The sequence below is a fragment of the Brachybacterium sp. YJGR34 genome (assembly GCF_003347015.1).
GTDB lineage: Bacteria > Actinomycetota > Actinomycetes > Actinomycetales > Dermabacteraceae > Brachybacterium.
Map to the genome: position 1 here is coordinate 338,310 of NZ_PNFB01000002.1, position 53,691 is coordinate 392,000.

The 53,691-nt window shown below is 72.6% G+C and carries 65 protein-coding genes and 1 riboswitch (2 of these 66 running past the window's edge); of the genes, 50 read left to right on the plus strand and 15 right to left on the minus strand.

What is annotated here, in order from left to right; all coding sequences use genetic code 11:
- The 13 genes from CXH06_RS03440 to rpsQ form a co-directional block, all read left to right on the plus strand.
- Positions 1 to 527, plus strand: the 3' portion of a protein-coding gene (locus tag CXH06_RS03440) for a carbohydrate ABC transporter permease (RefSeq protein ID WP_114853833.1). 409 nt of this gene lie to the left of the window's left edge; only the last 527 of its 936 coding nucleotides appear in the window; its start codon lies off the left edge, out of view; its stop codon occupies positions 525 to 527.
- A complete protein-coding gene (locus tag CXH06_RS03445; RefSeq protein WP_114853744.1) occupies positions 524 to 1,459 on the plus strand; it encodes a carbohydrate ABC transporter permease in 936 nt (311 codons plus the stop codon). Before CXH06_RS03440 ends, CXH06_RS03445 begins: the two co-directional genes overlap by 4 nt.
- A 374-nt stretch (positions 1,460 to 1,833) precedes the next feature.
- Positions 1,834 to 2,142, plus strand: a complete 309-nt coding sequence (gene rpsJ / locus CXH06_RS03450) for a 30S ribosomal protein S10 (protein WP_087484116.1) — start codon at positions 1,834 to 1,836, stop codon at positions 2,140 to 2,142.
- A gap of 11 nt (positions 2,143 to 2,153) precedes the next feature.
- Complete coding sequence (rplC, locus tag CXH06_RS03455) at positions 2,154 to 2,834, plus strand: 50S ribosomal protein L3 (RefSeq protein WP_114853834.1); 681 nt, start codon at positions 2,154 to 2,156, stop codon at positions 2,832 to 2,834.
- A 5-nt stretch (positions 2,835 to 2,839) separates the two neighbouring features.
- Positions 2,840 to 3,766 carry a 50S ribosomal protein L4 gene (gene rplD, locus CXH06_RS03460; protein ID WP_114853745.1) on the plus strand — a complete coding sequence of 309 codons (927 nt, stop codon included), beginning with the start codon at positions 2,840 to 2,842 and terminating at the stop codon, positions 3,764 to 3,766.
- A complete protein-coding gene (rplW, locus tag CXH06_RS03465) occupies positions 3,763 to 4,065 on the plus strand; it encodes a 50S ribosomal protein L23 (protein WP_114853746.1) in 303 nt (100 codons plus the stop codon). Before rplD ends, rplW begins: the two co-directional genes overlap by 4 nt.
- Before the next feature lie 46 nt (positions 4,066 to 4,111).
- A complete protein-coding gene (gene rplB, locus CXH06_RS03470; RefSeq protein ID WP_114853747.1) occupies positions 4,112 to 4,948 on the plus strand; it encodes a 50S ribosomal protein L2 in 837 nt (278 codons plus the stop codon).
- Between the two features lie 18 nt (positions 4,949 to 4,966).
- Positions 4,967 to 5,248, plus strand: a complete 282-nt coding sequence (rpsS, locus tag CXH06_RS03475; protein WP_114853748.1) for a 30S ribosomal protein S19 — start codon at positions 4,967 to 4,969, stop codon at positions 5,246 to 5,248.
- Between the two features lie 53 nt (positions 5,249 to 5,301).
- Positions 5,302 to 5,655: a 50S ribosomal protein L22 gene (gene rplV / locus CXH06_RS03480; RefSeq protein ID WP_114853749.1), complete on the plus strand. Its 354-nt coding sequence runs from the start codon at positions 5,302 to 5,304 to the stop codon at positions 5,653 to 5,655.
- A gap of 10 nt (positions 5,656 to 5,665) precedes the next feature.
- On the plus strand, positions 5,666 to 6,511 hold the full coding sequence (gene rpsC, locus CXH06_RS03485) for a 30S ribosomal protein S3 (protein WP_114853750.1): 846 nt from the start codon (positions 5,666 to 5,668) through the stop codon (positions 6,509 to 6,511).
- Positions 6,512 to 6,516: 5 nt separating this feature from the next.
- On the plus strand, positions 6,517 to 6,936 hold the full coding sequence (gene rplP, locus CXH06_RS03490) for a 50S ribosomal protein L16 (protein ID WP_114853751.1): 420 nt from the start codon (positions 6,517 to 6,519) through the stop codon (positions 6,934 to 6,936).
- Positions 6,936 to 7,169, plus strand: coding sequence for a 50S ribosomal protein L29 (gene rpmC / locus CXH06_RS03495; RefSeq protein ID WP_114853752.1), 234 nt, complete (start codon positions 6,936 to 6,938; stop codon positions 7,167 to 7,169). Before rplP ends, rpmC begins: the two co-directional genes overlap by 1 nt.
- 20 nt (positions 7,170 to 7,189) lie before the next feature.
- Complete coding sequence (gene rpsQ, locus CXH06_RS03500) at positions 7,190 to 7,507, plus strand: 30S ribosomal protein S17 (protein WP_114853753.1); 318 nt, start codon at positions 7,190 to 7,192, stop codon at positions 7,505 to 7,507.
- Between the two features lie 103 nt (positions 7,508 to 7,610).
- Here the strand turns inward: rpsQ and CXH06_RS03505 are convergent, their stop codons facing one another.
- On the minus strand, positions 7,611 to 8,024 hold the full coding sequence (locus CXH06_RS03505) for a hypothetical protein (RefSeq protein WP_114853754.1): 414 nt from the start codon (positions 8,022 to 8,024) through the stop codon (positions 7,611 to 7,613).
- Positions 8,025 to 8,457: 433 nt separating this feature from the next.
- Between CXH06_RS03505 and rplN the strand changes: the two genes are divergently transcribed.
- The 21 genes from rplN to CXH06_RS03610 all read left to right on the plus strand — a co-directional run bounded on the left by rplN (position 8,458) and on the right by CXH06_RS03610 (position 23,791).
- Complete coding sequence (rplN, locus tag CXH06_RS03510) at positions 8,458 to 8,826, plus strand: 50S ribosomal protein L14 (protein ID WP_109274686.1); 369 nt, start codon at positions 8,458 to 8,460, stop codon at positions 8,824 to 8,826.
- A 1-nt stretch (position 8,827) separates the two neighbouring features.
- On the plus strand, positions 8,828 to 9,214 hold the full coding sequence (gene rplX, locus CXH06_RS03515; RefSeq protein WP_114853755.1) for a 50S ribosomal protein L24: 387 nt from the start codon (positions 8,828 to 8,830) through the stop codon (positions 9,212 to 9,214).
- On the plus strand, positions 9,214 to 9,789 hold the full coding sequence (gene rplE / locus CXH06_RS03520; protein WP_114853756.1) for a 50S ribosomal protein L5: 576 nt from the start codon (positions 9,214 to 9,216) through the stop codon (positions 9,787 to 9,789). The genes rplX and rplE overlap by 1 nt, the downstream gene beginning before the upstream one ends.
- Position 9,790: 1 nt before the next feature.
- A complete protein-coding gene (locus tag CXH06_RS03525) occupies positions 9,791 to 9,976 on the plus strand; it encodes a type Z 30S ribosomal protein S14 (protein ID WP_010550318.1) in 186 nt (61 codons plus the stop codon).
- A 72-nt stretch (positions 9,977 to 10,048) separates the two neighbouring features.
- The gene (rpsH, locus tag CXH06_RS03530) at positions 10,049 to 10,447 is read left to right on the plus strand and encodes a 30S ribosomal protein S8 (protein WP_114853757.1); all 399 of its coding nucleotides are present in this window, start codon (positions 10,049 to 10,051) and stop codon (positions 10,445 to 10,447) included.
- Between the two features lie 19 nt (positions 10,448 to 10,466).
- Complete coding sequence (rplF, locus tag CXH06_RS03535) at positions 10,467 to 11,009, plus strand: 50S ribosomal protein L6 (protein WP_114853758.1); 543 nt, start codon at positions 10,467 to 10,469, stop codon at positions 11,007 to 11,009.
- A gap of 2 nt (positions 11,010 to 11,011) precedes the next feature.
- A complete protein-coding gene (gene rplR / locus CXH06_RS03540) occupies positions 11,012 to 11,398 on the plus strand; it encodes a 50S ribosomal protein L18 (RefSeq protein WP_114853835.1) in 387 nt (128 codons plus the stop codon).
- A 37-nt stretch (positions 11,399 to 11,435) separates the two neighbouring features.
- Complete coding sequence (gene rpsE, locus CXH06_RS03545; protein ID WP_114853759.1) at positions 11,436 to 12,125, plus strand: 30S ribosomal protein S5; 690 nt, start codon at positions 11,436 to 11,438, stop codon at positions 12,123 to 12,125.
- Positions 12,122 to 12,304, plus strand: coding sequence for a 50S ribosomal protein L30 (rpmD, locus tag CXH06_RS03550; protein ID WP_157975593.1), 183 nt, complete (start codon positions 12,122 to 12,124; stop codon positions 12,302 to 12,304). Before rpsE ends, rpmD begins: the two co-directional genes overlap by 4 nt.
- Before the next feature lies 1 nt (position 12,305).
- Positions 12,306 to 12,764, plus strand: a complete 459-nt coding sequence (gene rplO, locus CXH06_RS03555) for a 50S ribosomal protein L15 (RefSeq protein ID WP_114853761.1) — start codon at positions 12,306 to 12,308, stop codon at positions 12,762 to 12,764.
- Between the two features lie 154 nt (positions 12,765 to 12,918).
- On the plus strand, positions 12,919 to 14,223 hold the full coding sequence (gene secY, locus CXH06_RS03560; RefSeq protein WP_114853762.1) for a preprotein translocase subunit SecY: 1,305 nt from the start codon (positions 12,919 to 12,921) through the stop codon (positions 14,221 to 14,223).
- The gene (locus tag CXH06_RS03565; RefSeq protein WP_114853763.1) at positions 14,220 to 14,840 is read left to right on the plus strand and encodes an adenylate kinase; all 621 of its coding nucleotides are present in this window, start codon (positions 14,220 to 14,222) and stop codon (positions 14,838 to 14,840) included. The genes secY and CXH06_RS03565 overlap by 4 nt, the downstream gene beginning before the upstream one ends.
- A complete protein-coding gene (gene map / locus CXH06_RS03570) occupies positions 14,837 to 15,685 on the plus strand; it encodes a type I methionyl aminopeptidase (RefSeq protein ID WP_114853764.1) in 849 nt (282 codons plus the stop codon). The genes CXH06_RS03565 and map overlap by 4 nt, the downstream gene beginning before the upstream one ends.
- A 282-nt stretch (positions 15,686 to 15,967) precedes the next feature.
- Entirely contained in the window at positions 15,968 to 16,189 is a 222-nt protein-coding gene (gene infA / locus CXH06_RS03575) for a translation initiation factor IF-1 (RefSeq protein ID WP_010532507.1), read from the plus strand.
- Positions 16,190 to 16,211: 22 nt separating this feature from the next.
- Positions 16,212 to 16,325 (plus strand): 50S ribosomal protein L36, encoded by a 114-nt coding sequence (gene rpmJ / locus CXH06_RS03580; RefSeq protein WP_114853765.1) that lies wholly within the window; start codon positions 16,212 to 16,214, stop codon positions 16,323 to 16,325.
- A gap of 215 nt (positions 16,326 to 16,540) precedes the next feature.
- Positions 16,541 to 16,915, plus strand: coding sequence for a 30S ribosomal protein S13 (gene rpsM, locus CXH06_RS03585; protein ID WP_114853766.1), 375 nt, complete (start codon positions 16,541 to 16,543; stop codon positions 16,913 to 16,915).
- Between the two features lie 112 nt (positions 16,916 to 17,027).
- A complete protein-coding gene (gene rpsK / locus CXH06_RS03590) occupies positions 17,028 to 17,432 on the plus strand; it encodes a 30S ribosomal protein S11 (RefSeq protein WP_114853767.1) in 405 nt (134 codons plus the stop codon).
- 155 nt (positions 17,433 to 17,587) lie between these two features.
- Positions 17,588 to 18,583: a DNA-directed RNA polymerase subunit alpha gene (locus CXH06_RS03595; protein WP_114853768.1), complete on the plus strand. Its 996-nt coding sequence runs from the start codon at positions 17,588 to 17,590 to the stop codon at positions 18,581 to 18,583.
- A gap of 30 nt (positions 18,584 to 18,613) precedes the next feature.
- The gene (rplQ, locus tag CXH06_RS03600) at positions 18,614 to 19,078 is read left to right on the plus strand and encodes a 50S ribosomal protein L17 (RefSeq protein ID WP_114853769.1); all 465 of its coding nucleotides are present in this window, start codon (positions 18,614 to 18,616) and stop codon (positions 19,076 to 19,078) included.
- Positions 19,079 to 19,328: 250 nt separating this feature from the next.
- Positions 19,329 to 21,422 carry an S-layer homology domain-containing protein gene (locus CXH06_RS03605; RefSeq protein ID WP_114853770.1) on the plus strand — a complete coding sequence of 698 codons (2,094 nt, stop codon included), beginning with the start codon at positions 19,329 to 19,331 and terminating at the stop codon, positions 21,420 to 21,422.
- A gap of 35 nt (positions 21,423 to 21,457) precedes the next feature.
- Entirely contained in the window at positions 21,458 to 23,791 is a 2,334-nt protein-coding gene (locus CXH06_RS03610) for a glycosyltransferase (RefSeq protein WP_114853771.1), read from the plus strand.
- Positions 23,792 to 23,810: 19 nt separating this feature from the next.
- Here the strand turns inward: CXH06_RS03610 and purL are convergent, their stop codons facing one another.
- The 3 genes from purL to CXH06_RS03625 all read right to left on the minus strand — a co-directional run bounded on the left by purL (position 23,811) and on the right by CXH06_RS03625 (position 29,074).
- The gene (gene purL, locus CXH06_RS03615; protein WP_114853772.1) at positions 23,811 to 26,156 is read right to left on the minus strand and encodes a phosphoribosylformylglycinamidine synthase subunit PurL; all 2,346 of its coding nucleotides are present in this window, start codon (positions 26,154 to 26,156) and stop codon (positions 23,811 to 23,813) included.
- A 144-nt stretch (positions 26,157 to 26,300) separates the two neighbouring features.
- Positions 26,301 to 28,454, minus strand: a complete 2,154-nt coding sequence (locus CXH06_RS03620) for an acyl-CoA dehydrogenase (protein WP_114853773.1) — start codon at positions 28,452 to 28,454, stop codon at positions 26,301 to 26,303.
- On the minus strand, positions 28,451 to 29,074 hold the full coding sequence (locus CXH06_RS03625) for a TetR/AcrR family transcriptional regulator (protein WP_114853774.1): 624 nt from the start codon (positions 29,072 to 29,074) through the stop codon (positions 28,451 to 28,453). Before CXH06_RS03625 ends, CXH06_RS03620 begins: the two co-directional genes overlap by 4 nt.
- 80 nt (positions 29,075 to 29,154) lie before the next feature.
- Between CXH06_RS03625 and CXH06_RS03630 the strand changes: the two genes are divergently transcribed.
- From CXH06_RS03630 to CXH06_RS03640, 3 genes are read left to right on the plus strand one after another with little or no spacing between them, the layout of a single operon-like run.
- A complete protein-coding gene (locus CXH06_RS03630) occupies positions 29,155 to 30,471 on the plus strand; it encodes an acetyl-CoA C-acetyltransferase (RefSeq protein ID WP_114853836.1) in 1,317 nt (438 codons plus the stop codon).
- A 58-nt stretch (positions 30,472 to 30,529) separates the two neighbouring features.
- Positions 30,530 to 31,870 (plus strand): 3-oxoacyl-ACP reductase, encoded by a 1,341-nt coding sequence (locus CXH06_RS03635; protein ID WP_114853775.1) that lies wholly within the window; start codon positions 30,530 to 30,532, stop codon positions 31,868 to 31,870.
- Positions 31,867 to 32,859, plus strand: a complete 993-nt coding sequence (locus CXH06_RS03640) for a MaoC/PaaZ C-terminal domain-containing protein (protein WP_114853776.1) — start codon at positions 31,867 to 31,869, stop codon at positions 32,857 to 32,859. The genes CXH06_RS03635 and CXH06_RS03640 overlap by 4 nt, the downstream gene beginning before the upstream one ends.
- Positions 32,860 to 32,866: 7 nt before the next feature.
- Here the strand turns inward: CXH06_RS03640 and CXH06_RS03645 are convergent, their stop codons facing one another.
- Positions 32,867 to 33,829 carry a nucleoside hydrolase gene (locus CXH06_RS03645; RefSeq protein WP_114853777.1) on the minus strand — a complete coding sequence of 321 codons (963 nt, stop codon included), beginning with the start codon at positions 33,827 to 33,829 and terminating at the stop codon, positions 32,867 to 32,869.
- 69 nt (positions 33,830 to 33,898) lie between these two features.
- Here CXH06_RS03645 and CXH06_RS03650 point away from each other — a divergent pair, with 69 nt between their 5' ends.
- Positions 33,899 to 34,294: an MmcQ/YjbR family DNA-binding protein gene (locus CXH06_RS03650; protein ID WP_114853778.1), complete on the plus strand. Its 396-nt coding sequence runs from the start codon at positions 33,899 to 33,901 to the stop codon at positions 34,292 to 34,294.
- 34 nt (positions 34,295 to 34,328) lie between these two features.
- Complete coding sequence (locus CXH06_RS03655) at positions 34,329 to 35,141, plus strand: MerR family transcriptional regulator (RefSeq protein ID WP_114853779.1); 813 nt, start codon at positions 34,329 to 34,331, stop codon at positions 35,139 to 35,141.
- Between the two features lie 29 nt (positions 35,142 to 35,170).
- Here the strand turns inward: CXH06_RS03655 and CXH06_RS18510 are convergent, their stop codons facing one another.
- Together CXH06_RS18510 and CXH06_RS03660 are read right to left on the minus strand one after the other, a co-directional pair.
- On the minus strand, positions 35,171 to 35,341 hold the full coding sequence (locus CXH06_RS18510; protein WP_232820177.1) for a hypothetical protein: 171 nt from the start codon (positions 35,339 to 35,341) through the stop codon (positions 35,171 to 35,173).
- On the minus strand, positions 35,338 to 36,285 hold the full coding sequence (locus tag CXH06_RS03660; RefSeq protein WP_232820178.1) for a serine hydrolase: 948 nt from the start codon (positions 36,283 to 36,285) through the stop codon (positions 35,338 to 35,340). The genes CXH06_RS18510 and CXH06_RS03660 overlap by 4 nt, the downstream gene beginning before the upstream one ends.
- A 99-nt stretch (positions 36,286 to 36,384) precedes the next feature.
- Here CXH06_RS03660 and CXH06_RS03665 point away from each other — a divergent pair, with 99 nt between their 5' ends.
- Positions 36,385 to 37,431: a pirin family protein gene (locus CXH06_RS03665; protein WP_114853780.1), complete on the plus strand. Its 1,047-nt coding sequence runs from the start codon at positions 36,385 to 36,387 to the stop codon at positions 37,429 to 37,431.
- Positions 37,432 to 37,442: 11 nt separating this feature from the next.
- Entirely contained in the window at positions 37,443 to 38,633 is a 1,191-nt protein-coding gene (locus CXH06_RS03670) for a class I SAM-dependent methyltransferase (protein WP_157975578.1), read from the plus strand.
- A 183-nt stretch (positions 38,634 to 38,816) separates the two neighbouring features.
- Here CXH06_RS03670 and purQ read toward each other — a convergent pair whose 3' ends face one another.
- From purQ to CXH06_RS03700, 6 genes are all read right to left on the minus strand, one after another.
- Positions 38,817 to 39,542, minus strand: a complete 726-nt coding sequence (gene purQ / locus CXH06_RS03675; protein WP_114853781.1) for a phosphoribosylformylglycinamidine synthase subunit PurQ — start codon at positions 39,540 to 39,542, stop codon at positions 38,817 to 38,819.
- Positions 39,542 to 39,805 (minus strand): phosphoribosylformylglycinamidine synthase subunit PurS, encoded by a 264-nt coding sequence (gene purS / locus CXH06_RS03680; RefSeq protein ID WP_114853782.1) that lies wholly within the window; start codon positions 39,803 to 39,805, stop codon positions 39,542 to 39,544. The genes purQ and purS overlap by 1 nt, the downstream gene beginning before the upstream one ends.
- 160 nt (positions 39,806 to 39,965) lie before the next feature.
- Positions 39,966 to 40,220 (minus strand): PspC domain-containing protein, encoded by a 255-nt coding sequence (locus tag CXH06_RS03685; protein ID WP_114853838.1) that lies wholly within the window; start codon positions 40,218 to 40,220, stop codon positions 39,966 to 39,968.
- A 163-nt stretch (positions 40,221 to 40,383) separates the two neighbouring features.
- A complete protein-coding gene (locus CXH06_RS03690) occupies positions 40,384 to 41,028 on the minus strand; it encodes a hypothetical protein (protein WP_157975579.1) in 645 nt (214 codons plus the stop codon).
- Positions 41,029 to 41,080: 52 nt separating this feature from the next.
- Positions 41,081 to 41,722: a response regulator transcription factor gene (locus CXH06_RS03695; RefSeq protein WP_114853784.1), complete on the minus strand. Its 642-nt coding sequence runs from the start codon at positions 41,720 to 41,722 to the stop codon at positions 41,081 to 41,083.
- A complete protein-coding gene (locus CXH06_RS03700; protein WP_114853785.1) occupies positions 41,712 to 42,968 on the minus strand; it encodes a sensor histidine kinase in 1,257 nt (418 codons plus the stop codon). The genes CXH06_RS03695 and CXH06_RS03700 overlap by 11 nt, the downstream gene beginning before the upstream one ends.
- 309 nt (positions 42,969 to 43,277) lie before the next feature.
- On the opposite strand from CXH06_RS03700, the gene CXH06_RS03705 reads away from it, so the two are divergent.
- The 5 genes from CXH06_RS03705 (at position 43,278) to CXH06_RS03725 (ending at position 48,826) form a co-directional block, all read left to right on the plus strand.
- Entirely contained in the window at positions 43,278 to 44,003 is a 726-nt protein-coding gene (locus tag CXH06_RS03705; protein ID WP_114853786.1) for an MBL fold metallo-hydrolase, read from the plus strand.
- 10 nt (positions 44,004 to 44,013) lie between these two features.
- Entirely contained in the window at positions 44,014 to 44,598 is a 585-nt protein-coding gene (locus CXH06_RS03710) for a protein-L-isoaspartate O-methyltransferase (protein ID WP_157975580.1), read from the plus strand.
- Positions 44,599 to 44,870: 272 nt separating this feature from the next.
- Positions 44,871 to 44,979: riboswitch (TPP riboswitch) on the plus strand.
- Between the two features lie 40 nt (positions 44,980 to 45,019).
- Positions 45,020 to 45,724 carry a Ykof family thiamine-binding protein gene (locus tag CXH06_RS03715; RefSeq protein ID WP_232820179.1) on the plus strand — a complete coding sequence of 235 codons (705 nt, stop codon included), beginning with the start codon at positions 45,020 to 45,022 and terminating at the stop codon, positions 45,722 to 45,724.
- Positions 45,721 to 46,359, plus strand: coding sequence for an ECF transporter S component (locus tag CXH06_RS03720; RefSeq protein ID WP_114853787.1), 639 nt, complete (start codon positions 45,721 to 45,723; stop codon positions 46,357 to 46,359). The genes CXH06_RS03715 and CXH06_RS03720 overlap by 4 nt, the downstream gene beginning before the upstream one ends.
- Complete coding sequence (locus CXH06_RS03725; protein ID WP_114853841.1) at positions 46,349 to 48,826, plus strand: ATP-binding cassette domain-containing protein; 2,478 nt, start codon at positions 46,349 to 46,351, stop codon at positions 48,824 to 48,826. The genes CXH06_RS03720 and CXH06_RS03725 overlap by 11 nt, the downstream gene beginning before the upstream one ends.
- A 28-nt stretch (positions 48,827 to 48,854) precedes the next feature.
- Here the strand turns inward: CXH06_RS03725 and CXH06_RS03730 are convergent, their stop codons facing one another.
- A complete protein-coding gene (locus tag CXH06_RS03730) occupies positions 48,855 to 49,769 on the minus strand; it encodes a phosphoribosylaminoimidazolesuccinocarboxamide synthase (RefSeq protein ID WP_114853788.1) in 915 nt (304 codons plus the stop codon).
- Positions 49,766 to 51,058, minus strand: coding sequence for a phosphoribosylamine--glycine ligase (purD, locus tag CXH06_RS03735; protein WP_114853789.1), 1,293 nt, complete (start codon positions 51,056 to 51,058; stop codon positions 49,766 to 49,768). Before purD ends, CXH06_RS03730 begins: the two co-directional genes overlap by 4 nt.
- Positions 51,059 to 51,225: 167 nt before the next feature.
- Between purD and truA the strand changes: the two genes are divergently transcribed.
- The 4 genes from truA to CXH06_RS03755 all read left to right on the plus strand — a co-directional run.
- A complete protein-coding gene (gene truA / locus CXH06_RS03740; RefSeq protein ID WP_114853790.1) occupies positions 51,226 to 52,191 on the plus strand; it encodes a tRNA pseudouridine(38-40) synthase TruA in 966 nt (321 codons plus the stop codon).
- A gap of 312 nt (positions 52,192 to 52,503) precedes the next feature.
- On the plus strand, positions 52,504 to 52,947 hold the full coding sequence (gene rplM, locus CXH06_RS03745) for a 50S ribosomal protein L13 (RefSeq protein ID WP_114853791.1): 444 nt from the start codon (positions 52,504 to 52,506) through the stop codon (positions 52,945 to 52,947).
- A gap of 51 nt (positions 52,948 to 52,998) precedes the next feature.
- Positions 52,999 to 53,499, plus strand: a complete 501-nt coding sequence (gene rpsI / locus CXH06_RS03750) for a 30S ribosomal protein S9 (protein ID WP_114853792.1) — start codon at positions 52,999 to 53,001, stop codon at positions 53,497 to 53,499.
- Positions 53,500 to 53,610: 111 nt separating this feature from the next.
- Positions 53,611 to 53,691, plus strand: partial view of a CoA transferase gene (locus CXH06_RS03755; RefSeq protein ID WP_114853793.1) — the 5' portion only. The gene runs 1,179 nt beyond the window's last position; only the first 81 of its 1,260 coding nucleotides appear in the window; the start codon lies at positions 53,611 to 53,613; the stop codon falls past the right edge of the window.

Sequence of the window (53,691 nt, forward strand, 5' to 3'; positions counted from 1 at the left end):
ACGGCTTCCTCAACCTGCTGCTGGGTCCCGTGAACCTGGTGCTGTCCCTGCTGGGAGCTCAGCCGGTCCCCGCGATCAGCACCGCCTGGCTCGGTGATCCCCGGGTCGCCCTGGCGGCCGTCGGCTTCGCGATCGTGTGGACCTTCGTCGGGTTCTACATGGTCCTGTTCGTCGCCGGCATCAAGTCCATCCCGCAGGAGGTGCTCGAGGCGGCCCGCATCGACGGCGCCGGGCGCCTGCGCAGCGCCGTGCAGATCGTCGCGCCGATGGTCCGCGACAACATCTCCACCGCCCTGGTCTACATGGGGATCTTCGCGCTGGACGCCTTCACCTTCGTCTCCGTCATGACCCCCAACGGCGGCACCGCCAACAGCACCAAGGTGGTCTCCCTGCACCTCTACCAGACCGCCTTCCGCGACGGCCGCTTCGGCGAGGCGAGCGCGATGGGCGTCATCATGGCCGTGGTGACGATGCTGGTCGCGGTGCTGGTCATCCTCCTCGGCCGCAGTCGGAGGGAGGAGCGATGACCGCCGTCGGCACCTCGGCCGAGGCGTCGCCACCCCCTGGGGCGCCGGAGCGGCCGCGCGCCTCGCGGCGGCGCGGCGGGCGGGGATCTCGGGCGGGTGACGGCGCCGGCTTCACGGCCCTGCATCACGTGGTGCTCTCGCTCTGGGCGCTGCTGGTGGTCCTGCCGCTGCTGTGGACGGTGTACACCTCGCTGAAGACCTCCCGCGAGATCCTCTCCGACCCTTTCGGCCTGCCCGCGGTCCCGCAGCTGTCCAACTACTCCCGTGCCTGGGAGGAGGCGCGGATCGGGGAGTACTTCCTCAACACCCTGATCGTGGTCGGCACGGCGCTCGTGGTGGTGATGCTGCTGGGGGCGATGTGCGCCTACGTGCTGGCGCGCTACCGCTTCCCCGGCAACCGGATCATCTACTTCGGCATGGTCGCGGGGCTGACCTTCCCGATCTTCCTCGCCGTGGTGCCGCTGTTCTTCGTGCTGCGGAACATGGGGCTGCTGGACGGGCGGATGGGGCTCGTGGGCGTCATCCTGTCCTACGTCGCCTTCGCGCTGCCCTTCACGGTGTTCTTCCTGCACTCGTTCTTCACGAGCCTGCCCGAGGAGATCAGCGAGGCCGCGGCCATCGACGGCGCCGGAGACTTCCGCACCTTCTTCCAGGTGATGCTGCCGATGGCGACGCCGGGGCTGGCCTCGGTCGCGATCTTCAACTTCCTGGGTCTGTGGAACCAGTACCTGCTCCCGCTGGTGCTGAACACCGATCGTCGCAACCACGTCCTCGCCCAGGGGCTGGTGAACCTCCAGGCGCAGCAGGGCTACCAGGTGGATTGGGGAGGCATGTTCGCCTCGGTCGTCATCACCGTCATCCCCGTGCTCGTGGTCTACGTGATCTTCCAGCGCCAGCTGCAGGGCGGGGTGGGTCCGGGCACGATGAAGTGAGCGGCGACGCTCCCGCCGCCCCCTGCGCGCGGAGCGCCGGTGACGTGCTGTGATCTGTGACCGGGTGCACGGGCGTCTCCCTTGTGGGGTGAGCTCGCCGTCTGGCAGACTGTTCGAGTTGTCTGCGCGGGCCGACATGCCCGGTTCCGTTCTCCGAGGATCCCTCGGCGAATGATCACCGGATGAGGTCCGTCCCGAGGATGCGAACTGTGCCCCTGGCACGGACCGCGCATCGCGACGAGGGAACAGACGCAGAAGCAGCCGGAACTCGGCGGCCTCATGCTGGGCTCGTGTGCCCCGCAGAGGCCGACACGCCCGTCCTCGGGTGTCGGGGAGGCTGCATCCATGCCAGACGAGAAGAGAGACAGGACGCCATGGCGGGACAGAAGATCCGCATCCGGCTCAAGTCGTACGACCACGAGGTGATCGACACCTCGGCGCGCAAGATCGTCGACACGGTCACCAGCGCGGGCGCGACGGTCGTGGGCCCGGTGCCGCTGCCGACGGAGAAGAACGTGTTCTGCGTGATCCGTTCTCCCCACAAGTACAAGGACTCCCGTGAGCACTTCGAGATGCGCACGCACAAGCGACTGATCGACATCGTCGATCCCACGCCCAAGGCCGTGGACTCGCTCATGCGCCTCGACCTGCCGGCGGATGTCAACATCGAGATCAAGCTCTGAGGGTGGTGAAGATGAGCAACGAACTGACTGGGCAGAAGGCCCGTCCGGTGTCCGGCGTGCTCGGCACCAAGCTCGGCATGACCCAGGTCTGGGACGAGAACGGAAAGCTCGTGCCCGTGACCGTCGTGCAGACCGGTGCGAACGTCGTCACCCAGGTCCGCTCCGTCGAGACCGACGGCTACGACGCCGTGCAGATCGCCTACGGCCAGATCGACCCCCGCAAGGTGTCGGCTCCGCTCAAGGGCCACTTCGAGAAGGCTGGCGTGACCCCGCGCCGTCACCTCGTCGAGCTGCGCACGATCAACGCCTCCGAGTTCTCGCTCGGCCAGGAGATCGACGCGTCGATCTTCGAGGCCGGCCAGAAGGTCGACGTCGTCGGCACCTCCAAGGGCAAGGGCACCGCGGGCGTCATGAAGCGCCACGGGTTCGCCGGTGTCGGCGCCAGCCACGGCGCGCATCGCAACCACCGCAAGCCCGGTTCCATCGGCGGCGCCTCCACCCCCGGTCGCGTGTTCAAGGGTCAGCGCATGGCTGGCCGCATGGGCAGCGACCGCACCAGTGTCCAGAACCTGACCGTTCACGCGGTCGACGTCGAGAAGGGCCTCGTGCTCGTCAAGGGTGCCGTCCCCGGCCCCAAGGGCGGCCTCGTGCTCGTCCGCTCGGCTGTCAAGAGCCCCGCGAAGGAGGCCTGAGCCCGATGGCAGCGAACCTGACTGTCGACGTGCTCGATCCGGCCGGTAAGAAGTCCGGCACCGTCGAGCTGCCCGCGTCGATCTTCGACGTGCAGACCAACGTGCCCCTGATCCATCAGGTGGTCGTCGCCCAGCAGGCGGCCTCCCGTCAGGGCACCCACAAGGCCAAGACCCGCGCCGAGGTGCGTGGCGGCGGCAAGAAGCCCTGGAAGCAGAAGGGCACCGGTCGTGCCCGTCAGGGCTCCCTGCGCGCCCCGCAGTTCACCGGCGGCGGCACCGTCCACGGCCCCGTCCCGCGGGACTACAGCCAGCGCACCCCGAAGAAGATGAAGGCCGCCGCCCTGCGCGGTGCCCTCTCGGATCGGGCCCGCAACGGCCGCGTCCACGTGATCTCCTCGCTCCTCGAGGGCGACGCCGTCTCCACCAAGGCGGCGCGCACCACCCTGTCGCACCTCTCCGACCGCCGTCACCTGCTGGTGGTCGTGCGTCGTGACGACGACCGCGGCGCGCTGAGCACCCGCAACCTGCCCACCGCCCACGTCCTGTACGCGGACCAGGTGAACACCTACGACGTCATGCTCTCCGACGACGTCGTGTTCACCGCCGGTGCGCTCGAGGACTTCGTGGCCCAGGCGACCCTCACCCTGCCCACCTCGACCTTCGCCGCGGCGAAGGCCGGTGCCGCTCCCGCCGCCCCGGTGGCGGAGGGCCCCTTCGGCGAGGGATCGGCGGCCGCGCTGGCCGACGGCTCCGCTCCCGAGGGCTACACCATCAAGGGCAACAAGGGCTCGAAGAAGTTCCACACCCCGGACTCCCCGTGGTACGGCCGCACCAAGGCCGAGGTCTGGTTCGCGACCGCTGAGGCCGCGCAGGCCGCCGGCTTCGTGAACGCGGTCAAGGAGTCCACCCCGGCCGAGGAGGAGTCGAAGTGACCTCGCTGAACAAGGATCCGCGCGACGTCCTGCTGGCCCCGGTCGTCTCCGAGAAGAGCTACGGGCTGATGGACGAGGGCAAGTACACCTTCCTGGTGGCTGCCGACGCCAACAAGACCGAGATCAAGATCGCCGTCGAGAAGATCTTCGACGTCACGGTCTCCTCGGTGAACACGATCAACCGTCAGGGCAAGTCGCGCCGCACGCGCTTCGGGACCGGCAAGCGCAAGGACACCAAGCGCGCCATCGTCACCCTGACGGACGGAGCCATCGACATCTTCGGAGGGTCGGTCGCCTGAGGCGACCGATGTCCGAGGAGCCGAAGAGAGTCTGAGGGAAACCCACATGGCAATTCGTAAGAGCAAGCCGACCACCCCCGGTCGTCGCGGCTCGAGTGGCGCCGACTTCGTCGAGGTCACCCGGTCCACGCCGGAGAAGTCGCTGGTGCGCCCGCTGAGCAAGTCCGGCGGCCGCAACAGCAACGGTCGTATCACCTCCCGTCACCGGGGCGGCGGCCACAAGCGGGCCTACCGCGTGATCGACTTCCGCCGTCACGACAAGGACGGCGTCAAGGCGAAGGTCGCTCACATCGAGTACGACCCGAACCGCACCGCGCGCATCGCGCTGCTGCACTACCTGGACGGCGAGAAGCGCTACATCCTCGCGCCGGCCAAGCTGCGTCAGGGCGACTGGATCGAGAACGGGGCCGGCGCGGACATCAAGCCCGGCAACAACCTGCCCCTGCGCAACATCCCGCTGGGCACCGTGATCCACGCCATCGAGCTGCGTCCCGGCGGCGGCGCGAAGATCGCCCGCAGCGCCGGCGCCTCCGTGCAGCTGGTCGCCAAGGAAGGGCCGTACGCGCAGCTGCGCATGCCGTCCGGCGAGATCCGCAACGTCGATGCGCGCTGCCGCGCGACCATCGGCGAGGTGGGCAACGCCGAGCAGTCCAACATCAACTGGGGCAAGGCCGGCCGCATGCGCTGGAAGGGCAAGCGCCCCCACGTGCGCGGTGTCGTCATGAACCCCATCGACCACCCGCACGGCGGCGGCGAGGGCCGCACCTCCGGTGGTCGTCATCCGGTGTCGCCCTGGGGTCAGCCCGAGGGCCGTACCCGTCGACCGGGCAAGGACAGCGACAAGCTGATCGTGCGCCGTCGTCGGACCGGCAAGAAGCGCTGATAGGGAGTAGCAGAGACAATGCCTCGCAGTATCGCCAAGGGCCCGTTCGTGGACGATCACCTTCAGAAGAAGGTGGACGTCCAGAACGAGAAGGGCACCAAGAACCTCATCAAGACCTGGTCGCGTCGTTCGGTCATCACGCCGGACTTCCTGGGCCACACCTTCGCAGTGCACGACGGCCGCAAGCACGTCACGGTGTTCGTCACCGAGTCGATGGTCGGTCACAAGCTCGGCGAGTTCGCTCCCACGCGGACTTTCAAGGGCCACGAGAAGGACGACAAGAAGGGCCGTCGCCGCTGACCTCCGGTCAGCGCGGCAGCACGTCCCGACATCCAGAAGAAAGCAGGACAGCAATGGAAGCCAAGGCGCAGGTGCGGTACCTCCGCATGTCGCCCATGAAGGCTCGCCGCGTTGTGGACCTGATTCGTGGCAAGAGCACGGCCGAGGCCCTGGACACCCTGCGGTTCGCCCCGCAGGCCGCCAGCGAGCCCGTCCTCAAGCTCGTCGAGTCCGCGATCGCCAACGCGCGGGTGAAGGCAGACCAGACGGGGGAGCGCTTCGATGAGCGCGAGCTCGTGGTCTCCGCCGCCTATGTCGACGAGGGTCCGACCATGAAGCGGTTCCAGCCGCGAGCACAGGGTCGAGCCTTCCAGATCAAGAAGCGCACCAGCCACGTCACCGTGGTGGTCGCTCCCGTGAACAAGTAAGGAGTCCCGAATGGGCCAGAAGGTCAATCCGAACGGGTTCCGCCTCGGGATCACCACGGAGCACAGCAGCCGGTGGTTCGCCGACTCCTCCAAGGAGGGTCAGCGTTATCGCGACTACGTGAAGGAAGACGTCGCGATCCGCAAGCTCATGTCCGCGGGCCTCGAGCGCGCCGGCATCTCCAAGGTCGAGATCGAGCGCACCCGTGATCGTGTCCGCGTCGACCTCCACACCGCCCGCCCGGGCATCGTCATCGGGCGTCGTGGTGCTGAGGCCGAGCGTCTGCGCGGCGAGCTGGAGAAGCTCACCGGCAAGCAGATCCAGCTGAACATCCTCGAGGTGAAGAACCCCGAGGCCGATGCACAGCTGGTCGCCCAGGGCATCGCCGAGCAGCTCGCCGCCCGCGTCTCCTTCCGTCGTGCGATGCGCAAGGGCATGCAGTCCGCGCAGCGCGCCGGCGCGAAGGGCATCCGAGTGGCCGTCTCCGGCCGTCTCGGCGGCGCCGAGATGAGCCGCAACGAGTTCTACCGCGAGGGGCGCGTGCCGCTGCACACCCTCCGCGCGAACATCGACTACGGCTTCTACGAGGCCCGCACCGCCTTCGGCCGCATCGGCGTGAAGGTGTGGATCTACAAGGGCGACGTCACCGCCAAGGAGCTCGCGGCCCAGCAGGCCGCCTCGCAGGGTCCCCGCTCCGGCGGACGCGGCCCGCGTGCCGAGCGTCCGCGCGGCCGTCGTAACGAGCGCAACGCCACCGCGCGTCGTGGGGACAACGCCGAGCAGTCCAGCGCTGCTCCGGCCGCGGCTCCCGCCGAGCAGGCAGCCGCTCCCGCACAGCAGTCCGGAACGGAGGCCTGAGCGACATGCTGATCCCTCGCAGGACCAAGCACCGCAAGCAGCACCACCCGACGCGCAGCGGCATGGCCAAGGGCGGGACCGACCTGGCGTTCGGCGACTACGGCATCCAGGCGCTCGCGCCGGCCTACGTCACCAACCGTCAGATCGAGTCGGCGCGTATCGCCATGACCCGTTACATGAAGCGCGGCGGCAAGGTGTTCATCAACATCTACCCCGATCGTCCGCTCACCAAGAAGCCCGCCGAGGTCCGCATGGGCTCCGGCAAGGGCTCCGTCGAGTGGTGGATCGCCAACATCAAGCCGGGACGGGTCATGTTCGAGATCGCCGGCGTCGAGGAGGAGGTGGCTCGCGAGGCACTGCGCCTGGCGATGCACAAGCTCCCCATGAAGTGCCGCATCCTGAGCCGAGAGAGTGGTGACATCTGATGGCAGCGACCAAGCTCACCGCCGATGAACTCGACAAGCTGGACGACGTCAAGCTGGCCGAGGAGCTGGCGAAGGCGAAGGACGAGCTGTTCAAGCTTCGATTCCAGTCCGCCACCGGTCAGCTCGAGAGCTCCGGCCGTCTGCGGTCCGTCAAGAAGGACATCGCACGGATCTACACGATCCTGCGCGAGCGCGAGCTGGGCATCCGTCAGGCGCCCGGCTCCGCCGAGTGACCGCGAAGCGAGGAACAGAGATGACTGAGAACACCCAGGCCGAGACCTCGGCCGCCGCGAAGGAGGGCGCGCACGCGTCCTCCCACGAGCGCCCGTACCGGAAGACCGTCCGGGGCTACGTGGTCTCCGACAAGATGGACAAGACGGTCGTCGTCCAGGTCGAGGAGCGCGTCAAGCACGCGCGCTACGGCAAGGTCACGACCAAGCACAGCAAGTTCAAGGCCCACGACGAGGAGAACACCGCCGGCATCGGCGACCAGGTCCTCCTCATGGAGACCCGCCCGACCTCCGCGACCAAGCGGTGGCGTCTGGTGGAGATCATCGAGCGCGCCAAGTGATCCCGCCGCGGTCCGCGTGACCGCGAGCGGCATCTGAGAAGGGCCGGTCCTCCCCACGGGGGGCCGGCCCTTCCGTCGTCCCCGGCCGATGGGGGAGCGGGCCTCAGCGCGTCAGGTGCACCAGGAGCGCGCCGGCGAAGGCATCCTCGGCGTGCGGGGCGCGGATCTCCCGGCGCTCGTGGGCACCGGGGGCGTCCGCGAGGGTGACCACGTAGGTGCCGTCGGTCTCCCGATGCAGCGCGCGGAAGGCTCCGCCGAGCGCGGAGCGCAGCTGGTCCTCCCGCGGCAGCCAGATCGTCTCGTCCTGCTCCACGGAGTCCAGCGCCCACTCGGTGGTGCCGTTGAAGCGCAGCACGGGCCGGCCCACCCGGCTGAGCCCGCGCTCGACGACCATGGAGGAGAGCATGAACGCCTCGTGGCGCAGCTCCTCGGTGTCGATGGTGAACAGGTCCCCCTCGGCCGGCTCCCAGCGGAGGCCGGCGTCCTGGAGCCGTCGGGCGACGTCGATGTCGATCATGGGGGCGAGTCTAGGGGGCCCGGCCCCGGCGGGACGAGGGGACGCCGCCGGCGCGCGAGAGCAAGCACACACCGCCCGTCGCGGTGCCACCCCGTGACATCCCCGCCCCGGGCGCGTAGTCTTGAGCGGTTGCCGGATGGCCGCGCGCGAGCACCTTCGTGGTGCAGGTGCGGACATCCGCGGCAGGATCCGGTACCACCAGATCCGTCCTCACCGGAGACCTCGTACGAGACAGCGAACGTTCCGCGTTCTCCACGCTAGTGCCTGAGTCCGGTCGAGGGTTTTTTGGTGCCCGGCGCCCGTCGTCGGCGACACCCGATGTCGCCTCGGCGACCAGCGGTGATGCCGGGCAAGGTCCACATTCCGTTCCGCAAGGCTCGGCCGGCTCGCTCCCGCGGGCGGGAAGAGAACCGGTGAGACGATAGGAGAACGAGTGATTCAGCAGGAGTCGCGACTGAAGGTCGCCGACAACACGGGTGCCAAGGAGATTCTCTGCATCCGTGTTCTCGGTGGCTCCGGTCGCCGTTACGCCAGCATCGGCGACACCATCGTGGCAACCGTCAAGGACGCCATCCCCGGTGGCAACGTCAAGAAGGGCGACGTCGTCAAGGCCGTCGTCGTCCGCACGTCCAAGGAGCGTCGTCGTGCCGACGGCTCCTACATCCGCTTCGACGAGAACGCAGCGGTGATCCTCAAGACCGACGGCGAGCCGCGCGGCACGCGCATCTTCGGCCCCGTCGGGCGGGAACTGCGCGACAAGCGCTTCATGAAGATCATCTCGCTGGCACCGGAGGTGCTGTGATATGGCAAAGATGAAGATCAAGAAGGGCGACCTCGTCCAGGTGATCACCGGTCGCACCAGCGACTCGGACACCGCCGCCAAGCGCGGCCTCGAGGCCGGCGACAAGGGCAAGCAGGGTCGTGTGCTGCAGGTGTTCCCCGACACCGAGCGCGTGCTCGTCGAGGGCATCAACCGCCGCACCCACCACGTCAAGCCCGACCAGGCCGGCGGTGCGGGCGGCATCGAGCAGCGGGAGGCCCCCCTCCACGTCTCGAACGTCGCCCTGGTCGACCCGGAGGACAACAGGCCGACCAAGGTCGGCTACCGCGTCGAGACCGTCGAGCTCGAGAACGGCCGCACCAAGCAGGTCCGCGTCCGCTTCGCCAAGCGCTCCGGGAAGGACATCTGATGTCAGAGATCAACACTGTGACCGCAGCCCCGGTCCCGCGTCTGAAGGCCACCTACAACGAGACCATCAAGGCGCAGCTGACCGAGCAGTTCGGCTACGAGAACGTCATGCTGGTCCCGGGTCTGACCAAGATCGTCGTGAACATGGGCGTCGGCGACGCCGCTCGCGACTCGAAGGTCATCGACGGCGCGATCAAGGACCTCGCGGCCATCACCGGTCAGAAGCCCCAGGTCACCAAGGCTCGCAAGTCCATCGCGCAGTTCAAGCTGCGTGAGGGCATGCCGATCGGTGCCCACGTCACCCTGCGGAATGCGCGCATGTGGGAGTTCCTGGACCGTCTGCTGTCCACCGCGCTGCCGCGCATCCGCGACTTCCGCGGGCTGTCGCCGAAGCACTTCGACGGCAACGGCAACTACACCTTCGGTCTCACGGAGCAGGTCATGTTCCACGAGATCGACCAGGACAAGATCGACCGCGTCCGCGGTATGGACATCACGGTCGTGACCACCGCGAAGACCGACGACGAGGGACGCGCGCTGCTCAAGCTGCTCGGCTTCCCCTTCAAGGAGAACTGATATGGCCAAGACAGCCCTGATCAAGAAGTCGGAGCGCAAGCCCAAGTTCGCGGTGCGCGCCTACACCCGGTGCCAGCGCTGCGGCCGACCGCATTCGGTCTACCGCAAGTTCGGTCTCTGCCGAGTCTGCCTTCGCGAGATGGCTCACCGCGGAGAGCTCCCCGGCGTCACCAAGAGCAGCTGGTAAGGACTACCGCCAGAGGTCCCGCGTCGCACTCATCGCGACCGCGGGAAACCAGGTGAGGAAGAAGCAACAGACATGACCATGACCGACCCGATCGCGGACATGCTCACGCGGATCCGTAACGCCTCCGGGGCGTACCACGAGACCGCGTCCATGCCGTACTCGAAGTTGAAGGCCCGCATCGCGGACATCCTGAAGGCAGAGGGCTACATCCTCGGCTGGCGCGAGGAAGAGGCCGAGGTGGGCTCCGTGCTCGTCCTCGAGCTCAAGTACTCCGACAGCCGTGAGCGTGCCATCTCCGGGATCCGCCGCATCTCGAAGCCCGGCCTGCGTGTATACGCGAAGTCCACCAATCTGCCCAAGGTCCTCGGCGGCCTGGGCGTGGCGATCCTGTCCACGTCCTCCGGCCTGCTGACCGACCGGCAGGCTGCCAACAAGGGTGTGGGTGGGGAAGTCCTCGCCTACATCTGGTGAGCGGGAGAGGAGAACAACTATGTCCCGCATCGGAATCCGACCGGTCCCCGTGCCGTCGTCCGTCTCCAACGTCACCATCGATGGCAGCACCATCACGGTGACCGGCCCCAAGGGTGAGCTCTCGCACGAGGTGCCGGCGCCCCTGAGCATCGAGCGCGCGGAGGATGGCTCCCTCGTCATCGTCCGCCCCGACGACGAGCAGAACAGCCGTGCCCTGCACGGTCTGACCCGCACGCTCGTCAACAACATCGTCCTCGGCGTCACCGAGGGCTACGAGAAGAAGCTGGAGATCGTGGGCACGGGCTACCGTGTGACCGCGAAGGGCACCGACCTCGAGTTCGCGCTCGGCTTCTCCCACCCCGTCACGGTGAAGGCCCCCGAGGGCATCACCCTGAGCGTCGAGTCCCCGAGCAAGTTCTCGGTCAGCGGCATCGACAAGCAGCGGGTGGGCCAGGTCGCCGCGAAGATCCGTGGGATCCGTCCCCCCGAGCCCTACAAGGGCAAGGGTGTTCGGTACGCCGACGAGGCCGTGCTCCGCAAGGCCGGAAAGGCTGGTAAGTGACCATGGGGTACGCACTCAAGCACACCAAGGGCAAGCCCGGGAGCCGTCTGCGCACGCGCGGCCGCCGTCACCTGCGCGTCCGTCGTCGTGTCATCGGCACCGCCCAGCGTCCGCGCCTGGTGGTCACCCGCTCGACCCGCCACGTCTTCGTGCAGGTCGTCGACGACGCCCTGGGCAAGACCATCGCGTCGGCCTCGACCATGGAGTCGGATCTGCGCTCGACCTCGGCCCCCAAGACGGACAAGGCGCGCACCGTCGGTGCTCTGGTCGCCGAGCGCGCCAAGGCCGCCGGGATCGACGCCGTCGTGTTCGACCGCGGCGGCAACAAGTACCACGGCCGTGTGGCCGCCGTCGCCGACGGCGCCCGCGAGGCCGGCCTGGCGCTGTGATCGCCCCCCGGACACAGGACGAGAAGAGGATCTGAATATGGCTGCACAGCAGCGGAACAACGGTCCCGCGGCCTCCGGCCGGCGGGACGACAACTCCACCACCAACAGCAATGATCGCGGTGGTCGCCAGGGCGGCGACCGCGGCGGTCGACAGGGTGGTCGCGGCCGCGGACAGGATGCCGAGAAGTCGGCGTTCCTCGAGCGCGTCGTGAGCATCAACCGCGTCTCCAAGGTCGTCAAGGGCGGCCGTCGCTTCTCCTTCACCGCCCTCGTGGTGGTCGGTGACGGCGACGGCACGGTCGGCGTCGGCTACGGCAAGGCGAAGGAGGTCCCCTCGGCGATCTCCAAGGGTGTCGAGGAGGCGAAGAAGAACTTCTTCCGCGTCCCGCGCATCCAGGGCACCGTCGTGCACCAGGTCCAGGGCGAGGATGCGGCGGGCGTCGTCCTGCTGCGCCCCGCGGCCCCGGGCACCGGTGTGATCGCCGGCGGCCCGGTCCGCGCCGTGCTGGAGTGCGCCGGAGTGCACGACGTGCTCTCCAAGTCGCTCGGCTCGAGCAACGCGATCAACATCGTGCGGGCCACCGTCGACGCCCTCAAGCAGCTCGAGGAGCCGGAGGCCGTGGCCGCACGTCGTGGCCTCGCGGTCGAGGACGTCGCCCCGGCGGCGCTCCTGCGGGCCCAGGCCGAGGGCCGCGCCGCGGCCCGTGCGGAGAAGGTGGGTGCCTGATGCAGATCAAGGTGACCCAGGTCCGTTCCGACATCGGCGGCACCAAGAGCCAGCGAGCCACCCTGCGCGGCCTCGGCCTCAAGCGCATCGGTGACACGGTGGTGAAGGACGATCGCCCGGAGATCCGCGGCATGATCCGCACCGTCACCCACCTGGTGACGTTCGAAGAGGTGGACTGACATGACTGATTCCAACCAGAGCCCTCTGAAGCTCCACGACCTGCGCCCCGCGCCCGGTTCCAAGACCGCGCGCACCCGCGTCGGCCGTGGTGAGGCCTCCAAGGGCAAGACCGCCGGTCGCGGCACCAAGGGCACGAAGGCCCGTTATCAGGTGCCGGCCGGCTTCGAGGGCGGCCAGGTCCCGCTCCACATGCGGCTCCCCAAGCTGCGCGGGTTCAAGAACCCGTTCCGCGTCGAGTTCCAGGTCGTGAATCTCGCGACCCTGCAGGAGCTCTTCCCCGAGGGTGGCACCGTCACCGTCGAGGACCTCGTCGCCAAGGGTGCCGTGCGCAAGAACCAGCCCGTGAAGGTGCTGGGGACCGGCGATGTCAGCGTCAAGCTCGACATCACCGCGCAGAAGTTCTCCGCCTCGGCGGAGCAGAAGATCGCGGCGGCTGGCGGGTCCGTCACTACCGCGTGAGTCTCTTTTGACGGGGCACCGCGGCGCAGAATAATCTGTGCCGCGGTGCCCCGTCGTCTTATCAGGGCCGGTCCGATCGTCGCGCCGCCGGCGCGGCACCGGGATGGACCGTGACAGCCTTGGTCCTGTCCCCGGACCTCCAGGAGGGAACCACGTGAACTCGTTCGTGCGCGCGCTGCGCACCCCCGAGCTGAGAGCGAAGATCCTCTTCACGCTCGGCCTGATCGCGATCTACCGCCTCGGTGTCTTCGTCCCCACCCCCGGGTTCGACGCCACCAACGTGATGCGGTGCGCGGACCAGGCCGCCGCCGGACAGGGCGCCAACGCGCTGGGCATGGTCAGCATGTTCTCCGGCGGCGCGCTGCTGCAGCTCTCCGTCTTCTCCCTCGGCGTGATGCCCTACATCACCGCCTCGATCATCGTGCAGCTGCTGCGCGTGGTGATCCCGCGCTTCGAGGCCCTCCACAAGGAGGGCGCCTCCGGCACGGCCAAGCTCACGCAGTACACCCGGTACCTCACCATCGGTCTGGGCGTCCTGCAGTCGACCACCATCATCACGCTGGTGCGCTCGGGCAACTTCTTCGTCGGCTGTCAGCTGGAGCTGTTCACCGACGAGTCGATCCCGACCCTGCTGATCATGGTGCTGACCATGACGGTCGGCACCGTGCTGATCATGTTCATGGGCGAGATGATCACCGAGCGCGGCATCGGGAACGGCATGTCCCTGATGATCTTCACGTCGATCGCCTCCTCCTTCCCGGCCTCCATGGGCCAGGTCTGGCAGCTCCAGGGCTGGCTCGTCTTCCTGCTGGTCATCCTCATGGCGCTGGTCGTCATGATCGGCATGGTTTTCGTCGAGCAGTCCCAGCGCCGGGTCCCGGTGCAGTACGCCAAGCGCATGGTGGGCCGACGCATGTACGGCGGCACCTCCACCTACATCCCGATCAAGGTCAACCAGGCCGGCGTGATCCCCGTGATCTTCGCGGCCTCGATCCTCGCCCTGCCGCAGATGGCCGCCTCCTTCGGCGACCCCGAGGCCGGCTGGGTGCAGTGGATCAACGAGAACCTGGTCATGGGCATCTCGTTCTCCTGGATCTACGCCGTCGTGTACGTCGGCCTGATCACCTTCTTCGCGTTCTTCTACGTGTCGATCACGTTCAACGCCGAGGAGATCGCGGACAACATGAAGAAGTACGGGGGCTTCATCCCCAACGTCCGCGCCGGCAAGCCGACCGAGCGGTACCTGCGCTACGTGATCAACCGGATCCAGTCCGCCGGCGCGGTCTACCTCGCCATCATCTGCCTGATCCCGCTGGTCGCCCTCGTCTACCTCGGCACCTCGCAGGACTTCCCGCTGGGCGGTGTCTCCCTGCTGATCATCATCGGCGTGGGCCTCGACACCGTGAAGCAGATCGACGCGAAGCTCCAGCAGCATCACTACGAAGGGATTCTCCGGTGACCACCCCCTCCACCGACGCCACCTCGCCCCAGGCCGAGGCCCCTGCCGCGCGCCGCCTGCTCATCGTGGGCCCGCCCGGGGCCGGCAAGGGCACCCAGGCCGCCCGCATCGCGGAGGAGCTCTCCATCCCGGCGATCTCCACGGGCGACATCTTCCGCGCCAACGTCTCCGGGCAGACGGAGCTGGGCCTGCTCGCGAAGTCCTACATGGACAAGGGCGAGTACGTGCCGGACTCCGTCACCAACGACATGGTGCGCTCCCGCCTCGCGGAGGACGACGCGCAGGACGGCTTCCTGCTGGACGGCTACCCCCGCACCCTCGACCAGGTCGAGGCCCTCGACGGCATGCTCACCGAGCTCGGCAGCGCGCTGGACTGCGTCCTGCTGCTCGTGGTCGACGCCGAGGAGGTCGTCCAGCGGCTCGTGGCGCGGGGCGCCGAGTCCGGCCGCAGCGACGACACCGAGGAGACGATCCGCCGCCGTCTCGAGGTCTACGCGGACCAGACCGCTCCGCTGATCGACGTCTACGACCGTCGAGGCCTGGTGCGCCGCGTCAACGGGATGGCCTCGATCGACGAGGTCACCCAGTCCCTGCGCGAGGCCCTCGCGACGCGATGAGCATCCTGCCGGAGAAGGTGGAGCTCAAGACTCCCGAGCAGATCCTGGTGATGCGCCGCAGCGGAGCGCTGCTGCATCGCGTGCACGAGATGCTCGCGGAGGCCATCCGCCCCGGCATCACGACCAACGAGCTCGACGATCTCGCCCACGCGATGATCCGCGACGAGGGCGCCGTCCCGAACTTCCTCGGCTACCACGGCTACCCGGCGACGCTGTGCATCAGCGTCAACGAGGTCGTGGTGCACGGCATCCCCGACGACCGCCGGCTCGAGGAGGGGGACATCGTCTCCATCGACGGCGGCCTGATCATCGACGGCTGGCATTCCGACGCCGCCCGCACCCACATCGTGGGCGAGCCCCGCTCCGTGGCGGACCGGGAGCTGGTGCGGATCACCGAGGACGCGCTGTGGGCGGGCATCACCGCGCTCGCGACGGCCGATCGGGTGGGGGAGGTCGGCGCCGCGATCGAGGACTTCGTCGCCGACGCGGCCGGGGACTCCCTGTCGCACCTGGAGGGTTTCGGGGGCCACGGCATCGGCAGCGCCATGCACCAGGCGCCCGACGTCATGAACTACCGCACGCGCTCGCGGGGACCGCGCGTCCGCCCGGGCATGTGCCTGGCGATCGAGCCGATGCTGATCCAGGGTCCGGGCAACTGGGTGCTCGAGCCCGACGACTGGACCGTGCGCGCGAGCGCCGGCGGCCGGGCGGCGCACGCCGAGCACTCGGTGGCGGTCACGGCCGAGGGGCTGCTGGTGCTGACGGCGGGAGACGGCGGAGCGGCCGAGCTGGCGCGCCGCGGCGTGGTCGCCGCGCGGGATCCGCTCGCGTCCGCGGGGGAGTGACCGGGGTCATCACCCCGGCCCCTCGCTGTTTCCGCAGCTCCCGTGTAGGCTGATTCATCGGGTGTGCTCCGCCGCGTCGGTCGTTCCGCGCGCTGTCGTGCAGTCCCGTCGCGCCGACTGGTCGACCGGCTTCCGCCGTGTCGTACCGCGAGGCCGGCCTGTGCTGCGGCGCCACCCTCGTTGACCACCGTACCGTCACCCGACGGTCGGTGAGCATGGTCCGACAATGCGGAACGCGGAACTCGACCCCCGGGGACACCGGAGGCGAGAGATTGGGGAGGCATGGCGAAGAAGGACGGCGTGATCGAGGTCGAGGGTACGGTCACGGAGGCGCTCGCTAACGCGCGCTTCCGCGTGGAGCTCGACAACGGGCACAAGGTGCTCGCGCACATCTCCGGGAAGATGCGCCAGCACTACATCCGCATCCTTCCCGAGGACCGAGTGGTCGTCGAGCTGAGCCCCTACGACCTCGACCGGGGCCGCATCGTCTACCGCTACAAGTGATCGTCCCGGGAGAAGGAAAGCTATGAAGGTCAAGCCGAGCGTCAAGCCGATCTGCGACAACTGCAGGGTGATCCGTCGCCATTCGCGCGTCATGGTCATCTGCTCGAACCCCCGTCACAAGCAGCGCCAGGGCTGAGCGGAGCACTCCGCCGGCCCCGGTCCTGCCGTGGCACGCCGCCCCGTGCGGCACCCCGCCCCTGAAGGGCACGCCCGCATCGCGGGCACACACAAGAGAAGAGTCGACACCACCGGCGCGAGCCGGCCACCCGCAGAACGGAGGCTGCGGCGCCCAGGGAACAGACCCGGGCGAGGTGTCGGATCAGGCCTCCGAGACAGTAGGAGAATCTGCACATGGCACGTCTGGTGGGAGTCGACCTTCCGCGCGAGAAGCGCCTCGAGGTCGCCCTGACGTACATCTTCGGCGTGGGACGCACCCGCGCCCTGGAGACCCTGGCCGCAACCGGCGTCTCCGGCGACAAGCGCGTGCGCGAGGTGAGCGACGAGGAGCTCGTCCAGCTCCGCGATCACATCGAGGCGCACTACATGGTCGAGGGTGACCTGCGCCGCGAGGTGGCCGCCGACATCCGCCGCAAGGTGGAGATCGGCAGCTACCAGGGCCTGCGCCATCGCCGCGGCCTGCCCGTGCGCGGTCAGCGCACGAAGACCAACGCGCGCACCCGCAAGGGCCCCAAGCGCACGGTCGCCGGCAAGAAGAAGGCTCGCTGATCAGCGCTCGCCGCTGAATCGGCCGCCCGGTTCCCTCCCGAGGGGACCCGCAGTCACTTCGCGCCGCTGAGGGATCCGGCGCACCCCGAAACCACCAGAGGAGTTCTGCCGCATGGCAACCAAGACCCGTCAGGCCGCTGCGCGCAAGCCGCGCCGCAAGGACAAGAAGAACATCGTCAACGGCCAGGCCCACATCAAGAGCACGTTCAACAACACCATCGTGTCCATCACGGACCCGACCGGCGCCGTCATCTCCTGGGCCTCGGCCGGACAGGTCGGCTTCAAGGGCTCGCGCAAGTCGACCCCGTACGCCGCGCAGATGGCCGCCGAGTCCGCCGCGCGTCAGGCGCAGGACCACGGGATGAAGAAGGTCGACGTCTTCGTCAAGGGTCCGGGCTCCGGCCGCGAGACGGCGATCCGCTCGCTCACCGCGACCGGCCTCGAGGTCGGCTCGATCCAGGACGTCACCCCGCAGCCGCACAACGGCACCCGCCCGGCCAAGCGCCGCCGCGTCTGACCCGTCGGCCGGGGCGACGGCCCCGCCCGTCCGCCCCGGCCGTCCCGTGCCGGGCGGGCGGCCGCCGCGCCCGGCACCCTGGACACCATCCACCTTCTAGGCCCATCGCCCCCTTCTGAGCGTCATATGGCGGACGCTCGCGGAAAGGATCACCAGTGCTCATTGCACAGCGCCCCACGCTGACCGAAGAGGTCGTGTCGGACAACCGCTCCAGGTTCGTCATCGAGCCGCTCGAGCCGGGCTTCGGCTACACCCTCGGCAACTCCCTGCGCCGCACCCTGCTGTCCTCCATCCCCGGCGCCGCAGTCACCTCGATCCGCATCGACGGCGTGCTGCACGAGTTCAGCACCGTCCCCGGGGTCAAGGAGGACATCACCGAGGTCATCCTCAACATCAAGAACCTCGTCGTCTCCTCGGAGAACGACGAGCCGGTCGTGATGTACCTGCGCCGCGAGGACTCCGGCCGCGTCACCGCCGCGGACATCACCCCGCCGGCCGGTGTGGAGATCCACAACCCCGACCTGCACATCGCGACCCTCAACGAGAAGGGCCGTCTGGAGATCGAGCTGATCGTCGAGCGCGGTCGCGGCTACGTCTCCGCCGCGCAGAACAAGGGGATCGACGGCGAGATCGGCCGGGTCCCGGTCGACTCGATCTACTCGCCTGTGCTGAAGGTGACCTACAAGGTCGAGGCGACGCGTGTCGAGCAGCGCACCGACTTCGACAAGCTGATCGTCGACGTCGAGACCAAGCCGGCCATCACCCCGCGCGATGCGGTGGCCTCGGCCGGCAAGACCCTGGTCGAGCTGTTCGGCCTGGCGCACGAGCTGAACCAGGAGGCGGAGGGCATCGAGATCGGCCCCTCGCCCACGGACCAGGCGCTGGCCGCCGATCTGGCGCTGCCGATCAACGACCTCAATCTCACGGTGCGGTCGTACAACTGCCTGATGCGCGAGGGTGTCCACACCGTCGGCGAGCTGACCGCCCGCTCCGAGGCCGATCTGCTCGACATCCGCAACTTCGGCCAGAAGTCCATCGACGAGGTCAAGGCGAAGCTCGCCGATCTCGGTCTGTCGCTGAAGGACTCCCCGGCCGGCTTCGACCCGTCGGCCATCGAGACCTACTCCGACGACTTCGGCGACCAGTACTGACCTTCCTCTTTTTCATCTAGGAGAACGACCATGCCTGCACCCACCAAGGGCGCGCGCCTCGGCGGATCCCCCGCTCACGAGCGGATGATCCTCGCGGGACTCGCGACCGAGCTGTTCCGCCACAAGGCGATCACCACCACCGAGACCAAGGCCAAGCGCCTGCGCCCCTACGCCGAGCGCCTGGTCACCTTCGCGAAGAAGGGCGATCTGGCCTCCCGCCGTCGCGTCATGCGCACCATCCGCGACCGCGGCGTCGTCTACTCGCTGTTCGAGGAGATCGCGCCGACCTTCGCCGAGCGTCCGGGCGGCTACACCCGCATCACGAAGATCGGCCCGCGCAAGGGCGACAACGCTCCCATGGCCGTCATCGAGCTGGTCACCGAGGAGTACTCCCCGAAGCAGGCCGTCGTGAAGGAGGCCGAGGGCGCCGCCAAGAACGCCGCGCCGGCCGAGGGCGCCGAGGCTGCCGAGGGCACCGAGGACAGCAACGCCTGATCGTCCGAGGACGATCGCCGCGAGGGCGGGTCGCCGGGGGAACCCCGACGGCCCGCCCTCGTCGTCGGTCCGGACCGATTCCGATTCGTGACCCGGCAGGGCGGAGAACGGTTGCCCGTCCCGCTATCGTCACCACCGGGGGCGTGATGTCGCCAGGGCCCGATCGCGCTCGGCGGACGGCCGTGCGTGCGGGACCGATCGACGGTGCCCCCCGCTCGACGCCCTGTCCCCAGAGATCCGGAGCCGCCCCGTGTCCGATCGCCACGCCCTCCCCGCCCGCCCGACCCGCGTCCCGGGCGATGCATCGCCGCTCCCCGCGCGCACCGGTCCTTCGCGCCGCGCGCTGCTGGCGGCCACGGCCGTCGGTGTCCCGGTCGCGGCGGCGCTCGGCGGCGCCCCCGCCGCCGCGGATCCTGCCCGTCCCGCCGATCCGGCCGATCCCGCGGTCACGGGCGGTGAGACCCGCATCCTGGACATCCCCCTCGCCGACGCACCGCTCGTCGAGGCGGAGGGCACGGAGGTGCGAGAGCTGGCGCAGCAGCCTGCCACCATGGTCGGGGTGACCTGGCCGGCGGACGTCGAGGCCCCGGAGGTGCAGGCGCGCGGCCTGCTCGCCGAGGACGGCGGCTGGTCGCCGTGGTGCCCGCTCGAGCCCGCCGAGGATCCCGAGACCGGGGAGCTCGCGACCGGCACCGAGGTCGCCTGGATGGGTGACGTGACGGGCCTGCAGATCCGGGCGGAGCTGGACGGCAGCGACGTCTCCGAGGTGCTCACCGCGCATGTCGTGACCACCTCGCAGGCCGCCCTCGACGAGCAGGTCGACCAGCTCGAGGAGGAGGCCGGGACCGAGCCGCAGCAGCAGCCTGCCCTGCGGTCCGCGAGCACGGCCGCCAATCCGGCCACACCGGCGCTGGGCCCGGGCGCCCCGAGCTATGTCAGTCGGGCCTCCTGGGGCGCCGACGAGTCCGTGGTCCGCGGGACGCGCGGGGCCGAGCGGCTGAAGGCCGTGGTCATCCACCACTCCGCCGGCACCAACGACTACAGCGCGACCCAGTCCGCCCAGATCCTCCGCGGCATCCACGCGTATCACACCCGCACGCTGGGCTGGGCGGACATCGGCTACAACCTCCTCGTGGACCGCTACGGCCGGATCTTCGAGGGCCGCAGCGGGGGCCTGCACCGCTCGATCATCGGCGCCCATGCCTACGGCTTCAACACCGGCTCCTTCGGCGTGTGCGTGATGGGGGACCACACCGCGCGCACCGTCCCGGCGGCCACCCGCACCGCGCTCTCCCGGATCGTGGCCTGGAAGCTGCTGAGCACCTTCACCACGAGCACCTCCGTCGCCGCCTCCTGGACCCCGGGCAGCGGCACCCGCTTCCCCGCGGGCACGCCCGTCTCGCTCCCGGTGGTGCTGGGCCACCGCGACGTCAACTACACCGAGTGCCCGGGCCGCAGCCTCTACGACCAGCTCGGCACGATCCGCCGTGAGGCGCAGGGCTACCTCGACTCGGGCTGGCGTGAGCATCTGCTCGCCTTCGAAGGCGCCGGCGGCGGCGCGGCGCTGGGCACCGTGGTCAAGGGCGCGCACCGCACCGGCGGCTACACCGCGACCGTGCTCACCTCGGGTCTGGTGCTCCAGGAGAGCGGCGACGCCCGCGGCTACGCGACGCCGATGGCCGCGCAGTGGCGGGCCTCGTGGGGACGGCCGTCCTCCGCCGCCTTCACCCGCGAGACCCAGACCGTGCAGCGCTTCGAGCAGGGTGCCGCGGTCGAGATGGGCGGACGGGTCGTCTTCCACGACTCCCGCTTCATCGACGTCCCGCCGGATCTCATGTTCCGCGCCGAGATCGAGCAGCTCGCCGCGCGCGGCATCACCACGGGGTGGCCCGACGGCACCTACCGGCCGCTCTCGCCCATCCAGCGCGACGCGATGGCGGTCTTCATCTACCGCAGCATGGGCTCGCCCTCCTTCTCCCCGCCCTCGCGCTCCCCGTTCCGGGACATGCCCCGGGACCGCATGTACTACCGCGAGATCACCTGGGCGCATGCCCAGGGCATCGTCGAGGGGTGGCCGGACGGCACCTTCCGTCCCACCGCGTCGATCGAGCGCGGCGCCCTGGCCGCCTTCCTGTACCGTGCCTCCGGGAAGCCCGCGTCCGGGACCTCGAGCCCCTTCCGGGACGTCCCGTCGAACCACCAGTTCGCACGGGAGATCACCTGGCTGGCGGACACGGGGATCACCACCGGATGGCCCGACGGCACGTTCCGGCCGCGGGCGCCGATCGGCCGTGACGCGATGGCGGCCTTCATGATCCGCTGGATGGAGCATCGCGGGATCTGACCGGGGACGGTCCGGCCCGCCGGAGAGGAGCTGCGGTGAGGGTCGCCCTGCTGTGCGATGTCGATCAGACCGTCTACCACGTCGGTGACGAGGCGATCGCGACGATGAGCGCCGCCCGCCTGGAGGCGCGCGGCGTCGAGGTGGTGCGCATCTCGCGCCACGAGAAGTACGGGCCGGGCGGCACCGCCCCGGCGGCGAGCATCCCGGCGCTGACCTTCCCGTGGCCGCTCGAGGACCGTGCCCGCTATCTCGGGGAGATCCGCCGTGTGCTCGCCGGTGATCGCGGCGCGCTCCCCGCGGAGGACAAGCTCTTCGGGATCATCGAGCAGCTGCGCGCCGTGGACGCCCTGGTGATCGGGGGCGGCGGCAGTCTCACCTCCCGCTACGGCTGGCTGCTCGACGAGCGCCTGGCGACGGCGCTGGTGGCCCGCGCGCTCGGGAAGCCGGTGGTGCTCACCGGGCAGAGCCTGGGCCCCGAGCTCACCGACGCCGATCGCGAGAGCGTGGGGGAGCTGCTGGACCTGTGCACCCTGGTGGGGCTGCGGGACGCGGGCAGCGCGCGCCGCGCGCGGGCGCTGCGGCCCGGGCACCCCGCCCTCGTGCACACCGCGGACGACGCCACCGGCATCGGTCTGGCGGAGGGGAGCGCGGCTCCGGACCCCGAGCTGCTCAGCGTCACCCTGGGCGGGGACGGCGAGCCCTTCCCGCGCGAGGACTACGTCGCCGTGGTCTGCGCGGTGATCGAGCAGCTCGTCGAGCGCACCGGCGCGCGCGTCGAGCTGGTCCCGCACATGGCCGATCCCGACGTCGGCGGCGGCGACCTGGCGCTGCACGCCGAGGTCGCCGAGCGCCTGCGCGTCCCGTCGACGGTGCTCCCGATCGAGCCGGACACGGTCTCCGCCGCTCGCACCACCGCCGCGGCCTGGGTGATCACCACGCGCTTCCACCCGGTGGTCTTCGGCGCCGCCGCCGGGTCCTCCGTGCTGGCCCTGCCCCTGAACCGCTACGGCGCCTCCCGCATGGACGGCGCCCTTCGCACCGCGGGGCTGGCCGGGGGCGCGGTGCCGCTCGCCGCGCTGTGGGACCCGCGGACCGGGGGCGCCTCGGACCTGGTCGGCCCCGTGGCCGAGGCCCTGGTGGCCGGCCGGGAGGCCGAGACCGCCGCGCTCGCGGGCCGCCGTCCCCGACTGCTCGGCGCGGTCGAGGACTGGTGGGACCGTGTGGTCCGGTCCCTGGACGGCACGGTCCCGGAGGACCTCGAGGACCCGCGCGGCGCCGGCATCGAGCCCGTGCAGCGCTGGGAGCCCGCGCTGCGTGCGCAGCTCGCCCCCTGGACCCGCACCGTCGGGAGCGCGGGGTCGGCGGCCGGCGCCGCGGCGGCCGGCCCGTCGGCCGCGATCATCCTGCGCACCCGCGACCGGCCCCGCCTGCTGGACCGTGCCGTCCAGGACGTGCTCGCCCAGACCCGGCAGGACTGGGAGCTGGTGATCGTCGACGACGCCGGCGACGCCGCCGCGGTCGATGCGCTCGCGGCCCGCTACGCCGCCGAGGCCGACGGCCGGGTCCGGGTGATCCACCGGGCGCGCTCGACCGGGATGGAGGCGGCCAGCAACCACGGCCTGCGCGAGAGCACGGCGGCGGCCGTGGTGCTCCATGACGACGACGACACCTGGCACCCGACCTTCCTGCAGGAGACGCTCGCGCACCTGGACGCCCATCCCGAGCAGGACGCCGTGGTGGTGCGCACGCTGATCGTGCATGAGCACGAGACGCCCACGGGCTTCGTCGAGGACGAGATCTTCCCCTCCTGGCCCGAGCTGGAGGGCGTCCGGCTGCTCGACTATCTCGCGGTGAACCGCCACGTGCCGATCGCCATGCTGCACCGGCGGAGCGTCCACGAGATCGTGGGGCCCTACGACGAGTCCCTGCCCGTCGTGGGCGACTACGCCTTCCACCTCGAGCTGCTGCAGCACGGGGAGGTGGGCTTCCTCGACCGCCCGCTCGCCCAGTGGCGGCAGCGGCCCACCGCCGTGGGCGCCGGCAGCAACTCGATGTACGCGCTCGCCGGCGGGCATCGGCACTACGACGCCGTGCTGGCCGAGCGGCATCTGCAGCGCTGGACCGCCGAGCACGGCCTCGGGCTGCCGATGTTCCTGTCCCGGACCACCGAGACCCTGGTGGGGCGCAGCGAGGAGCGGATCCTCGAGGAGCTGCGCGCCCTGCGCGAGGAGGTGCTCCGGCTCGAGCGGACCCTCGAGCGCCGGGACCCTGTGCGCCTCGCCGCCGGTGCGGCACGTCGTGCGCGCCGCGCGGCGCGACGGGCGCTGGACGGGGGACGCCGGCGGCTGCCGTCCCGCCGCGAGCGCTGAGGCCCGCGGCGGGGGCGGCTCAGCCGAAGTGGCGGGGGAGGGTTCCCTCGCGCAGCGCCCGCAGCGTGGTCACCGCGAAGCGGTCCACGCCGGCGATCTCGAGGGCGTCGCCGCCGGTGGTGCCGAGGCGCAGCACCGGCACGCCGTGCTCGGCGGCGAGCGCCGCGAGGCGCTCCTCGTGCTCGGCCGGCACCGCGACCAGCGCCCGGGCCTGGGACTCGGAGAACAGGGCGGTCGCGAGGTCCACGCCGTCGCGCTCGAGCAGCGGCGCGAGGTCCACGCGGGCCCCGGTGCGCGGGGACTCCTCCGCGCCGAAGCGGGTCGCGGCCTCGACCAGCGCCTGGGCGAGGCCGCCCTCGGAGAGGTCGTGGGAGGCGGCTGCCAGACCCTCCGCGGCGGCGGCGATGAGCACCTGGGCCAGGGAGCGCTCGGCCGCGAGATCGACCTGCGGGGGCATTCCGCCGAGGTGATCGTGGGCCACCTGCGCCCAGGCGGAGCCGGAGAGCTCCTCCCTGGTGGTGCCCAGCAGCAGCACCGTCAGCCCCTCCTCCTGCCAGCCGGAGGGGACGCGACGGGCGACGTCCTCCAGCACGCCCAGCACGCCGACCACGGGCGTGGGGTGGATCGCGGAGTCGATGCGGCCGCTCTCGCCGGTCGAGTTGTACAGCGAGACGTTGCCGCCGGTGACGGGGACCTCGAGGGTCTCGCAGGCCTCGGCGAGGCCGCCGATCGCCTCGACCAGCTGCCACATGGGGCCCGGGTCCTCGGGGGAGCCGAAGTTCAGGCAGTCGGTGATCGCCAGCGGCACCGCGCCGGAGGCGGCGACATTGCGATAGGCCTCCGCGAGCGCGAGCTGCGCGCCGGTGCGGGGGTCGAGCTTGGTGTAGCGGCCGTTGGCGTCGGTCGCCAGTGCCACGCCGCGGCCGGTGGTCTCGTCCACGCGGACCACGCCGGCATCGTCCGGCATGGACAGCGCGGTGTTGCCGCCCACGTAGCGGTCGTACTGGTCGGTGACCCAGGAGGCGGAGGCGAGGTTCGGGGAGGCGATGAGGGTGCGCAGCGTCTCGGCGAGCTCCTCGGCGCTCTGCGGGCGGGGGAGTGCCTCGGCGGTATCGGCCTGCAGGGCGTCCTGCCAGTCGGGACGGGCGTAGGGCCGGTCGTAGACGGGGCCGTCGACGGCGACGGTCGCGGGATCCACGTCCACGATGCGGTGGCCGTCGTGGTCGATGGTGAGGCGGCCGTCGCCGGTGACCTCGCCGATCACCGCGGCCTCCACGTCCCACTTCTCCGCGATCGCCTGGAACTCGGCGAGCTTCTCGGGACGGACCACGGCCATCATCCGCTCCTGCGACTCGCTCATGAGGATCTCGCCGGCGGTGAGGGTGGGATCGCGCAGCAGCACGTTCTCGAGGTCGATGTGCATGCCCGAGCGGCCGTTGGCGGCCAGCTCGCTGGTGGCGCAGGAGATGCCGGCGGCGCCCAGGTCCTGGATGCCCTCGACGGTGCCGGCGGCGAACAGCTCGAGGCAGCACTCGATGAGGACCTTCTCCATGAAGGGGTCGCCCACCTGGACGCTGGGCCGCTTGACGGGGCCGCCCTCGTCGAAGGTCTCCGAGGCGAGGATCGAGGCGCCGCCGATGCCGTCGCCGCCGGTGCGGGCGCCGAAGAGCACCACCTGGTTGCCGGGCCCCGTGGCGGAGGCGAGGTGGATGTCCTCATGACGCAGCACGCCCAGGCAGAGGGCGTTGACCAGGGGGTTGGTCTGATATGCGGCGTCGAAGACGGTCTCGCCGCCGATATTGGGCAGGCCCAGGGAGTTTCCGTAGCCGCCCACGCCGGAGACCACGCCGTGGACCACCCGCTGGGTGTCCGGGTGGTCGATCGCGCCGAAGCGCAGCTGGTCCATGACCGCGACCGGCCGCGCGCCCATCGAGATGATGTCTCGGACGATGCCGCCCACGCCCGTGGCCGCGCCCTGGTACGGCTCGACGTAGGAGGGGTGGTTGTGGGACTCGACCTTGAAGGTCACCGCCCAGCCGTCGCCGATGTCGACCACGCCGGCGTTCTCGCCCATGCCCACCAGCAGCTTCTCCCGCATCGCCTCGGTGGTGTGCTGGCCGAAGGTGCTCAGATGGCGCTTGGAGGACTTGTAGGAGCAGTGCTCGGACCACATGACCGAGTACATGGCGAGCTCCGCGTTGGTGGGGCGGCGCCCCAGGATCTCCCGGATGCTCGCGTACTCGTCCTCCTTGAGGCCGAGCGCCGCGTACGGCTGCTCCTGGTCCGGCGTGGCGGCGGCGGACTCGACCGTGTCGACGTCCGCGGGCCGGCCGTGCGGGGTGGTGGGGGCGGTCTCAGCGGTCATCGCGGGTTCGGATCCGTTCGTCACGAGGGCGGGGGCAGGGCGGACCCGGCGAGGGTCCGGCGCGGTGCCCCCAGTCTACGATCGCGGGCGGCGCGCGAGCGGCCCGGTGCGGCGCGGTGAGACCGGGACCTCGCGCCCCGCGGCTCAGGCTCCGCGCCGGGCGGCCTTCTCCCGGTCCCGCAGCACCTTCTCGCTGACCGGCGCGGTCGAGCTCGCGCGCTGGGCGCGGGCGTGCTCGGCCGCCTCGTCCTGCCGCTCCCGCTCGCCGCCCAGGGCGATCGGTGCGCGCACGTGCCCGGGGCGGATGTCGAAGGCGGCGACCAGATCCAGCACATGGGGGCGCAGCCGCCACAGCAGGCGACGCAGATCGGTGCCGATCTGCCGGCCGCGCTGCGCGGAGATCATGCCGCTGAGCAGGAACCAGGCCAGATCGTCCTCGATCGCGGTGAGGCCGAAGAGGTCCCGCACGTCGGTGAGCACCGCACGGCTGCCCTCGTCCTCGATCGCCGCGATCCCCGCGGTGAAGGCGCGCCAGCGCACCAGGTCGGCGTGGGCCCGGGCCGCCTCGAGCATCTCCACCTGGTGCTTGTTGACCTCGGCGGCGGCGTCGGCCGGGCTCATCCGCGCGGTGGGGCGCAGGGCGAGCGCCACCTCCTCGACCTTGACCCGGGCGCGATCGGCGAGCAGCTGCTCCTGGAACTCCGCCTGGCGCATCGAGTCGAAGGCGCGCCGGGGGCTTCCGCGATCGGCGATGTCCTGACCCAGCCGCGCCCAGGGGGTGTGGCGCTTGGCCAGCACCTCCGCCCGCTGGGCGATGAAGCGGCCGATCCCGGCGCGGTCCACGCTGCGCAGCTCCGAGGTGTAGTCGCTCAGCAGGCGCTTGGCCACCAGCTGCAGCAGGACCGTGTTGTCCCCCTCGAAGGTCGCGTAGACGTCGAGGTCCTGGTGCAGGCCCACCAGCTGGTTCTCCGCCATGAAACCGGCGCCGCCGCAGGCCTCGCGGCACTCCTGGATGGTGTCTAGCGCAAGGCGGGTGGAGGTGGGCTTGAGCGCCGCGGCGAGGGTCTCGAGGTCCTCGCGCGCGGCGGGGGAGTCGCCGCGGCCGGAGAAGACGTCGTCGAAGGCCTGCAGCAGCTGCTCGTGGGCGAAGGCGCCGGCGTAGGTCGCGGCGAGCCGGGGCAGCAGGCGGTGCAGATGCGTCTGGTAGTCCATCAGCACCGTCTCCTCTGTGGGATCGGCGGCGGTGAACTGGCGGCGCTGGGTGGCGTAGGTGATCGCGATGTGGAGGGCCAGCTGACTGGCGCGGATCGCGGAGCCGTCCAGGGAGACCCGGCCCTGCACCAGCGTGCCCAGCATCGTGAAGAAGCGCCGCCCGGGGGATTCGATCGGGGAGGTGTACGTGCCGTCGGCGGCGACGTTCCCGTAGCGGTTCAGCAGGTGGGTGCGGGGCACGCGGACGTGGTCGAAGGCGAGGCGGCCGTTGTCGATCCCGTTCAGTCCGCCCTTGGGGCCGTCGTCCTCGCTCGCGACCCCCGGCAGCAGCTCGCCCTCGGCGTCGCGCACGGGCACGTAGAAGCAGTGGACGCCGTGGTCCACGCCGCGGGTGATGAGCCGCGCGAAGACGGTCGCGGCGCGTGCGTGCAGCGCCGCGTTGCCCAGGAACTCCTTCCACGCGGCGCGGATGGGGGTGTTCAGGACCCATTCCTCGGTCGCGGGATCGTAGGTGGCGGTGGTGGCCAGGGACTGCACGTCGGAGCCGTGGCCGATCTCGGTCATCGCGAAGGCCCCCGGGGTCTCGAGGCTCATGGCGTCCGGCACCCAGGCGCGCTGCTGCTCCTCGTTGCCCAGCTGCACGATCGCGGAGGTGAACAGCCCCCACTGCACGCCCGCCTTGATCTGCAGCGAGGGGTCGGCGACGACCAGCTCCTCGAAGGCGGCGACGTTGGCACCGTTGTCGTTGGGGCCGCCCAGGTGCTCGGGCAGCATCGGCAGGGAGACCTCCTCCTCGGCGAGGAGGTGGAGCTGGCCGAGCACGCGCTCGCGGTGCTCGGCCACGGTCGCGTCCAGCGGCCGGTGCAGCGCGGGACGCGCCGCCCGCTCCCGCGCGGCGCGGCGGGTGTCGGCCCAGCGGCCCAGCAGCGCCTCGGAGACCATCTCGACGTCGAGGCGGTCGGCGCCGCCGGGCGGCACCGCGAGGGGGCCGGTGGGGGTCTCGGACGAGGTGCCCGCCTCCCGGCTCTCCTCGGCGGGGGTGCCCGGTGCGGGGGCGGTGGTCGATGCGGGGGCGTCGGTCCTCATGCGTTCAGTCCCTTCATGAGCCAGGTGACCAGGTGGGCCACCAGCTGATCGGAGGTGAGAGGGGCGGGGCCGTCGCCGGCGGCGGCCTCGTGCTCGGTCATCCAGGTGTCCACGGCCCGCTCCACGAAGCCGACGGCCCCGTGCGCCCAGACCTGGGGGGCCGGGGTCTGCTCCGGCAGGAAGGTCGTGACCAGGCGGGAGACGGCGCCGAGGAAGTGGTTCAGCCCGTCGCTGGGCCGGGTGACGAAGCGGTAGACGCCGGGGGAGCGCTGCGCGGTCTCGACGTAGGCGCGGATCATCGCGTGGAGGCGCTCGTCCGGATCCGGCTCCCGGCCGACGGCGTCCTCGAGGGACCGCATCTCGGCGAGCAGCTTCTCGTGCATGGTGCCCAGGATGCTGCGGCCCAGCTCGCGCTGGAGGTGGGCCTTGTCCTCGAAGTAGCGGTAGACGATGGACTTCGAGGTGCCGGAGGCTGCGGCGATGTCCTCCATGGTCACGTCGGGGCCCTGCTCATGGATCAGGTGCCGGGCCACGTCCAGCAGCTCGGCACGGCGCTGCGCCCGGTGGCGCTCCCAGCGCGCCGAGCGTCCGTCCACGGGGGCTTGCGTCGTCGCGTTCACGGAACCTAGGGTATCAAGTACCGGCGGTTCTATGTAAAGTGCTGAGCGGCCACGACTCCGACCACGACGAGGTGCACACAGTGAACGAGTTCCCGCGCGACGCGCTGATCCTGGGCGGAAACCGTATCCCCTTCGCCCGCGCCGGCGGAGCCTATGCCGGCATTTCCGAGCAGGACCTGCTCACCGCGGCCCTCGAGGGGCTGGTGGCCCGCTTCGGGCTGCAGGACGAGCAGCTGGGCGAGATCGCCGGCGGCGCCGTGCTCAAGCTCGCCGGGGACCTCAACCTCACCCGCGAGAGCGCGCTGGGCACGCCGCTGGACCCCCGCACCCCGACGATCGACCTCTCCCGGGCCTGCGCCACGAGCCTGGAGACCATGGTCCACGTGTCCAACCGGATCCAGCTGGGGCAGATCGACTCCGGCATCGCCTGCGGGGTCGACTCGGCCTCCGACGCCCCGATCGAGGTCACCCCGGCCCTGCGCCGCATCCTCCATCGGGCGAGCGCCGCGAAGACCGCCGCGCAGCGCCTCCGGGCGCTCGCCGCGATCCGCCCCTCCCACCTCGCACCGCTGCCGCCGCGCAACAGCGAGCCCCGCACGGGGCTGTCCATGGGGGAGCACCAGGCCCTGACCACCGCGCAGTGGGGCATCGGCCGCGCGGAGCAGGACGAGCTGGCGCTGGCCTCCCACCACCGCCTCGCCGCCGCGTACGAGGCCGGGTTCTTCGACGACCTGGTCACCGGATACCGCGGACTCGCCCGGGACGCGACCCTGCGCCCGGACACCACCCTTGAGAAGCTCGGCGCGCTGAAGCCCGTCTTCGGGGCGGGCACCCCGCAGGTCGCCGAGCCCACGATGACCGCCGGCAACTCCACGCCGCTGTCCGACGGCGCCTCCTCGGTCCTCCTGGGCAGCGAGGAATGGGCCGCGGGGAAGGGCCTCGTGCCGCTCGCCCGGGTGGTGGACGCCCGCAGCACCGCCGTCGACTTCACCCGCGGTGACGAGGGCCTGCTGATGGCTCCCGTGCACGCCGTGCCCGAGCTGCTGGACGCCCAGGGCCTCACCCTCCAGGACCTCGACCTCTACGAGATCCACGAGGCCTTCGCCGCGACGGTCCTGACCACCCTCGCGGCCTGGGAGTCCGAGGAGTTCTGTCGCGAGCGGCTGGGCCGCGGCGGGGCGATGGGCGCGATCGACCGCACGAAGCTCAACGTCACCGGCTCCTCGCTCGCCGCCGGCCACCCCTTCGCGGCCACCGGCGGCCGGATCGTGGCGACGCTCGCGAAGCTCCTCCATCAGCGCGCGGCCGAGACCGGCCGCGTCCAGCGCGGCCTGATCTCGGTGTGCGCCGCCTCCGGCCAGGGCACCGCCGTGCTGCTCGAATCCGTCAGCTCCTGATCCTCGCCGCACGGCCCGCCGCCGTCGCCGCGCTCCACCCCGTGAACCGGAGGTTCCCATGACCGATGCCTACACCCGCTTCGTCCGCTCCGCCCCGGGCGGGATGCTCGCGAAGCAGATCGGCCTGCCGCGACCCGCCCGGCTGCTGCGCCGGGAGGACCGCCCCGCCCCGGTGCTGGGCCCGGTGGTGGTGCTCGGTGACACCGCCGGGGCCGACGCCATCGCTCACCGGCTGCTGGAGCAGGGCGCCGACGTGCGCCGCCGGGCCGACGGGCTGACCACCATCGGCTCCGTGCTCCTCGTCCTCGACGAGCTCGCCGCCCCGGAGGAGCTGGGGCCGATCGTGCTGCCGCTGGCGGGCGCCCTGCGCTCGCTCGCCCCCGGAGCGCGGGTCATCACCCTCTCCCGGCCCGCCCGCGGCGAGGATCCCGCCCGGGACGCCGCGCGCGGCGGCGTGGAGGGCTTCCTGCGCTCCCTCGCCCACGAGATGCGCGCCGGCGGCACCGCCAACGGGGTGCTGGTCGAGGACGGGGTGGCGCTGGAGGCCCCCGGCGTCCTCGGTGCGCTGCGCTTCCTGCTCTCCGCCCGCAGCGCCTTCGTCACCGGCCAGCTCCTGACCGTCTCCTCCGCCGACGGCGCCGCCACCGAGGACCCGGCGCGCCCGCTCGCCGGTCGCACGGCGCTGGTGACCGGCGCCGCCCGCGGCATCGGCGCCTCGATCGCCCGCACCCTCGCGGCCGACGGCGCCCGGCTGATCCTCCTCGACGTGCCCGGCGCCGGCACCGAGCTGGCGCGGCTGGCCAACGAGCTGCGCGCCGTCCCGATCCAGCTCGACGTCGCCTCACCAGGCGCCGGGGACCGGCTGGTCGCCGCCCTGCGCGAGCGGAACCTGATCCTCGACGCGGTGGTGCTCAACGCCGGCATCACCCGCGACAAGCTGCTGGCCAACATGACCGCGGACCGCTGGGACCCGGTGCTCGCGGTGAACATCACCAGCCAGATCCGGCTCACCGAGGCCCTGCTCGACGCGGGAGACGTGCTCGGCCCGCAGCCCCGCGTCGTCTCCCTGGCCTCCACCAGCGGCATCGCCGGCAATCGCGGGCAGACCAACTACGCCGCCTCCAAGGCGGGGGTGATGGCCTTCGTCGACGCGCTCGCCGCGGACCTCGCCGCCCGCGGCGGCACCGCCAACGCGGTCGCTCCCGGCTTCATCGAGACCGAGATGACCGCGCGGATGCCGGCGCTGACCCGCGAGATCGCGCGCCGCCTGAACTCCCTGCAGCAGGGCGGCCTGCCCGTGGACGTCGCCGAGGCGGTCTCCTTCCTGTGCTCCGCGGAGGCCGGAGGGATCCGCGGCGCTACGCTGCGCGTGTGCGGCCAGAACATGGTGGGACGGTGAGCGCCGTGCACCGCGGAGAGCGCGTGAAGGACCTCGCCGACGTCCCCTCCTTCCCCGCCGTCTACGCGGCCGCCCTGGACCCCCGGTCCCGCCGCCGCGCCGCCGAGCCGCCGGTCCTGCCCGCGATCGCCTACCGCGTGCGCGCGGTCCGCATCGACGCCGAGCGCGCCCGCGACTTCGACCACCTGCTGGGCGGCGCGGCCACCGACATCGTCCATCCCGGCGTGCTCCACGTCCTCGCCTTCCCCGTCTCCCTCGCCCTGATGGCCCGGCGCGACGTCCCCTTCTCCCTGCTCGGGCTGGTGCACCTGCGCAACCAGGTGCTGCAGCACCGGCCGGTGCGGGTGGGGGAGCGGGTGGACGTCGAGTGCCGGATGCGGGAGCTGCGCCCGCACCGCCGCGGACACACCGTCGAGGTGGTCTCCACGATCCACGCCGCGGACGGCGAGATCGTCGCCACGGACGTCTCGACCTATCTCGCCACGGGCGAGCAGAGCTCCCGGAACCCGTCAGGGGACGGTGCCGGGTCCGCGGCCGTGGGGGCGGCCGCGGGCCCCGGGGCGACCGGCCCCGGAGGATCCGCGGGATCGCCCCGATCCGCCGGTCGCGAGGCCTTCGTCCCGCCGCGGCCGTCGGGCCGCTGGCGCCTGGCCGCGGACACCGGGAGGCGCTACGCCGCGGTCTCCGGGGACGCGAACCCGATCCATCTGACGGCCCTCAGTGCGCGGGCCTTCGGCTTCCCGCGGGCCATCGCGCACGGCATGTACACCGCCTCGCGGGCTCTCACCGAGTCCCGCGTGGACCTCTCGCGGCCGCTGCGCTGGGACGTCACCTTCGACGCCCCGGTGACCCTGCCGGGGACGGTGCTGGTTTCCTACCAGGACGATCCGAGCACAGGGTCCGTGCGCTGCGTGGGCTGGCGCGCCGCGACGGAGGAGAAGGGGCCCCGGCGCTGCTTCGAGGTCGAGGTCACCATGCTCGCCCGGTGACACGCGGTCAGGCGGACAGCCCCTGCTCGAGGACGCCCAGCAGGTGCTCGATGAAGTCCTCGGGCCGGACGTCCGTGAGCAGCTCGAGGTTCGGCTGCCGGCCCCAGCGGCCCAGCTCGTCGCCCACGGTCTGGCCGCGGGTCAGGGTCCCGGCCAGCTCGACGTCCACCGCCAGGGAACGGGTGGCGGCGAAGTCCCCGGTGACCGCGTGCGCGGCCACCAGGGGATCGTGGACGTGGGCGCTCCAGCCGAAGCCGTCGGCCTCGTGGAAGGCGAAGTAGAAGCGCAGCGCATCCACCAGGATCGTGGCCACGGGATGGCCCGTGTCCGCGGCGAGGGCGATCAGCCGGTCCAGGGTCTCCTGCGTGAAGCGGACGGTCTCGGTGGCCTCGAGGGCGCCCATCACCGGGCGGGTCGGGGCGTCGGTGAAGGCGGCCAGCACGCGCTGCGCGGCCTCGGGGTCCACGGCGATGTTCCATTCGCTGGTGGCGCCGGTGTTCCCGCGGTGATTGATCGCCCCGCCCATGATGTGCAGCCGGCGCAGCAGACGCGGCAGCTCGGGCTCGATCTCCAGGGCGAGGGCGAGGTTCGTGTGCGGGCCCAGCACCAGGCCCACCACCTCGCCGGGGTGCGCGCGGGCGGTGTCCACCCAGAGCTGCGCGCCGGCGCGGGGATCCTCGGTGCGGGTGGTCGGCGGCAGCACGGCGTCGCCCAGCCCGCTCGCGCCGTGGGTGTCGTCGGCCGTCATGAGCGGCTGGACCAGGGGCTGGTCCGCGCCCCGGCACACGGGAGCGTCGATCCCGAGCAGCTCGGAGAGCGCGAGATTGTTGCGGTGCACGGTCGGGAGGTCGACGTTGCCGGCGGTCGAGACGATGCCGGAGATCGACACGTCGGCCCGGGCGGCGAGATAGGTCAGCGCGATCGCGTCGTCGATGCCGGTGTCGCAGTCGATGAGGACGGGGAGGCTCATGCTCACAGCCTAGAGCCACGGCACCGACGGGGGCTGGCGCGGGCGCGCTTCGCGCGGGAGGATCGGTGCATGGAGCATCCGCAGATGTTCGACGACGACGATCCGCAGCTGGAGGCGGTGCGGCGGATCGCGCTCGCCCTGCCGGGGGCCGCGGAGAAGATCAGCCACGGCCGCCCCGCCTTCCACACCGTGAAGGTGCACTGCTACTACGGCGGGGCGCTGAAGGTCGCGGGGCAGTGGGAGCAGCATCCCCAGTCCGTCCTGCTGCACCTGCCGCCCGCGGAGGCCGCCGCGCTCCGCGAGGAGCCGCGGGCGTACGTCCCGGCGTATCTGGGCGGCTCAAGCTGGATCGGCCTGGACCTGGACGAGCGGACCTCGCCCCAGGAGCTCGCCGAGCTGATCGAGGAGTCCTACCGCACCGTGGCGCCGCGCCGCCTGGTGGCTCAGCTCGACGCTCGGTCTTGACCCTCACGCGACGTCAGGCCGGAGGGTGGATCCCATGACCGAGACAGCACAGCACGAGGACCTCACCGTGGGGCGCGTCGCCGAGCTGGTGGGCGTCAGCGTCCGCACCCTGCACCACTGGGACAGCATCGGCCTGGTGCGCCCCGGCGGCCGCACCTGGTCCGGGTATCGCCTGTACGACGCGCAGGACGTGGCCCGGATCCATCGGGTGCTCGTCTACCGCGAGCTCGGTCTGCCGCTCGCGGAGATCGGACGGATCCTCGATGACCCGTCGGCCGATCCCCGCGAGCACCTGCGCCGCCAGAAGGAGCTGCTCGAGGAGCGGATCCGGCGGCTGACGAGGACGGCGCGCGCCGTCGACGCGATGATCGAGAGGACGGACATGGACGAGAGCACCACGGGCCTGAGCCCGCAGGAGCAGGCACGCATCTTCGGGACCGACTGGGACCCCGCCTACCAGGACGAGGCTCGCGAGCGCTGGGGAGGCACCGACGCCTGGGCGCAGTCCGCGACCCGCGCCGCGGGCCGCGATGCCGGGCAGTGGCAGGAGCTCGCGGACGAGCTCGAGGAGGTCGAGTCCGCGCTGGCCGAGGCTCTCGGCCGCGGCGTGGCGCCCGGCAGCGAGGAGGCGAACGCCCTGGCCGAACGGCACCGCGCCACGATCGTGCGGCACTACGACTGCCCGCCGGCGCGGCAGGTGGTGCTGGCGCGGATGTACACCGAGGACCCGCGCTTCGCCGCCCACTACGACCGGCGCGAGCCGGGCCTCGCCGCCTGGCTGCGCCGGGTGATCGAGGAGAACGCGCGCGCCCACGGCGTGGATCCGCAGAGCGCGAGCTGGGACTGAGGACCGCCCCCCGCGGCGCAGGGCCCGCCCTACGCCGCGGGGGAGAGCCGGGCGAAGTCCTCGAGCAGCGGCGTCACCCGCGGCCCCAGCACCACCTGGAACAGCAGCACCCCCAGCGTCCCGTCGGGGTCGACGAAGAAGTCCGTGCCCGCGCCCCCGGACCACCCCCACCGACCGCGCTGCGGACCCTCGAGGGTCACCCCCACGCCGAAGCCCCACCCATGTGCTCCCAGAACCCGGGGAAGAACGCCTCCGGCCGCTTCGCCGCGGCGGGCACCTGGTCGCGGTGCAGCATCGCCAGATGCTCGGGCTCCAGCAGCACGCCGTCGCGCAGCGCCCGCAGGAAGCGCAGGTAGTCCGGCGCCGTCGAGAGCAGGCCGGCATGGCTCCGGTCCTCGCCCGGCGGGCCGATGTGAGGGCCGCCGCCCCGCTCCTCGACCTCGACCAGCTCCCCCTCCTCCTCGGCGTACAGGGCGGGCAGGCGGTGCCGCTGCGCGGCGGGGACGAAGAAGCCGGTGTCGACCATGCCGAGCGGACCGAACAGGGTGCGCTGCAGGTGCTCGCCCGTGGCGACCCCGGCGATCCGACCCAGCAGGATCCCCAGCAGGGAGAAGGAGTGGTGGTAGCGCCACACCTCGCCGGGCTGACCCACCAGCGGCAGGGCGGCGAGCGCCGCGAGCCAGTCGGCGGCCCCGAGCCGCGGCGGGAGGGGCCCGGCCTCGGTGCCGTCAGCCGCCATCGCCCGCTGCAGCGGCGTGTCGTCGAGGATCATCCCGTACCCGGAGGTGCAGGTCAGCAGGTGGCGCAGGGTGATCGGGCGGTGGGCCGGGACGGTGTCGGTGAGCGGAGCGTCCGGGGCGGTGAGCACGCGCGGCGCGGCGAGCTCGGGCAGCCAGGTCGCCACCGGCTCGTCGAGGGAGAGGGCGCCCTGCTCGACCAGGCGCAGGGCCGCCACCGCCGTGACGAGCTTCGTCATCGACTGGATGCGGAGGATCGCGTCGGCCGGCATCGGCGGGCCGCCGAGGGCCATCGCCCCCTCCGCGACCGGCACAGGCTCGTGCCCCACGGCGATCACCCCGCCCGGGACGACGCCGTCGCGGACGGCGCGGGCGAGGAGCGCGACGGGCGTGGTCGGCGATGACATGAGGACAGGCTAGGGGCGCGAGGGCGGCGGGCGCCATGCCCGGCCGCGGCACAGGGGGGGCAGGGCGCCGGGCCGCGGCCGACGACCTACACTCGCTGCATGCGCACCTTCGAGGACTTCGTCCTGCTGACGCCCCGCGAAGTGCCCCTCGGCGGGCCGCGCGGGATGACGGTGCACCGCACGCTGCCGGCACGACGCACCTCCCTCATCGGTGCCTGGTGCTTCGTGGACCACTTCGGCCCCGACGACGTCTCCGCCACCGACGGCATGCGGGTGGCACGCCACCCCCACACCGGCCTGGCCACCGTCTCCTGGCTGTTCGAGGGGGCGATCACCCACCGCGACTCCCTCGGCAGCCACGCGCTGGTGCGCCCCGGCGACGTGGACCTCATGGTCGCCGGCGCCGGGATCACCCATTCGGAGTTCTCCACCCTCGACACCACGGTCCTGCACGGCGTCCAGCTCTGGTACGCCCTGCCCGAGAGCACCCGCTTCGGCCCCCGGGACTTCACCGTCCACACCCCGGAGGAGATCTCCACCGCGGACGCCCGGGCCCGAGTGGGTCTGGGCTCCCTCCGCGCGAGGGACGGCAGCGGTGCGGACCTCGAGGACCGCAGCCCCGTGCCCACCGACACCGCGCTGACGATGATCCAGATCGATCTGCGCGCCGGAGCCATGCTCGAGGTGGACCTGGATCCGGGTCACGAGCACGGCCTCCTCGTCGATCGCGGGAGCGCGCACCTGAGCTGCGGCGAGCGCACGGCGCAGGCCGGCGCGCGCGAGCTGATGGTGCTGCCCGATGCCGCCGACCACCTCACGCTGCGCGCCGCGCCGGGGGAGGACCTGCGGGTGCTGCTCCTGGGCGGGGAGCCTCTGGGCGAGGAGATCATCATGTGGTGGAACTTCGTGGGCCGCACCCACGAGGAGATCGCGGCGTTCCGCGCCCGCTACCAGGCCGAGATCGGGGTGGAGCTCGCCCTCGAGGACGCGCCGATCGCCGAGGGGGCGCGCGAGCGCGGCGGCCTCGCCGCGGACGCCGAGCAGTTCGGACCCTTCGCCCCGCACACCCCCGCGGCCCTCCCCGCCCCGACGCTGCCGAACGGCCGGCTCCGCACCCGCGGCCGGCAGGGCCCCACCGACGACTGACGAAGGACACTGTGACCACACCCGATCCCGCCGACGCCCGCCCCACCGCGCCGGAGGACGACGTCGCCCCTCCGGACCAGACCGAACGGGTGATCCTGCAGGCCGCCGAGGAGGCGGGCGGTCTCGCCGCGCCCCGGGATCTGCTCGTCGTCGGCGACGCCACCGGCGCCCTGACCGCCGCCGCGCTCGCGGCGCTCGCCGGGCACGACCGCGCCCGGGTCCGCTCCTGGACCGTCTCCCGGACGGAGGCGCTCGCGCTCGCCGAGCGCTTCGCCGCGGAGGTCGCGACCGGGCGCCTCCTGCTGCCGACGGCCCGGGAGCCGCTCTCGCTGGACGAGTTCGCGGCCGGCACCGATGCCCGCCTGATGCTCGCGCGCCTGCCCAAGGCGCTCTCGGCCCTCGAGGAGCTCGCCCGGGGCGCCGCGGCACTCGCGGGCGGCGACGGCAGGGACATGGTGATCGTCGCGGGCGGGCGCACGAAGCACATGACCCGCCGCCAGAACGAGGTGCTCGCCCGCTCCTTCGCCGAGGTCCGCGCCTCGCGCGGGCTGGGCAAGTCCCGCGCCCTGATCGCCGCGGCGCCGCGGCCGGACCGCCCTGCCCCGCAGGCCGCCTCCGGCGAGGCCGCCGTGCCGGTGCGCGGGCAGGAGCGGGTGCTCCCGCTGCGCGCCCGCGGCGGGGTCTTCGGCGGGGCCCGCCCCGATGCCGGCAGCCTGCTGCTGCTCGAGGCGCTGGATCGCGCGCTGGTCGCGGGAGAGGTGACGGCCGAGGCCGCGGTGGACCTCGGCAGCGGCAGCGGCCTGCTGACCGCCTATCTCGCCGCCGCCCTGCCCGCGGCGCAGGTGCTGGGCAGCGACGACGACGCCGACGCGGTCGCCTCGACCCGCGCCACCCTCGCCGCGGCGGGCCTCGAGCGGGACGGGGTGGCCGTCACCTGGGACGCCGCGCTCGCGGGCGCGGAAGCGGACAGCGCGGACCTGGTGCTGCTGAACCCGCCCTTCCACGACGGCACTGCGGTCGACGCCACGCTGGTGCAGGGGCTGCTGGACGCCGCGGCCCGGGTGCTGCGCCCCGGCGGGCAGCTGTGGTTCGTCCACAACTCCCACCTGCGCTATCGGCCGGAGCTCGCCGCCCGGATCGGGCCGGTGCGCCAGCGGGCACGGGACCGCCGCTTCACCGTGCTCTCCGCCGTGCGCGACTGAGGGGCCACGCCCGCCCCGGGTCCGATTCCCCGGCGGCGTGGCGATCACCGTCGGAATACGGCCAGGCAGCCCGATACACGCCCGGCGTGGACGTATGACGACACTGATCGCCATCACCCGGAGAAGACGACGCCCCGCCCCTCGCGCAGAGGGACGGGGCGTCGCGGCGTGCGCGCGGTGTGGTCAGGCGACCAGGCTGCGCAGCACCGAGGTGAACATGCCCAGGCCGTCGACGCCGGTGCGGGTGGCCTCACCGGGCCGGTCCGCGCCGAAACCGGCCTCGACCGCGTGCTCGGGGTGCGGCATGAGGCCCACCACGTTGCCCTCGGCGTTGGTGATGCCGGCGATGTCGTGGCGCGAGCCGTTGGGGTTGGCCTCGAAACCGGCGGGGCCGTGGGTGGCGCCGGCGGTGTAGCGGAAGGCCACGCGCCCCTCCGCCTCGAGCTCGGCCAGGGTGCGCTCGTCGGCCACGTACTGGCCGTCCTGGTTCTTCAGCGGGATCCGGATGACCTGCCCCGCCTCGTACCCGCCGGTCCAGGCGGTGCGGTTGTTCTCGACCACCAGCGGCTGGTCGCGGCACAGGAACGAGCGGTGCGCGTTCTTGATCATCGCGCCGGGCAGCAGGTGGGTCTCGCAGAGGATCTGGAAGCCGTTGCAGATGCCGAGCACCGGCATGCCGCCCTTCGCGGCGTCGACCACGCGCTCCATCACCGGGGAGAAGCGGGAGATGGCGCCGGCGCGCAGGTAGTCGCCGTAGGAGAAGCCGCCGGGCAGCACGATCGCCTCGACGTCGCGCAGATCGTCCTCGCGGTGCCAGAGCGCGACGGCCTCGCCGCCGGCCAGGCGCACGGCGCGCTGGGCGTCGCGGTCGTCCAGCGTGCCCGGGAAGGTCACCACTCCGATGCGCATCAGGCCCGGTCCTCCGCGTCGTCGACCTCGATCGCGACGACGTCCTCGATCACCGGGTTGGACAGCAGCGTGGCCGCGGCCTCGCGCAGGGAGGCGAGCACCTCCTCGGTGACCTCGCCCTCGACCTCGAGCTCGAACCGCTTGCCCTGACGCACCGAGGAGATGCCCTCGAAGCCCAGGCGGGGCAGGGCGGCGGCGACGGCCTTCCCCTGCGGATCGAGGATCTCCGGCTTGGGCATGACGTGGACCACGACACGTGGCATGGGTGCTCTCCTGGGGACGGCCTGGCGGGTGGGGTGCTGCGGGGCCGGGACGGGACCGGCGCACGGTGGCGCCGACGGATCACGCCCGACCTCGACATGGTACCGAGACCCGCCCCGGCCGCGGCATTCCGCCCAGCGTGGGATCCGCCTCGCCCCGGGGTCAGGCCCCGCCGGACACCTTCGCCAGTGCCCGCTCCAGCGGGATGCTGCCGTCCTGCCACGGGGTGAGGATCCAGACCACCAGGTAGACGCCGATGCCCAGCACCGGCAGCAGGAAGGAGGCGAGGACGAGGATCCGGACCAGCCAGACGTCCACGCCGAATCTCTCGGCGAGACCGCCGGCGATGCCTCCGGACAGGCGGCGGGGGCCGCGCCGGAAGCCGAGGGAGCGCAGGGCATCGAAGAAGCGAGTCATGACCTCGACGCTACGCCGGACCGCGGAGATGCGCACCGGGGCTGTCCCCCAGACCCGATGGCAGGAAACCGGAGCACTTCCGTTCCGGGGCGCGGTGCAGTGGGCTCGACCCCTTCTCCGCGGGGCACGACGAACCGGCCTGCGCGCGGCCCGGGACCATGCCTCAGGCCGCGATGGCGCCGTCGGCGACGGAGAGCTCGACGGCGGGAGCGATCCAGTACTCCTGCTCGGCGTGGGCGTGGCCGACGGGGCCGACCGTCCCGTTCGCGATCAGGTCATATTCCCCGTCGGGCAGCGGCTCGCCCAGCTCGGTCCCCGGACCCGGGCAGGCGCCGAGGGTGAGCTCGACGGTGCCGGACTGCTCCTCGGCGCGGGCTCGATCCTCGGTCAGCACGCTCACGGCGGTCACCAGACCGGCCACCATCCCGTCCGGATCCACGACGACGCCGCGCACCCCTCGCAGTTCCGCCGAGTGCTCTCCGTGCTCCGAGCCCAGCTGCACGTTGACCTCCAGCGGCAGGGCCATCCCGGACGGCATCGCGTCCGGCGCCCGCGCGACCTCGGCCTCGAAGGAGACGTCGCCGGGCGGCTCGGTCTCGGCCGTGCCGCAGGCCTCGGCCGCGCGCGCCAGGGCCTCGGAGGACACGGTGTGCGGACTCGGGGCCGGCGGCTCGGTGGGCGTCGGACCCGCCACGATCCCGCAGGCGCTCAGCGTCAGGGCGGAACCGGCTGCGAGCAGGAGCGGCGCGGTCCCCGGCCGCCGCGCGCCACCGGCACGGCGCCGAGGTCGTGGGGGAGTCCCGCTCATGGTCTCGAGGCTAGCACCGGGGTGGTCACCCCTCAGGGGCCGTGGCGCCGGGTCAGAGCAGCCCGCGCTCGAGCGCGAGGGTGACCGCGCGGGTGCGGTCCTCGACCTCGAGCTTCGCGAAGACGCGCAGCAGATGCGACTTGACGGTCGATTCCGCGATCGCGAGCCGGGTGCCGATCTGAGCATTCGTGAGTCCCGAGCCCACCAGACGCAGCACCTCGAGCTCGCGGGGGGTGAGCGCCTCCGGGCGGGGCGAGCGCATCGAGCTCGCGAGCGCCGCCGCGGCGACCGGCGCCAGGGTGGTGCGTCCGGAGGCCGCGCTGGTCATCGCCTGGAGCAGCTGTGGGGCGGGGGTGTCCTTGAGCAGGTAGCCGGTGGCCCCGGCCTCGATCGCGCGGAGGATCGCGGAGTCGGTGTCGTAGGTGGTCAGCACCAGCACGGGGACCGGATCGGCCCTCGCGGCGATCGCGCGGGTGGCGTCCACCCCGTCGGTCCCCGGCATCCGCAGGTCCATCAGCACCACGTCGGGACGCTCGCCGCCGCGGACCAGGCGCTCGACGGCGAGCACGACCTCATCCCCCGAGGCGGCCTCGGCGAGGACTCGGTGCCCGGCGCCCTCGACCACGGCCCGCAGGCCGGAGCGGAAGATCGGATGGTCGTCGGCGAGGACGACCCGGAGCGGTTCAGCGGGCACGGGAGCTCTCCTCGTCGGCGGCGCGGGTGCTGCCGGGCGCGGCGGCGGGGTCGGGGCCGACGGGCAGCTCGGCGCGCAGCGTGGTGCCTCGTCCGCGCGCAGTGTCGACCTCGAGGGCGCCGCCCTCGGCCACGAGTCGGGCGCGCATGCCCGTCAACCCGAAGCCGGCGGTGGGGAGCTCGGGGGAGAAGCCGACGCCGTCGTCGGCCACCTCGAGCAGTGCCGTGCCCGGACCGCGGCCCAGTCGGATGCCCACCGTGGCGGCCTCGGCGTGGCCCTCGATGTTGCGCAGCGCCTCCTGCGCAGTGCGCAGCAGCACCACCTCGGTGCGGGTCGGCGCCGGGGACCATCCGCCCGCCTCGACCCGGGTGCGGATCCCGGTGCGCTCGGTGAGGTCGGCGGCGAGTCGTGTGATGCTCCCGGCGAGGTCCGGGAGCTGCTGGGAGCGGGAGATGAGTCCTCTGGCCTGCGCGAGCCCGTCGCGGGAGACCTCCTCGATCCGGACCAGCTGCTGCGCCGATGCGTCCGAGGTGCGCGCCGCCTGGGCGAGCATCGTGATCGTGGTGAAGGACTGGGCCAGGGTGTCGTGGATCTCCGCCGCGAGCCGGGCGGCCTCCTCCTCGGCCCCGCGGCGATGCTCGATGCGCGCCAGCTCCTCCCGGGTGGACTCGAGGGCGCGCACGGTGCTCGCGAGCTGCCGGGCCAGCTCCTGGCGCTCGTGGGAGATCAGCTCGGTGCGCCAGAACCACGCGGCCAGGAGGATCGAGAACAGCGTGCTCGCCGCCGCGGCGGCGAGGATGATGCCGATCTCCGCGAGGTCCGGACCGTCGGCCCCCAGGAGCAGCACCGTCGCCATGCCGGTGGAGAGCAGCAGGGTAGCGATCAGCCCTGCCCGGAAGGTGGGCAGCAGCACCCAGACCAGCAGATAGGCGGCGAACATGTTCAGGCCCTGCCCGGAGGCGGCCAGCAGTGCGAGCGCGATGGCGCTGAGCACGACCACCGACACGGTCCCGGAGCCGGGGACGGGGACGGAGCGGATCACCCGCACCCGGTGCGCCGCGAGATAGGCGGCGATCCAGACCGCGGCCAGGAGCGCGGTGGCCGCCCCGGGGGAGACCACGGCGCTCAGCACCGCGTTGCCGATCACCAGCAGATGCAGCGGCCAGTTGGTCGCCCAGGTCCGCGGCTCCCCGTCGGTGCCCTCGAGGTTCCCGCCGACGATCATGGTGCGCACGTCAGCAGCCATCACGCGGACCCCACCGGATGGAGTACCGCGTGATCACCGGCATCGTGATCCGCCATGGCCTCGACTCTAGTGCTGCCGGCTCCGGCCCCGGGGGCGTCCTGCGGACGGGTCGGCGGCTCCCGGACCGCGGGAGCGGACGACACCGGTGCGGAGCTGGTCATGATGTCAGTCTCGGCACGGTCCGCGTTCACCGGCACCACCGGGCGGCCCCGCCCTCCTCCATCGATCGGTGGATCCCGCCCTGGGCAGGAGCGGGTCCTCGGCGATAGATTCGCAGGGAGCACCGGACCGCGACCCCGGGAGGACCCGATGAAGATCCGCCACCTCGTCCACTCCTGCCTGCTCGTCGAGACCGTCGGCCGGCGACTGCTGATCGATCCCGGCGGGTTCAGCGGCGAGGCCGTGCGGGAGCTGGGCCCCGAGGTGCTCGCCGGGATCGACGTCGTCGCCCTCACCCATCAGCATCCCGACCACGTCGACCGGGGCCTGCTCGGCGAGGTGCTCGCCGCGGCTCCCGACGCGACGGTGCTCGCCGAGCCGCAGACCGCCGCACTGCTGGCCGAGCCGGCCGGGGACCTGCCCGCGATCGGACCGGAGCGCCTGCTGCCGCTGGGGGCCGGGGAGGTGCACGAGCTGGCACCGGTCGGTGACGCGGGGCCGCTGCGGATCGCCGCCGTCGGAGGGCACCACGCGATCATCCATCCCGACATCCCCCGGGTGGGGAACTGCGGACTGGTGGTGCGGGGCGGGGACGGGCCCCGGCTCGGCGTGACCGGAGATTCCCTCGAGCCCGTCCCGGAGTTCCACGGCATCGACGCCCTCGCCTTCGCCGTCGTCGCACCGTGGTCGAAGATGGCCGAGACGATCGACTTCCTGCGCGCGGTCCGCCCGCGCCTGGCCCTGCCCGTGCACGACGCGGTCGCGAGCTCGGTGGGACGACCGATCTACCTCCGCCAGTCCACGCAGCTCGCCCCCGAGGGCACCGAGGTGCGGGACTGGCCGGCCGGCGGATACGTCGAGGTCCCCGAGGGCTGAGGAGGTCGCGATGACAGTGCTTCCCGATCCGCTCCGGGCCGCCTTCCGCGCCGTCCCGCGCGAGCCCTTCCTCCCGGCCGCGCAGCGCGGGCGGGCGGAGATCGACGCCCCGCTGCCGATCGGCGCGGGACAGACCAATTCGCAGCCCTCCACCGTCGCGGACATGCTCTCCCTGCTCGAGGTCCGCCCCGGGCACCGGGTGCTGGACCTGGGCGCCGGCTCGGGCTGGACCACCGCCCTGCTCGCCCAGCTGGTGGGTCCCGACGGGAGCGTGATCGGCCTCGAGCGCCAGGAGCAGCTTCTCGGACCCGCCCGTGCGGCCCTGGCGGCTCACGACCCCGCCGGGGTCGCGGAGATCCGCCGGGCCCGTCCCGGCGTGCTCGGCGCCCCGGAGGACGCCCCCTTCGACCGCATCCTGGTCTCCGCCGGGGCCGAGCAGCTGCCGCAGGAGCTGCTCGAGCAGCTCGCCGACCCCGGCGTCCTGGTGATCCCTGTCCGCGAGCAGATGCTGCGGATCGTCAGGGAGGGCGAGGACGTGCGTCAGAGCGTCCACGGCGCCTACCGCTTCGTCCCCCTCGTCGAGGACCCCGGCTGATCGACGTGCTGGGGAGGGACGAGACGGCAGGAGATCGGCCCGGAGGGCGGAGCTGATCGACGTGCTGGGGAGGGACGAGACGGCAGGAGATCGGCCCGGAGGGCGGAGTTGATCGACGTGCTGGGGAGGGACGAGACGGCAGGAGATCGGCCCGGAGGGCGGAGTTGATCGACGTGCTGGGGAGGGACGAGACGGCAGGAGATCGGCCCGGAGGGCGGGGTGGACCGGGGCGCGGACCTCGCACCCTCCCGGCGGCGCCGAGGGACTAGGGTGGCCGCGTGCACGGGAGTCCGGTGAGCCGGGCTGAGAGGGAGTACTCGAACTCCGACCGTCGAACCTGACCCGGATCATGCCGGCGCAGGGAGCTCTGCACGGCGAGGGCCGTCGTGCATCCGTGCCACCTCGCGAAAGGCACGGACCCGTGGTCCCAGACCCCACCGCCCCCACCGTCACCGTCCCCGCCGGCTCCGCGCCGTCGGCGGACCCCACTGCGACCCCGCTCGGCTTCGGCGTCGGCGCCCGCGTCACCGCCTCGGTGATGGCCGACGACTACGCCCGGCTCCTCGTCGACGCGCTCGCCCGCCTCGACCTGCGGGGCCTGGTCCGCGAGACCGGGGACGTCTCCACCTATCTGGGCGGGGACGAGGAGGCCCTGCTGGGCGTCCTCACCGACCTCGGTGAGGCGCTGGCCCGCACCGAGCATCACGCGACGCTCGGCATCCTGCTGTCCCGCGGCTGCCCCGGCGAGGTGGTGTGCGAGCTGCCCGGCGGTGCGGGGCCCCGCCGGGTCGAGCTCCCCGCCCCGCGTCGCACCGGGCGCTACGCCGCTGCCGAGTGGTCGCTGTACCCGCTCGCGGACCAGGGCACCGCCGAGGGCACCGAGCCCGACCACATGCGCGACATCTACGCCGCGATCGACCACGCCCGCACCCTCGGCACCTTCCGCGGCTCCGAGCACTTCGCGACCCGTCTCGAGGGCGACCTCGGCGACGTGCTCGCCACCGCCGTGGCCGGCTGGACGATGGTGGGACGCAGCGTCCAGCACGTCACCAGCCACCTCACGATCTCGTTGAACAGCCCCTCGCACCCGGTGCGGGAGCCGGCCGCGGAGGGCGGGGCACGATGAGCGCCGCCGACCGGCAGCCCCTCGCGCTGCGCGACATCGTCCTGATCGTCGTCCTCGGCGTCGTCTTCGGCTTCCTCTACTGGGTGTTCGTGCAGGCCTGGAACGCGCTGGCGATCGCGATGGGACCGGCCGGGGACCTCGCCCAGCACGTCCTGGCCGGCTCCTGGCTGCTGGTCGCCCCGGTCGCCGTCGCGATCACCCGCCGCCCCGGCAGCGGCGTCATCGCGGAGATCCTCGCCGCGATCGTCGAGGTCGTGTTCCTGGGCAGCCCCGTGGGCCCGCTGCTGCTGATCTCCGCCCTGCTCCAGGGCGTCGGCTCCGAGCTGCCCTTCGCCCTGACCCGCTACCGCCGCTTCACCTGGGGCACCTTCCTGCTCTCCGGGGCGCTCGGGGCGGGACTGGTGTTCTTCTGGAGCGCCCTGCGCTTCGGCTGGTTCGGGCAGGACATCCTGCTGCTGCGCCTGGGCGTGCAGGTCCTCTCCGGGATCGTGCTGGGCGGGCTGCTCGCCAAGGTGCTGGTCGACGCCCTGGCCCGCACCGGCGTGCTCGACAACTTCGCGCTCGGCGCGGACCGTCGTCCCGGTGACGCGGGGGACCGCGGCGCCGACGCCGCCCCGGTGCGCCGTGTCCGCTGAGACCGCGCCCCGTCCCGGGAGACCGGAGGTCGGGGCCGCCCCGGCGGGATCCGTCGCGGCCGAGCCCGCGCTCCTCGTCGAAGCCCCGATCCTCGTCGAGGCCGAGGACCTCGAGATCGTGCTGCCCTCGGGCGACGGCGTCGGCCCCTGGACCGGCACGGTGCGGGCGGGGGAGGAGATCCTGCTGCTGGGCCCCTCGGGCGCCGGGAAGTCGACCCTCCTGCTCGCCCTCGCCGGGGCCGTGCCCTCCCACCTGCGCGCCACCGTCCGCGGCACGCTGCGGGTGGCGGGCGGGGACCCGGTCCGCGGCGGCGTCCTCGCGCTGGCCGACCACATCGGCTACCTGGGACAGGACCCGGTCAGCGGCGTGTGCCTGCCCGGTGTCGAGGACGAGATCGCGCTGCCGCTCGAGAACCGCGGCGTCGCGCCGTCGCGGATCGGCGAGCGCATCGAGGCGGCGCTGGCCGCCGCCGATGCCGGACCGCTCCGCGAGCGGGAGGCCCACTCCCTCTCCGGCGGGCAGCTGCAGCGCGTCGCCCTCGCCGCCGCCACGGTCGCCGGCCCCTCGCTGCTCCTGCTGGACGAGCCCACCTCGATGCTGGACGCCGACGGGGTCGCCGCCGTGCGTGCCAGCATCGGTCAGGCCGTCGCCCGGCCCGGGGTGGCCTCGGTGCTCGTCGAGCATCGCCTCGACGAGTGGGCGGGGGAGCGGGGCATCGACGGCCTCCCGCCGCGCACCCTCGCCCTGGACCGCTCCGGCCGCGTCCTCGCCGACGGACCCACCGCGGAGGTGCTCCAGCGGCATGGGCAGGAGCTCGCCGCGGCGGGCTGCTGGCTCCCGCGGGACGTCGAGGCGCGCCTCGCGCGCGAGGCGGGAGGGCAGGGCGCGGATGCGGACCGGGCCGGGACGGACACGGACCCTGCGCCCGGGAGCGGCGCCGAGGTGCTGCTGCGCGCCCGGGGCCTCGCGCTCGGCCACGGCGAGCGGACCGTCCTGAGCGGGGTGGATCTCGACCTGGTCGCCGGGCAGGTGCTGGCGATCGTGGGGCGCAACGGCGCCGGGAAGTCCACGCTGCTGGGCGGCCTGGCCCGGCTCGACGCCCCGCTCACCGGCACCGTCGAGGGCGCCGCCGCGGGACTGGTCTTCCAGCGCCCGGAGGCGCAGTTCGTGGGCCAGAGCGTCCGCTCCGAGCTCGCGGACACCGGCGCCGCGCCGGAGCGCCGGGAGCAGATGCTCGACGAGCTCGACCTCCGCGACTGGGCGGAGGCCAGTCCGTACCGGCTCTCGGGCGGGCAGAAGCGGCGCCTCGCCCTCGGTGCGATGCTCCTGCGCGAGCGCCCGGTGCTGCTGGCCGACGAGCCCGACTTCGGCCTCGACCACGCCGCCCATCGCACCGTGCGCGACCTGCTGCGACGAGTCGCCGACGAGGGCCGCGCCGTCGCCCTGACCACTCATGACCTGCGCGTGGTGGCGGCCGCCGATGCCGTCGTGGTGATCACCGACGGCACGGCGCAGCCCCCGCGGCCGCCCGGGGAGCTGCTCGCGGACCGGGACCTGCTGCGGCGCGCCGGGCTGGTGAGCGAGCCCGCGGGACCCCGTGAGCTCGCGCCGGCAGGGGCCGCGGCGGAACCGTCGGCCGCACGGGACCTCTCGGCCGCGCAGCCCCACGCCGCGTCGGCCGCACCGATCGAGGCCCCGTCGGACGCCGCCTCCCGCACCGGCGTCGGCCCGCGGCGCTGGCTCGCACGCGCGAACCCCGCCGTGCTGCTGGGCGTGCTCACCGCGCTGAGCGTGGTGTGCCTCTTCCTCGCCCGGCCCGCGCCGCTGCTCGGGCTCTACCTCGCCCTGGCCCTCGCGGTCATGGCCACGACGCGGATCGGCCCGCTGGCCCTGGTGCGGGCCCAGCTGCCCTTCACGATCTTCGCCGCGGGGGTGTTCTGCGTGAACGCGCTGAGCCGGCCGGGACGGGAGCTGTGGCCCGAGCTGCCGGTGCGCGTCACCGAGGAGGGTGTGGTGATGGGCGCGGCCCTCGCACTGCGGGCGCTGGTCATCGGCCTGGGCGCGCTCGCCGTGGCGCGGGCGACCGATCCGCGGAGCACGATGATCAGCCTCCAGCAGCAGGCCCGCCTCCCCGCCCGCTACGCGATCGCACTGCTCGCGGGACGGCGTCTGCTCGACGAGCTCCCGGGTCGCTGGCGCACGCTCCAGCGCGCCCACCGGGTGCGCCTGCCCCTGCGTCCTGACGGCACCGTCCCCACGCTCGGGCCGCGGCGTCTGCTGACCTGTGCCTTCTCGCTGCTGGTGGACGCGATCCGCTCCGCGGAGCGGATCGCGCTCGCCCTCGAGACACGGGGCCTGCGCGACGGACCGCGCACCGTCTACCGACCCGTGGGGCTCAGCCGGGCCGACGCGGTCGTGGTGGCGGTCTGCGCCGCGGTCACGACTGCGGTGCTGGCGGTGCTGTGAGCGCCGGCCGCGCCGGACCGAGCGCCGCTCAGAACCTCTCGCCGGTCAGACGCTCGTAGGCGTCGACGTACCGGGCGCGGGTCTGCTCGACCACCTCGGCCGGCAGGACGGGCGGGGGCTGGTCGGAGCCCTTGGACCAGCCCGAGGCCGGTGAGATCAGCCAGTCGCGCACGGGCTGCTTGTCCAGGCTGGGCGGGGTGCGACCCTCCTGGTAGGCGTCGGCGAACCAGAAACGGCTCGAGTCCGGCGTGAGCACCTCGTCGCCGAGCAGCAGGGCGCCGTCCACGCGGGAGCGGCCGAACTCGAGCTTGGTGTCCGCGAGGATCAGTCCCCGCTCGTCGGCGATCTGCCGGGCCCGCTCGAAGACGGCCAGGGTCAGGGACTCCAGTTCCTCGGCGAGCTCAGCGCCCAGCAGCTCCCGGGCCTGGGCCACGGTGATGTTCTCGTCGTGGTCCCCGGCCTCGGCCTTGGTCGAAGGGGTGAACAGCGCCGGGTCCAGGCGGGAGGCCTCGACCAGGCCGGCCGGCAGCACGTGCCCGCCGACGGCGCCGCCGGCACGGTAGTCCGCCAGTCCCGAGCCGGTGAGATGCCCGCGGGCCACGCACTCCAGCGCCACCATGTCCAGGCCCCGGCAGCGCAGGGCGCGGCCGGCCACCTGCTCGGGGACGTCCTGGGAGGAGAGCACGTGGTGGGGGACGAGGTCCTCCAGCTGCTCGAACCAGAACAGGCTGATGGCGGTCAGCAGCCGCCCCTTGTCCGGGATGCCGGGGGTCAGGATGTGGTCGTAGGCGCTGATGCGGTCGGTGGCGACCATGAGCACCTCGGTGGCCTCCGCGGGGGAGACCCCGGCGGGCACGTAGAGCTCGCGCACCTTGCCGGTGACGGCATGGTCCCAGCCCGGCAGCTGCGGGGCGTCGACGAGCGGGGCGGTGGTCGTGGTCATGAGCGCTCCTCCTGGCCGGCCCGCTCCTCGGCGGCGGCCCGGCGGGCGATGTCGGTGCGGTGGTGGCTGCCCGGGAGGGCGATCGCCTCGGTGCCGGCGAGGGCGAGCGCGCGGGCGGACTCGAGGTCCTCCCCGGTGCCGACGATCGACAGCACCCGACCCCCGGCGCTGACGAGGCTCCCGTCCTCGAGGGCGGTGCCGGCGTGGATGACGTGGGTGCCGAGCTGCTCGGCGGCGTCGATCCCGGTGATCTCGTCCCCGGTGCGGACCGTGCCCGGGTACCCGTGCGAGGCGAGGACCACGGTGACGGCGGCCTCCGCGCTCCACTCCAGCTCCGTCCCCTCGGCGAGCTCGCCGCGGGCGGCATCGTGCAGCAGCGGGCCGAAGGGGGAGGTGAGGCGCTCGAGCACCACCTGCGTCTCGGGATCGCCGAAGCGGGCGTTGAACTCGACCACGCGCAGCCCGCGCCGGGTCAGGGCCAGGCCGCAGTACAGGATCCCCACGAAAGGGATGCCCCGGCGGGAGAGCTCGTCGATCGTGGGCTGTGCGACCGTGCGCACCACCTCACGGGTCAGTCCCTCCGGCGCCCAGGGCAGAGGGGAGTAGGCGCCCATGCCGCCGGTGTTGGGGCCCTCGTCCTGATCCAGCGCGCGCTTGAAGTCCTGAGCCGGGGCCAGCGGCACCACGCGGGTCCCGTCGCTCACGCAGAACAGCGACACCTCGGGGCCGTCGAGGTACTCCTCGAGCACCACGGAGCCGCCGGCGTCCAGGACGGACTCGGCGTGCGCCACGGCCTCGGCGCGATCGGAGGTGACCACCACGCCCTTGCCGGCCGCGAGGCCGTCGGCCTTGACCACGAACGGCTCGTCGCCCAGCGGGTTGACCCGGTCCAGGCCCGCCTCGAGCTGCTCGCGCCCGGTGACGGTCACGGCGGCGGCGGTGGGCACGCCCGCGGCGGCCATGATCTCCTTCGCCCAGGACTTGGAGCCCTCCAGGTGCGCGGCGGCGGCGGAGGGGCCGAAGACCGTCAGGCCGGCCTCGCGCAGCCGGTCCGCGGCCCCGGCCACGAGCGGAGCCTCGGGACCGATCACCACCAGATCGGCGGCGAGCTCGCGAGCGAGGCGCACCTGGGCGTCGAGGTCCGTGACCGGGACGGCGTGGCAGGTCGCGAGCTGCGCGATGCCGGGATTGCCGGGCGCGGCGTGCAGCTCGGGGGCGGGATGGTCGGCGGCGAGGCGACGGATGATCGCGTGCTCGCGGCCTCCGGAGCCGATGACGAGGATCTTCACGCCGGCCAGCGTACCGAGGACGGGCGGTGGGGCGGAGGAGTGACCGCACTGCGGCCCTCGGTCGCCCTGCCGGACGCGACCGGCACGAGCGCGGGTTCCACCGGGGGTGCGGCGCCGTGGCCGAGGGGAGCTGGGCGCTCTGCGGAGGCGCCGCTACGCTCGTGCCCATGCCTGCCGCCCTCCCGGACCCCGCCGCCTCCGCGACCCCGGCGGAGTGGACCGTGCCCGCCGCGGATCCCGTGGCGTCGGCCGCTCTCCGGGCCACCGAGACATCCAGCACACGACTGCGCCTGGACCTCGCCTACGACGGCACCGACTTCCACGGCTGGGCCGCCCAGCCCGGGCAGCGCACCGTCCAGGGCGAGCTCGAGCAGGCGCTGGAGCGGATCACCCAGCAGCGGGTGCGCGTGACGGTGGCGGGACGCACCGACACCGGGGTGCACGCCCGCGGACAGGTCTGCCACCTCGACCTCACGGACCGCGCGCTGGCCACCCTGCCCGGCCGCTCGGACCGCAGCCCCGCCCAGGCGCTGGTCACCCGGCTGGCCGGGGTGCTGCCGCGGGACATCGTGGTGCACGTCGCCAGCGAGGTCCCGCCGGACTTCGACGCCCGCTTCGGCGCGCTGCGACGCCGGTACCGCTACCGGATCTCGGACTCCCCGGCCGTGCACGACCCCCTGCGCCGCGACGTGCTGCGCCACCGCCGTCCGCTCGACGTCGCGGCGATGCAGCGCGCGAGCCTCGCCCTGCTGGGCGAGCACGACTTCCTGTCCTTCTGCCGGCCGCGGGACGGCGCCACCACGATCCGCACCCTCGAGGAGCTGCGCTGGGCGCGGCCGGCGCCCGGCAGCGCCGACGAGGGCCTGGTGGTCGCGACCGTCGTCGCCGACGCCTTCTGCCACCACATGGTGCGCTCGCTGGTGGGCGCCATGATCGGGGTGGGGGAGGGTCGACGGGATGAGCGGTGGCCCGCCCGCGTGCTCGCCGCCCGCACCCGCGAGGCCGCCACCCGCGACGGCGTGGGCGCGGCCCCGATGTGCCCGCCGCAGGGGCTCACCCTCGAGCATGTGGCCTTCCCGCCGGCCGAGGAGCTCGCCGCCCGCGCCGCCCTCGCCCGGGCGAGGAGGGGCTGAGCGATCACGGACGGAGCCGGAGATCACACTCCCGTCGACCCCTCTTCGCGTTGACGCTCGGTCCGCACGCTCAGTAGTATGAGCGGTCGTTGTGCCTCGATGTGGGCCCTCACCCGCAGCCGTTCTCTCACGCCCGGCGCGAACAGGGCATCTCACACACATCCAGGACCGCCGTCGCGTCGTCAGCGGAGCGGGCCGGGCACAGCCACAGGGGCCATGCTTTTACCCGAAGGAAGCGTGCCCACGGTCCATCGAACCGTGCCTGGTCGGCGTCCTGCCGCCCGGGCACCATGACGAGAGAAGAAGGCACGAGTGCGTACGTTCACCCCGAAGCCCGGCGATGTCGAGCGTTCCTGGTACGTCATCGACGCAACGGATGTCGTCCTCGGCCGGCTCGCTTCCCAGGCTGCCCAGCTCCTGCGGGGGAAGCACAAGCCGGTCTTCGCACCCCATGTGGATGCGGGCGACTTCGTGATCATCATCAACGCTGACAAGGTCGCGCTGACCGGAAACAAGCGGGAGACCAAGCTGGCCTACCGCCACTCCGGCTACCCCGGCGGCCTCCGCGGCGTCCCCTACTCCGAGCTGCTCGAGAACAACCCCGAGCGCGCCGTGGAGAAGGCGATCCGCGGGATGCTCCCCAAGAACAAGCTTGCTGATCAGCAGATCAAGAAGCTCAAGATCTACTCGGGCTCCGAGCACCCGCATGCCGCTCAGCAGCCCGTTCCCTTCACCATCGACCAGGTGGCGCAGTAAGCGGGGGCGTCCCGCCACTCGCCCTGCCGCACGGAAGAACCAAGGAGAACCGTGACTGAGACCACCCCCGAGTCCCTCGACGCTGTGACCGACGAGTCCGCCCCCGAGAGCTTCACCACCGAGTCGACCGGTGAGGCGCCCGTCGGCGCCGGCCAGTCCGCGACCGCGCCGGGCTACGGCACCGGCCGCCGCAAGCAGGCCGTCGCGCGCGTCCGCCTGGTCCCCGGCTCCGGCCAGTGGACCATCAACGACCGCTCGCTCGAGGACTACTTCCCGAACAAGCTGCACCAGCAGGAGGTCAACGACCCGTTCACGGTCCTCGACCTCCAGGGCCGCTTCGACGTGATCGTCCGCCTGCACGGCGGCGGCCCGTCCGGTCAGGCCGGGGCCGTGCGCCTCGGTGTGTCCCGCGCGCTGAACCAGATCGACGAGGAGAACAACCGGCCGACCCTGAAGAAGGCCGGCTTCCTCAAGCGCGACGCCCGCATCATCGAGCGCAAGAAGGCGGGTCTGAAGAAGGCCCGCAAGGCGCCGCAGTACTCCAAGCGCTGATCGACCTGCGCTGAGGATCCGCGGCCCTGCCGCAGGTCCCACCCACGATGCCCTCGACCTCCGGGTCGGGGGCATCGTCGTGTCCCGGGGGTGCGGGTCTATCCTGCGGGCATGGAGATCGCTCCTCGCCGGTGGTGGCGGTGCCCGCTCGACGTCGAGTCGCTCGCCGGGACGGCCGTGGGCCGGGTCCGC

Bases quoted from the DNA above. Each gene is read 5' to 3' on its own strand.
- CXH06_RS03505 (WP_114853754.1), bottom strand. From the start codon at position 8,024: ATGATCGACATCGACGTCGCCCGACGGCTCCAGGACGCCGGCCTCCGC.
- rplF (WP_114853758.1), top strand. From the start codon at position 10,467: ATGTCCCGCATCGGAATCCGACCGGTCCCCGTGCCGTCGTCCGTCTCC.
- rplD (WP_114853745.1), top strand. From the start codon at position 2,840: ATGGCAGCGAACCTGACTGTCGACGTGCTCGATCCGGCCGGTAAGAAG.
- CXH06_RS03620 (WP_114853773.1), bottom strand. From the start codon at position 28,454: ATGAGGACCGACGCCCCCGCATCGACCACCGCCCCCGCACCGGGCACC.
- truA (WP_114853790.1), top strand. From the start codon at position 51,226: ATGCCTGCCGCCCTCCCGGACCCCGCCGCCTCCGCGACCCCGGCGGAG.
- CXH06_RS03690 (WP_157975579.1), bottom strand. From the start codon at position 41,028: ATGAGCGGGACTCCCCCACGACCTCGGCGCCGTGCCGGTGGCGCGCGG.
- infA (WP_010532507.1), top strand. From the start codon at position 15,968: ATGGCGAAGAAGGACGGCGTGATCGAGGTCGAGGGTACGGTCACGGAG.
- rpsS (WP_114853748.1), top strand. From the start codon at position 4,967: ATGCCTCGCAGTATCGCCAAGGGCCCGTTCGTGGACGATCACCTTCAG.
- map (WP_114853764.1), top strand. From the start codon at position 14,837: ATGAGCATCCTGCCGGAGAAGGTGGAGCTCAAGACTCCCGAGCAGATC.
- purL (WP_114853772.1), bottom strand. From the start codon at position 26,156: ATGACCGCTGAGACCGCCCCCACCACCCCGCACGGCCGGCCCGCGGAC.
- CXH06_RS03705 (WP_114853786.1), top strand. From the start codon at position 43,278: ATGAAGATCCGCCACCTCGTCCACTCCTGCCTGCTCGTCGAGACCGTC.
- rpsH (WP_114853757.1), top strand. From the start codon at position 10,049: ATGACCATGACCGACCCGATCGCGGACATGCTCACGCGGATCCGTAAC.
- rpsQ (WP_114853753.1), top strand. From the start codon at position 7,190: ATGACTGAGAACACCCAGGCCGAGACCTCGGCCGCCGCGAAGGAGGGC.
- CXH06_RS03635 (WP_114853775.1), top strand. From the start codon at position 30,530: ATGACCGATGCCTACACCCGCTTCGTCCGCTCCGCCCCGGGCGGGATG.
- CXH06_RS03650 (WP_114853778.1), top strand. From the start codon at position 33,899: ATGGAGCATCCGCAGATGTTCGACGACGACGATCCGCAGCTGGAGGCG.
- rplV (WP_114853749.1), top strand. From the start codon at position 5,302: ATGGAAGCCAAGGCGCAGGTGCGGTACCTCCGCATGTCGCCCATGAAG.
- CXH06_RS03655 (WP_114853779.1), top strand. From the start codon at position 34,329: ATGACCGAGACAGCACAGCACGAGGACCTCACCGTGGGGCGCGTCGCC.
- CXH06_RS03645 (WP_114853777.1), bottom strand. From the start codon at position 33,829: ATGAGCCTCCCCGTCCTCATCGACTGCGACACCGGCATCGACGACGCG.
- rplE (WP_114853756.1), top strand. From the start codon at position 9,214: ATGTCAGAGATCAACACTGTGACCGCAGCCCCGGTCCCGCGTCTGAAG.
- rpsM (WP_114853766.1), top strand. From the start codon at position 16,541: ATGGCACGTCTGGTGGGAGTCGACCTTCCGCGCGAGAAGCGCCTCGAG.
- CXH06_RS03445 (WP_114853744.1), top strand. From the start codon at position 524: ATGACCGCCGTCGGCACCTCGGCCGAGGCGTCGCCACCCCCTGGGGCG.
- CXH06_RS03700 (WP_114853785.1), bottom strand. From the start codon at position 42,968: ATGGCTGCTGACGTGCGCACCATGATCGTCGGCGGGAACCTCGAGGGC.
- rplP (WP_114853751.1), top strand. From the start codon at position 6,517: ATGCTGATCCCTCGCAGGACCAAGCACCGCAAGCAGCACCACCCGACG.
- rpsE (WP_114853759.1), top strand. From the start codon at position 11,436: ATGGCTGCACAGCAGCGGAACAACGGTCCCGCGGCCTCCGGCCGGCGG.
- rplC (WP_114853834.1), top strand. From the start codon at position 2,154: ATGAGCAACGAACTGACTGGGCAGAAGGCCCGTCCGGTGTCCGGCGTG.
- purQ (WP_114853781.1), bottom strand. From the start codon at position 39,542: ATGCGCATCGGAGTGGTGACCTTCCCGGGCACGCTGGACGACCGCGAC.
- rplB (WP_114853747.1), top strand. From the start codon at position 4,112: ATGGCAATTCGTAAGAGCAAGCCGACCACCCCCGGTCGTCGCGGCTCG.
- rpsJ (WP_087484116.1), top strand. From the start codon at position 1,834: ATGGCGGGACAGAAGATCCGCATCCGGCTCAAGTCGTACGACCACGAG.
- rplQ (WP_114853769.1), top strand. From the start codon at position 18,614: ATGCCTGCACCCACCAAGGGCGCGCGCCTCGGCGGATCCCCCGCTCAC.
- CXH06_RS03730 (WP_114853788.1), bottom strand. From the start codon at position 49,769: ATGACCACGACCACCGCCCCGCTCGTCGACGCCCCGCAGCTGCCGGGC.
- CXH06_RS03720 (WP_114853787.1), top strand. From the start codon at position 45,721: ATGAGCGCCGCCGACCGGCAGCCCCTCGCGCTGCGCGACATCGTCCTG.
- CXH06_RS03660 (WP_232820178.1), bottom strand. From the start codon at position 36,285: ATGTCATCGCCGACCACGCCCGTCGCGCTCCTCGCCCGCGCCGTCCGC.
- rpmC (WP_114853752.1), top strand. From the start codon at position 6,936: ATGGCAGCGACCAAGCTCACCGCCGATGAACTCGACAAGCTGGACGAC.
- rpsK (WP_114853767.1), top strand. From the start codon at position 17,028: ATGGCAACCAAGACCCGTCAGGCCGCTGCGCGCAAGCCGCGCCGCAAG.
- CXH06_RS03710 (WP_157975580.1), top strand. From the start codon at position 44,014: ATGACAGTGCTTCCCGATCCGCTCCGGGCCGCCTTCCGCGCCGTCCCG.
- CXH06_RS03665 (WP_114853780.1), top strand. From the start codon at position 36,385: ATGCGCACCTTCGAGGACTTCGTCCTGCTGACGCCCCGCGAAGTGCCC.
- rpmJ (WP_114853765.1), top strand. From the start codon at position 16,212: ATGAAGGTCAAGCCGAGCGTCAAGCCGATCTGCGACAACTGCAGGGTG.
- CXH06_RS03525 (WP_010550318.1), top strand. From the start codon at position 9,791: ATGGCCAAGACAGCCCTGATCAAGAAGTCGGAGCGCAAGCCCAAGTTC.
- rplR (WP_114853835.1), top strand. From the start codon at position 11,012: ATGGGGTACGCACTCAAGCACACCAAGGGCAAGCCCGGGAGCCGTCTG.
- purS (WP_114853782.1), bottom strand. From the start codon at position 39,805: ATGCCACGTGTCGTGGTCCACGTCATGCCCAAGCCGGAGATCCTCGAT.
- rplX (WP_114853755.1), top strand. From the start codon at position 8,828: ATGGCAAAGATGAAGATCAAGAAGGGCGACCTCGTCCAGGTGATCACC.
- rpsC (WP_114853750.1), top strand. From the start codon at position 5,666: ATGGGCCAGAAGGTCAATCCGAACGGGTTCCGCCTCGGGATCACCACG.
- rplO (WP_114853761.1), top strand. From the start codon at position 12,306: ATGACTGATTCCAACCAGAGCCCTCTGAAGCTCCACGACCTGCGCCCC.
- CXH06_RS03685 (WP_114853838.1), bottom strand. From the start codon at position 40,220: ATGACTCGCTTCTTCGATGCCCTGCGCTCCCTCGGCTTCCGGCGCGGC.